We start from the raw sequence: 57,671 nt of genomic DNA on the forward strand, positions 1-57,671 counted from the left end.
GGTGCAGTCAATGCGGCTATTTCGAATCTAGGACAAAGTTTAGCTTTAGAACTTGCTCCGATCCGAGTAAACATCGTTTCACCTGGAATAATTGATACACCTTCCCGTAGCAAAATGCCAGAAGAAGCACGTAATAACTTCTATAATGCAGTTGAAAACAAACTCCCTGTGAAACGAATAGGAAGAGCTGAAGATGTTGCACAAAGCGTACTATACTTGCTACAAAATAGTTTCGTCACTGGAACCGTTCTTCATGTAGAAGGCGGTCACATTTTAACTTAAGCCAGCAGCTGAGGAAAATATATCTACTAAACAAGAAAAAACGCTATTCTTTTTGTAGAACTATACGAAAGGATGGTGTTTTTTTAATCTTCCCATCTCCATTGGGCTTAAAAAGCACTCTAACAAGTTTTCCTTATTTTGTTGTAACATCAGTTATGCAGTGTAAAGCGGGTAGGTGGGAAGCCTGCTTTTTTCAGCACATCTTTGAAGATGACATGTAACCCCCGCGGATCTAATGCTTTACGATTTTTATTTAGAAAAACAGGTTCTGTTGGATAAATTTGATATGATCTTAAAGAAGTTTTATAGGATTCCAGAAGCGGTATTAAGTGTGGATGAAGGGGCAATATCCGTTCTTTTTTTCCTTTTCCATCAATTCGAATCGTTTCATTTACCAGAGCAACTTGTTCTCATGTTAATGAAACAAGTTCAGAACGTCTTAAACCTGTTGTTGCTAATAATTTAAACATTAGCTCATTCCGCATCGAAAAACGTGATTGGGCGCAATTCTAAATAGTCAAATAGCTGCTTTAGATCCGTTAATGTCATATACACAGTAAGTTTATCATCGGTCTTTGGTGATTCAATCCCGTGCGTAAAATCATTAGCAAGGTATCGTTCTATTAAACAATATTTGGTGAACGATTTTAAGGAAGAAATTTTTCGGTTCACAGAACGAGGTTTTTGTTTTAATGATCCTAATAGATATTGGATAAAGCGACGTACTTGGGTCTTGGTAATCTCATTTAAACAGGTGAACAGCCATGGTCCGTTAAAAAGGTTAAGAAGAGTTGTAAATCGTATTCATAACTAGTGACTGTATTAACCGAGTAATTTTTTTCAATCTCAATATACAATACAAATTCGTCAATGGCAGCGTGTAGTTGCAAGTATAAAACCTCCAGATATCGTATTAAATAATAATTATTATCCGTACAAAATCATCCCATTATCGTAAAAAAGGAGAGTTATCGTTCACATGAAAATTATAAGGAACTTGAAAATTACAAGTTTAAAAGTACAGATATTATGGGTAGTTGACTTATCCAAGCCCCCTCCACGCAAAATAATTTTAGTTTACATAATATAAATTATAGGAAGTTATGTTTCATTGAAAAGTATACTAATAATAGTGAGACGAAATGAATTTAAAATGTAGTATTAACCAATTCTTTTGTCGTAATCCTCATTCCATTGAACCATTGAATAACTTGCTCCGTCCGTTTTTGACCTGCATTTCTTTTGACCTGCATTTCCAAGGGTATTCGCGGCGAAAGTTTGCGCTCTCGCATTCAACTTCTGGATGACTTTCTCATCTTAGGGTTGTTTATCCTTTTTCATTTCCTTCCAAGCTTGATCTCATGAGGACCATTCCTTGATACTAACAGTTGTCATAACATTCAACTCCTATTTTTATTTTTTGTTTTAATTGCTTGTACGCGGTTCATCCAATTGCTCAGAATATCTGAATCGCAGACTTATAAATACTAAGACCAATGCAATGACCGTTAGGAAAACTCCCAGCAATCGGAATCCTATCAAGTTGAACGCATCTCCCATAATGATACCTGTCAACAGTGAAGATAAAATTGTTCCCAAGTATCTCGATGTATTAAATAGGCCAGATGCTACACCAGCAATTTCTTTTGGAGAGCTTTTAAACAAAGCTGCCTGCATACTAACAGCGTTTAGCCCGTTGCTAAAACCGAATGCGGCTAACGCCAGGCACACACTGATGACTGGTGAACTTTGCGTCCATGTCACAATCCACACTGCCCCCACTACCACCAGTAATGAGGATACAATCAATGCAGGTCTTGGTCCCGATTTACCGACCCATTTCCCTGCTATTGGCGAAGCTACAATCGAGCTCAAGCCCAAGGTTAACATAAGAATCCCTGTCTGAAATTCACTGACATGACGCACCATTTGCAGGTATGCTGGAATCCCAAAAAAGAGTGAATAATAAAGTAAGTTAACTAGCAAGTATTGTATATTGACCCAAGCCATCCCTGGATATTTGGCGAAGGTGCGTAAAGGAATAAATGGCGACATTGTTTTTAGCTCATGTTGTACGAATATTCCCAACGCAACGAGCCCGATTAGCACAACAACGACATTCCACATAGAGAAATGCCCAAATGATTTCGCTGACAGCAAGCCAACTAGAAGTGCAATCAGACCCACCGTAAAGAGCAGAATTCCTGGCACATCAATCACACCCAGTAATTTTCGAAACGACATGTCACGTGAAACCATTGCTGCCGATCCATCATTAGGAATCATTTTCCAAGCTAATATAAAGCTCGCCGCAACAAACGGGATATTGACGATGAAGATCGCTGGCCAGTCCCACCATTGAATAAGTACTCCTCCAGCAAAAGGTCCTATAGCTGCCGCACCGGATAGGAAAATCGATAAACCTGCTAAAGCATCTGCTTGCTTTTCTGTAATATGAATGCGTACTATAGCTGTTCCAACTGCAATCAGCATACTAGTTCCGATTGATTGTACAATTCTGGACACTATAAGCCATCCGAAATCTGGAGAAAATGGAGCCAGAATAGAAGAAACTAAGGATACTAGAAGACCAGCCAGAAATATCTTTCTCCGACCGAATAAATCACTAGCCTTCCCCATTACAGGTTGGGCGATAGCACTAGCGATATAAAATGAAAACACAATCCAGGAAACAGTAGTAAAATCAATGCTATACACATGTTGCAACCTAGCAATAGCAACAGAAATCATTGATGAATTTAAAGGGTTTAATAATATTCCTAGTCCAACGGATATCATTAACCACCTGCTACGAGAATTCATATTTTACCCCCCTTTATATTTGTTACATTGATATCTTACTTGAAATTTTACATTCATTCCAACGCATTTAAAGTTATGATATCATTGACCAAAAGGAATGATTGGAGAGAAAAAGAAATGGAACTTCTTCAACTACAATATTTTCTTGAGGTAGCTCGATTAGAGCATGTAACCGAAGCTGCCCGAAGCCTCCACGTTACGCAATCGTCGCTAAGCAAAACGATTCAGCGTCTGGAAGAAGATTTAGGGGTACCTTTATTTGATCGCACAGGCAGGAAACTGCGATTAAATGAATTTGGCAACAAATTCATTCGTCGCGCGGAAAGGGCTTTGTTTGAGTTGGAACAGGGGAAGCAGGAGATTAGCGATTTGTCCAGAGCAGAATCTGGTACACTTAAGCTTGCGGTAACCACAGCAAGCACTTTACCCCAGATTATGCGAGAGTTTCGTAAAAAACGTCCTAATATCCAATTTCATGTGCAAATGCTGACCACACTGGAAATGGTCACGCTTTTGCATCGAGGCGAAGTCGATTTTTGCTTGTCGTCCTCTCCTTTTCAGGGGCAAGACATCGAATGTCAAGTTGTCTTTGTTGATCCCATTCTTGTTGCAGTTCCTAATGGGCATCGGCTGGCAGACCGAAGTAGCGTATGTTTAACAGAACTTAAAGATGAAAGCTTTGTCGGCGTGAAAAGAGGATACGGCACTCGTGATTTAGTAGACGCTGTATGCAAATCGGCTGGAATTGACCTTAAATATGTGTATGAGGGCGATGAACCTACACGTTTGATCACTCTTGTAGAAGCTGAAATTGGACTTGCCTTCATACCAAGCACAGCAAAAATATCATGGGAAAAGATTAAATATTTGCAAGTTGAGGATCATGAACTTGTACGTGATATCGCTTTATTATGGCATAAAAGTCGATACATGACGCAAGCTTCATTGGAATTCCGCAAGGTAGTTCTAGACTATTTTGAGGCAATATCAAACCAGTCCAATTAATCTTATTGCATAACTCGTACCGATTCGATGAGCTTATGGAACAACCTACTATTAAATTGAGTATTATAACTTCTAACGAATAACGTGCATAGTATATTTATTAGTTAGAAGTTATGCCCTGAAGTTACTCTACAATCTGGCCCGATTGTTGAATGAAAGTTTAATATATGTTAAAAAAACTTAATACATTGGTGCCTAAGATAGTATTACTTTAAAAAATAGTTTCCCCATTTCATATAATAAAAAAGTTGTTTTCAGCTGCCATATCCAATAATAGGACATATGAACATAGGCGATTATTTACGAATGCTCATTGAAAAAGATATTAATCCTCAATCACCTCGATATCTATTAAAAAATGCAATTAGATCTGGAATTATCTTCAAATAATTCTTTTAATGTCTCTGTTGGAATATGAATAATTTCGTAGTCCCTTTCGTCTTCCCCATACTCTAAAAAAGAATTTTCTTTAAATAAAACAATATACTGCATCAAGTTTCCTTTTATTAAATTCGTTCTTCTTGATTCCTTAATTCTGAAGAATAATACTAAATAACCAGTCGTCAAATAAATTTCGACAACTGGTTAGGTATATACTTTTTCAGCTGTAATATATCAGTAATTTTCACTGCTACCTGTAGAAAGGACACTAAATAGTAGTTTTACCGAAGCAAGATCTCAGCTTCTTTTGCAAATTCATTACTGTTTTTTATGACCAAATTAGCCGTTTCACTCGGATGGCTAAGAGGAAAATGATGACCATATGGAACAAAATCAACCTTACCCAGATGTGAAGGAGCAGAATAGCCTCTGTCAGAATCCCCCCAAATAATGTGAAGATTATACTTTGTTACTTCATTGAAATCACCTTGAACGTTTTTCGATAGTAAACTATTAAGCTGAACCGTAGTATTTAAAATTCTAGGAGAAGTAAAACTTTTACTTAGTTTTTCAATATAATGTTCAGGGATGCTCTCTATACTTTCAAATAAACCATTACTTAATAAATATCGCTCTATCAAATTAGTAGTTGCCAATTTCAATGTCCATTTGTTCTTAAATTGAGGAACATATATCGATTTAGCATTTATTTTAGTAATAGGTGGCTGAAGTAAAGTAATTGTATACTTCTTATCTATGTACTTTTGTACTAATGCTTCCAAAAGAATATACGCACCAAATGAATGGCCAATTAGATGGGCGCCGTTAGTAGCTTTCTCCAATAACTTTTTTAATACATTCAAATAGATATTTAAAAGATTTTTCTCGCGTTTAAAAGGAGAACGTCCCAAACCTGGAAGATCCAAGATCCATACAGGTTGACCCGTTTTTTCATGAAGCTCATGCGCTAAAGGAAATAAATCCTCCCCATCACTCAATAAACCATGTAATAAAATAAACGGTTTTCCTTCTCCGTGTAATTGGTAAAGGGTATTGTTATCGCATAATGTTCGCTCAAATAAATGATGATGTTCACCATTTTGATACATCAATCGATAATCCAGATCAGCTACTACGGCAGGGAAAAAGTTCATGACACTCATCTTCTTAAACCAATCTCCCCCCCTCATGTTTTTCACCGAACCATTTGAAAATGTTCGTTTTGTGATAAAATTCAGTCCATCAGAAGGAATGTTTGTTATTTTACTTACTCCACTTTTCATTATTGTTTTCATAAGCGGCATTGGAACAGAGATTTTTGGTGCCCTCATATTCATACTTTCCGACATAACACTTAATAATTCAGCAATGTTCGGATCGTTCTCTTTGTCATCAACAAGTGTATATGTTTGAATAGCCGGCTGCTCCAATTTGAAAACCTGCACAATAAACTTCGCAAACTCATCGTTTGAAATCAGTGGCAACCTATATCCCTTACCTCCCGGAATCACTGGCATGAGCCCTCTTCGCATACTTGTCACAAGCAAACCTAATCCTGCTATCTGCTCTGTACTCCCTGTTTTACTACTACCAACCACAGTTGGCGGATTAATGACAGACAGCGGATAACCTACTGCTGATGCCTGTTGACGGATATAAAGATCAGCTAAAAATTTTGTTTTCTCATATGGATTTTTTATTTTTAAAAATTTGTTTCCTTCTTTAAATACATCTATCGCAACCTTGCTATTATTATCATCGAAGGGACTCATGTAACCTACAACATGAATAAATTGCTGCAAGCCCTTCAATTGATGAATACTTTTAGCGAATTCACTAATATGTTTGGCGCCATTCAAAAATACAGAAGTTGCCTCTTTGTTTGTCGCTTGAATATCCATGGAGCCTCCTGCGTGAATAATCACATCCGTTTTCAATACCAACTCCTTATCTTCAGCACTTAGACCTAAGTCTATTTTCGTTAAATCACCTTCAATAAAGTGCATATTTTCCTCTTTTAAGATGTCTCTTTCCTGAAAAATCTGTGTTGCTTTACTTTTCGACCTCACTAAAAGAAGAATGTTCACATCCTCTTTGGCTAATTCCTTCACTAATTGCTTTCCAATAAAACCTGTTCCACCCGTTAAAAATACTGTTCTCATAAAAATCCTCCTAGTAGTACTGTTTAGTACTAATTTGATGTAAAAAAAATGCTTCTTTTACCGAAGCAAGTTAAACAAATGATCTGCTGTTTTCATGATTACAGTTGCATCCTCCAGTGTTTCTGAAATAAATAGCGCTCCTTCAAGATTTGTAATAAAAAGAGATGCAACCTCGTCAATATTTATTGTCTTTCTAAATTCACCATTCTCTACCCCTTGTTTAAGGAATAGAGAAACTTTCGTTTGTAAGCCTTTAAAAAAAAGACCTATTTTTTCTTTTACTTTTGTGGCATTTGTAGGACTTTGAATATAAAGCGTAATAAATGGACAGCTCCCCTTATATTCTCTCGTCTGAACTCCTTGTGTTATTTGCTTTAAAAACAGTTTGATACGATCTTCAACTAATAATTGGTTTTGAGATAGTAAGTCATCTATTGCAGATTGATACATTTCAATCCAATAATCAACGACCCCCTCCAACAATTCTTCCTTATTAGAGAAGTGATAATATACATTAGACTTTGAAACTTTGCTTACACGAACTAATTCATCCATGCTTGTATAAGCAAACCCTTTTTCTAAAAATAATGTTGCAGCTACTTCAATTACACGTTTTTGATTCATTAATTTTACCTTTGTCATAATTAGTACTATACAGTACTACAATGGGTGTTGCAAGTATTTTTGTTAGTTTAAAAAAATTTTGATTAAAAATGCGAAACTTTAATTGATTTTAAAAATGTCATTTTGAACAAAATTGAACGGATCCCCAAAACTGTTTTGGATGGCTTGTAATTATTCACTTGTGTTATTTTGCTTTTATGCCCATTAAGGATGATTGACAAAATTGATTCATTAATACCCTTCATTCAATATAAAAACTCCATTTTGATTGATGATGATCAAAATGGAGTGTATTTAACATAATTGTTTATTATCCCTAGCTGTTATTCAAACAATGGTATTATATGCTTTCTAATCAATTCAACACGATCCTTGGCACGTGGCATAAAGCGCGAAGCAATCGAAATGACCATCTTCTTTTGAGGATTTATGAATATTACATTTCCCCCATCACCCAAAGCTGCATAGCAATCATCAAGTATCCACCACAAATAACCATAGGTCAGCTTTCCTGATCGACTTTGTACTTTAGTGCTGTCCTCTATCCATTGAGAAGAAAGAATTTGGCGACCGTTCCATACACCCCCATTTAAATAGAGCTGACCTATTTTGCCCATATCTCGGGTTGTTAACGTAAGTCCCCAACCAGCGGTATTTACTTCCTTAGGATCTACTATCCAGCCAGTGACATATTTATCCTTCAGAAAAGCGAAATAGTCTTCTTTATTTTGTATAGTTGTATTTGTGGGAGCTTTGATTGAAAGAGGTTTAAACAAGTTTTCTGTAGCGAAATCAAGAACAGATTGACCAGTGGCAGTTGTAAGAACACCTGATAAAATATGTGTGCCAACGGTAGAATAGTTAAACACCCCAATACTACCTTTGCCCCCTAGTAAATCCAATGCAGCTTTTACCCAATCAACACTTGAATATACTTTCGTATAAGGCTCTGACTTGTATTTATAGGGTGCAGTCATTGACAACAAATTTGCTATGGTGATGTTTTGAATGGTTTTTTCGCCACGTTTCACTATATAATTTGGAAAAAAATCTAACACATGCTGTTCTATATTTTTCATATATCCTTTATCAATTGCCATTCCAATAAGAATAGAGATGATACTTTTAGTGACAGATGCTATATGCAAAGCATCATCTTGGGTGTACCCATCAAAATATTTTTCGTAAATTAAATGATTATCTTTTCTAATAGCGATGCCTGCTATATTGGAATACTCTTTTTCTATTAAATCTTCCAAGTTATTCATCATTCTGTTTGTTAGGGTTTGACACATTGACGTCAGCTATATCAATCCCCATCCTTTCGCTAAAATGAATCATCAATATTGATGTAATAAAGAATAATTTATTATAAAAAATTATTCAATTCTTTTCTTTTTTCCAGCTAGTATGATAACAAAAAAACGTTAATCCTTGTTCGATTAACGTTACGGTTTCTTTTTATCTATCTTCATTTTCATAATATGCTTCATTCGCATGTTTCTGATCTGTACCTTTAAGGTATGCTAGGATCATTTTAGGACGTTTAAGTAAAACCCAGTCTCCATGCTTGTCAAATTTTCTGCTTGAAGTGATCATTCCATTTTGAATTGTTCCGTATTTTTTTTCGTTCTTTTTTCCCCAATCTTTTAATCGTTTAGCAAAATCGGCATCTTCTGCCATGAGCATATTTTCATTAAATCCATTAATTGCTTGAAAATCTTTTTTGTAGCACCAAAAGATGCCTACAGAAATTGCACCATATTTTAAAAATATTGGTCCGATTAACAACAAAGCTGAAACAAAAATTCCTAAGGACATTCTTTCAAACTTTCCTGTAACGCCCCCGCCAATGTACTTACCTGTGCTTAAGTTCTCCACTGCCTTCGATAACACATGTTCGTTCATCTGTGTATCGGCATCAATTGTGACGATGATTTCCCCTCTTGCTATATCAACGCCAGCGTTCCTAATCTTCGAAAGGTTCTTATCGCTATTTTTTAGTAGGATACAATTATACGATTTTGCAATTTCCTCTGTTCTATCTGTACAGCGATTTAAAACAACAATAATCTCTACTTGATTTTCAAAGGATTTGGAAGCCTTTAAAATAGATTCTAAGCATTTTCCAATGTATTTTTCTTCATTATGGGCTGGTATGACTATTGAAATTTTTATATCCTCTTTCTTTTGCACTTCTAAAGAGTTCTCCATGTCGTACATACAGCTCCTCCCTTTTAAATGTCTTCTGCATTTATAAAATAAACCAGCTGATCAGTCCACTTGTTGTCCTCGTATATGAATCCTTTCCTCGTGCATTCATAAAGCATCCCAACATTTTCTGCTAATTTTATAGATGCCGTATTGTCGAGGTTTATATGAGCTTCTATTCGATGATAATTTAATTTTTCAAAAGCTAGATCAATCGCTGCCTTTACAGCCTCTTTACCATAACCTTTTCTCCAAAAATGGTTATGAATGGTATACCCGAACCTAGCCCATTGAAATTCTTCCCTCATAATTGTGGAAAAGTCTACAAACCCAATATGCGTATTATCTGTTTTTCTAAATACTCCAAATACATACACCTTATCATCCTCAGCCATCTGATGATGCTTAGTAACTAAATCACGAAACCATTCTTTCGTACAGATGCTCATATCTAATTTACCTTCATCGTATTTATGCTGGGAAGGTAAACGATTTTCATATTGCGTAAGCCAAGAAGAGTAATTTCCCTCTTCCATTAATCGAATAATTAATCGTTCTGTTTTCGTCATTATCTTAGTCAATCGAACACCTCATACCTTTCTAAATAGCGATTCATGGAAGTAGTTTACTAGGCTTCTTCGTCTGCAGAGGGGCCGTAGATGCCTGGTACTGGAATATCGAGAAGTCGCAAGTATACCCCAAGTTGCGCCCGATGATGGACCATGTGGCTTAATCCGAAGGTGCGGAACGCAATTGCTCGAGGCTCTTGGCGAATAATATGGTCACCATGACGTAGTGTCCATTCCTCTCCAAGCGTTTTCTCATCACATTCAGTAAGCATCATTTCCAGTTTTCTTACGTTTGTATCGAACTCATCCAGAATGTCAGCTCGCTTTTCTAATGCCTCTCGTCGTAACGGAACGGTGGAAAGATCAAAGTCTAAGTACTGTAAAATAGCCATTTGCCAGTTTAGCAGATTGATTAGGTGCGTGGCCAGACCTCCTAGTGTCATTGATTTCTCATGTGGCCTCCATGTCATATGCTCGTCGGGCAAGCGTTCCAGCATGCGACGAGTAGAAGCCAATTCCTGTGTTGTATCCCCAACAATCAATTGTTTAACCATAAAATCCCTCTCCTCCCTTTTAATCAGCATACTATAAATTCCATTCAAGGGGAAAGCTCTCAAATAAGTTTTTATGCTATGGTTAAACCTTTTTTAGACTGTTAGAATATGTAAATACTTCGAGGGTTTTGCAGTTTGAAGAAATGTTCATAAGGGAATATACTAGATTGAACAAAAAGGGGTGGAGACAAGGTGAAAATAAGAACATTTTTGTTGTTAATGATTTGTTCCTTAGCGTTAGTTGCTTGTAACGATCAGAAAGAAGCATCGGAGGTGATAGAAATTCAAGAATTAATTAATTTCGATGAAGTGCAACCCGATACTTTACAACAAATCTCCGATGCGAAAGATATTAAAATTATAGAAAAAACATTTAAAAAAGCTAGAGAATTCGGTGAGGTCGATAACGAAATTGCTCCGCAGTATAAGATCAAACTAAACGATGATGAATACTATCTATGGATTGATAATACAATCACTGGGACAATAGCAAACGTAAACAGTAAAAATATGTTCTACAATATCCTAGCTACCGATGAATTTAAAGAGGCCATTAATTATCGAGAGCAGAATAAATGATTTTTAAATAATTGTAGCAACGATCTGTAAGAAACATAGATTGTTGCTATTTTTTTAGGGTATGTTTCATATTATCTAGCTTCATGTTGCTGGGAATGTTCTCTCACTTTTTCAACGGATATAGAGCCCCTCCGTATTAGCGATCTTTTCTAATAACTCAAGATTATGTTGGCTGTAAATTAAAAAGGCTAAGCCATTCCCACTAAATACAATATTCTCCTCAGGTAAAATAAAATGTAAATGGAGATGGTCCGAAACAGCTAATTTTATTAGTGAATTTAACATTGTGTATTCATCAATGTTTACAAAAGTTCCTTCTGTAAGATCTTTAGGTATAATTTTACCCCACTCATTCTCGTAGACTTTATAATACAATTGATCCTTATATAAAGGATCTGGTAAATAATAAAATGCATAAAATTCAGATGATTTTAACCACATCAATTCAAAAAATCTCTCGAATTTTTCAAGGCTTTTCTGGTACGAATGATAATCCTGCGTTTTTTGTTGGAAATCGACCATCTCTAATTTATCGAAGAATACTTCAACTTGACTATATTTTTCATTACTTTTTATCTGATAAGGGTAAATATCAAGTATTTTAGCACTTTCATAATCATACAATTGCTCTAGTAATTCTTCTAATTTTTTACTGTCTTTATTAGTTGCTTCCTTGCAAATACAATCGATTATATTTTCTAATGACATACCTTTTGACTCCTTTAATTCCTTCTTCAGCACAGCAATGCAACGATCATAGTATACCACCTTTCTATTGTTGCACCACGCCAGCGTTTTACAAGCTATGCAGCTTTTCCTACTTTCTGATACCAGCCCTCCCCATCTGTCACTAATAAAATTTGTCCAACTTTATGGTAGTGCTTTCTTACATAGTTTAAATAGATGGAATATTTAGATTTTTATTGATGGAATGGAAATGATTAATTATACTTAAATGATTAACGTTCGATTAGAAACAAATAATACTAGAGTATTGGGGAGAGAAGAATGGAAGAATTAAAAGTAGAAAAAGCAATTCAAGATATTTATCCAGATGATATCGCTTGGTGTTATGGGTGTGGCCGTTTGAATGATGATGGTCATCATCTTCGCACGGGGTGGCATGGTGATAAGACGATTACAATCTATACACCTGAATCAAAATATATGGGTATTCCAGGATTTATCTATGGTGGTTTAATTGCTTCATTAATTGATTGCCATGGAACAGGGTCGGCAGCGCTTGCCTTGCATCGTAAAAATGGACATGAAATTGGTGATGGAGCGGAGCCACCTCGATTTGTAACGGCTAACCTTAATGTAGATTTCCTAAAGCCAACACCCCAACATGTTCCATTAAAGGCAATTGGCACTGTTGAGGAAATTCACCCGAAAAAATGGAAAGTAGAAACTGAAGTTTACGCGCAGGATACGCTTTGTGCTCGTGGAACAGTAGTTCTTGTAGTCATGCCTAGTACTTTTCTAAATAAAAATGATTAGCATTTTTTATCCTCACTAAAATAAGAAGAGCACATCTTATTTATAGATGTGCTCTTCTACTGCGTTTTTAATGGATTATATAATCAAGGAACTGTATTACTAATAACTGTCACAAAGCCATTTCTCGTGGCAGTTTCCATTAACGAATAAATAGAGTCACTGGCTGTTTTGTTAAACTCATACCATTTGTCAACAGTGGCATCATAAATCAACACGTCTGGCTGTCCAGTCAAAGGTTTATCTGAAGATTGCACCAACGAATAGAGATCATAACGTGCTATGCTACTACCTTCCTTGTTCAAGAAATCATATTGGCCCATTTTATAATAGCCCCCAATTACGGTGCTATGGACAGACCAGGTGTAGTCGTTAGGCTGTTTTATCTTCTTGCCCATATTTTTAGTAAATATACGGTGCATTTCTTCCATATAGGCATTGCCATTGATTTGCTCGACTACTCCCCCCATTGTCATGTGGTATTCATGAAGTAATGCTTTCACTTCAACACCCTTAATCATCAATGGCTCTGTATCGATTGAGATCGTTAAATGATCGTATTGAACTTTACAGCCAAAGGTTTCTGCTAGAAAACGTAATGGTACAATGGTGCGTCCATTCTTTAAGTATGGCTTTGCATCCAATAATACCGTTTTTCCATTTACTGTGGCTTTACTACTGTTTAACTTTAAACTGACTTTCATCTCACTTTGGGTCAGTATTACTTGCCCATCCGACCAATGCACCTTAGCCCCTAAATTTTCACTAATCACGCGTAAAGGTACCATTGTTCGATTGTTTTTTATTTCGGGCTTCACATCCGTTTGTACTGTCATACCGTCCACTTTTAGTTGACTACTAGCTGCTGTAGCAGTTGTGATCGATGTAAGAATGACAATCAACATAAGGAAAATACCTGAACATATTTTTTTCATGATTATTAGCTCCTTTACTTCGCTATCATTACTTCATTCCATATGAACCCTATTATTTCCTTCTGCTATGAGCTACGATAACAAAAAAATCCTGCATTTTCGCAGGATTTTTAAGTAAACTTTATGCGGTTTATATATAGGTACGCTATTTCGTACCACTTGCACCAAATCCAGATTCTCCACGGACCGTTTGAGATAATTCATCTACTTCCACTAATTGAATAGAAGGAACAAATTGTATAACCATTTGAGCAATGCGCATTGATTTTTCTACGATAAACGGTTCTTGACCATGGTTGATTAAAATAACACCGATTTCGCCTCTATAGCCTTCATCTATAGTGCCTGGGCTATTCAGTACGGTTACACTATGCTTTAATGCTAGTCCACTTCTTGGTCGAATTTGGGCTTCCGTTCCCTTAGGTAACTCAATCTGAATACCTGTCTTAATGAGTTTGGCTACGCCTGCTGGGATTTCTACTGCTTCTATGGAATAGAGGTCCATGCCTGCATCACCAGGGTTGGCTTGTATCGGTAGCATGGCATCAGCGTGAACTTTTTTAATTTTTACTTCTAGATTCATTGTTCTTCATCCTTAACGATTAAAATTGAATGTGTCATCTGTGATCGGCGCAACTTTTGCCTTGGCATAGGTAGCACCCTTTTGTGAAAAGAAATCATATGTGGAGCCTTCATTACGAATACCATTCATCACAATTGGATTGACTTCCTCTTCTGGGAACATGGCTTCAAAGCCGACATTCATTAAAGCTTTATTAGCATTATAACGTACATATGCTCGCACTTCAGGTGATAATCCTGTTTCCGCATAAATATCATCTGTATACTTCATTTCATTTTGATATAAATCTAATAATAGCTCATAGCCCCATAAATGTAGCTCTTCTTGCTTTTCCTTTGAAAATTGCTTGAATAAATTTTGAGCAAAAAATCCAACTGCTACCCCATGGATAGATTCATCGCGCAAGATGAGTGAAATAATCTCGGCACTGTTTCGTAGGAAGCCTTGTCCTCCTAAGTATAGTGGATAGAAAAAGCCAGAATAAAACAGGAAAGATTCAAGCATAACGGATGAAAACATCGCTTTCCATAAGCTCTCTGGATTGCCTTCTTCAATACTATTATAAATGTCTGCTATTTTATTGGCTTTATACTGTAGAAATTCATTTTTCTTGACCCATTCAAATAGCTCGTCGATTTCTTCGTTTGTACAAAGCGTTGTGAAAATATAAGAATAGGACTTGGCATGTATCGCCTCGAATGCATCAAAAACGGTTAGGACAGCCTTTTCCTGTAAATCGTCTGTATAAGCAGCAACACGATTCATCCCGATATTTGTTTGTACAGTATCCAGTAAGGTTAATCCTGCAAATACTTTTTTATATGTGTCCTGATGCTCAAAGCTTTTCCATTGTTTAATATCTTTACTGACCGCAATTTCTTCTGGAAACCAAATTTGCTTCCATTGCTGGTCCCAAAATATTTGGGCAAGCTCACTTGTTGCCTTATTCCAATTGACTGCCTCATAAATTATATTTGACATGCTACACACTCCTCTAAGCTTTGTAATCGTTGACGAACATAGTAAACAGACTTAATGCCCTTTATCCACGCATAAATGTATACTTTAGCCAATTGTTCGGTTGTCCAATTGTCCGTTACATAAAGCGTCATGGAAATACCTTGGTCAACGTGCTTTTGAGAAGCTGCATATAAATCAATTAAATCATACGGATTTACATCATACGCCTCCACATATAAATGACTATTGTCATTTGTTAAATGAGGCATTGGATAAATGGTTCTACTATCGGCGTAATCACGAACCTCTACGCGCTCTGTACATGGTGCGATTGAAGCCGTACAGCTACGAATATATGAAATACTACCAGTTGGGGCAATAGCCAAACGATAGGAATGGAATAGACCGTACTGCATTACATCCTGCTTTAACGTTTCCCACATCTTGTTTGTGATGATTGGAATATTGCCAAGCGCCTTCAACACAGCAGGCGATAGTTCTTCTTCAGTTTTATTGATATATTGGTCAAAATAGCTACCTGATGCATAATCACTGTCCTCAAATCGGTAGAAGGTTGCAGCTTTTTCTTTCGCCATTTCCATCGAAGATTTCAGAGAATAATAGTTCATCGCTTCCATAAAGTGATCCATGAAATCAATGGAATCTTTTGAGCCGTACAGGATGCCTTCTGTCACGAGATGCCCATGGAGGTTCATACAGCCAAGCCCTACAGAATGCATTAATTGATTGGCTTTTGCAACAGACGGAACATTCTTAATGTGTGTCATTTGCGATACATTCGTTAATAGGTGCATGGCTGTATCGACTAATGCGCCGAAATCATTGACTTTACTTGCTGCATGGATATCGATGGAACCTAAGTTACACGATACATCTAATCCATAGTCATTTGGTTGATCCTGGTCCGTAATGATACTTGTCTCTTGTACTTGTAAGATTTCTGTACATAAATTGGACATTTTGACACGTCCAATATTTTTTAAAGGATGTACCTTATTGACATTATCATCAAAGATTTCAAACGGATAGCCTGATTCAAATTGTGCTTTTTTCACCTCTGTGTAAAGCTTACGTGCATTTAAACGTTTAATTTTACGAATTTTAGGGTTATCAAGTAGCTCGTAGTACATGTCTGAAATAGAAATTTCAGACATACGTTTGCCATATTCTTTAAAAATATCGTATGGGCTAAACAAAACAATATCCTTATCACGTTTCATCAGTTCGAAGAAAATACTAGGTATAATAATCCCTGTTGAAAGGGTAGCGAGGCGAATTTTATCATCAGCATTTGGTTTTTTTGATGAAATGAAATTTTCTATGTCTGCATGGAAAATATTTAGATAGACAACACCTGAGCCATTTCGTTGCCCTAACTGATTAGAATAACTGAAAGAATTTTCTAACAGTTTCGCTACTGGGATGACACCACTTGCACGATTTAATATCTCTTTAATTGGATCACCTAATGGACGTAAATCTGTTAAGTTGACCCCAACTCCACCACCAAGGCGTGATAGCTCTAAACAATAGCCAATATTTTCAGCAATACTATTCATGGAGTCATCCATTGATAATTTAAAGCAGCTGACTAATTCACCACGTGCTTTCTTACCACTATTTAAAGCAGTTGGTGTTGCAGGCTGATAGGCTTCCATCATTGCTTCGACAGAGCGTTCTGCTAGAGCCGTGTTGCCTTGAGCTAAATACAAAGCAATAATGACAATACGATCCTCATACTTTTCTAAGATTTCTTCCCCATCACGACTTTTCATAGCATAGCTATCGTAAAATTTGCTTGCGCTCATAAAGGATGGAAAGCGGAAATTATAATCATAGGCTTTCTTGTACAGCTTCTTAATAAATTCCATTTCGTACATGTCGATAAATGCTTTCTCATAGTAGCCCTCATCAACTAAATAGCGGATTTTTTCTTCAATATCTATAAAATAACGCAAACGTACGTTAACATACTCTAAAAAGTAGCGGCGCGTAGCTTCGCGGTCCTTTTCTAACTCCAGTAATCCAGTTGTACTATAACGATTCAGTACGTCATTATTAAGCTTTAAATAGGTTTTCATCTCATTACCCTCGTTTCATAAAACGTTTGTATTGCTTCGTAATCCGTTTGATTACCTCGTAAATCTAATTTCCTTACTAAGGGTACATGATAGGTAGCAGCGATTTTCTCACCAGCAGCGCCAAATACATGATGACCGAAGTTACTATTCCCACTGGCAACTACTCCTTTACAAAAATCCCTGTTTTTTTCTAAGAAACGTTGTACCTTTGCTGGAATGTCACCTAAACCATCTGTGTAGGTAATTAAGAGATATGGCTTGTTCAATCGCAATTCTTCCGAGAGCTCGATACATTCTGCCTTTAATTTGGATACAACATTTCGGACATTACCTGTACGACTCGCGTAAACAATCATAGGGCAATCAACTCAATTTGAGAAACAATTTCCTGAACATCTCCTATGAAAGTTTCATTCATCTCTAAAACAGGCACACTTAAAAAACCTGCGTCAATAATCGTTTGCTTTGCTTGTTCATCGTGATCGATGTTAACAATTTCAGCTTCAAGTCCTGCACGTTGTAGTTCAGATTTTACCCATAGGCATTTTGGACAAATTGTTTTCGTATAAAGTTTCATAGAAATCCCTCTTTTCATAAAATAAAAAAGCCTATCTCCTCTAGAGAGATAGGCTAAATGGAAACGTTAACATACCAAAAATACTGACGTTCCCATCTCTTAATCCCCGAAGAAATGATAAATTTGTTTTATAAAGGCAGGTCTCCTGGCTTTGCTTCATTCTCTGATTCCCTTCCCATGCAAATGCACAGTGGTTGCAATCATCGTCAGCTTCACAGTTGCGGGGACAGCGTCGGAATTGTACCGAACTTCCCTTTTAAACTACATGTAGTAGTACCTTTGTAAAACGAACACAATATATAGTTGTTGTTCAATAGTTTTAAGTGTACCATCCTTCAAATGAAAAGTAAATCAAGATTCTAAACTTCTTTATTTTTGGATTATTCAGTATTTTTAATTATGTAGTTCCAAATAGATTACCACTAATCACTTATACCCAAATCAAAAATCTATTTTTAACGATGTACGTGATTTTCTATTAAAATGGATCTAGAATTCTAATTTGAGTTTAAAGAAATCTTCTATTTTATGTACCATTGAAAAATAGTTGTCTCTATCGTAAGTCCTGAAATAATGATCATCTCTTACCCATTTCAAATGATGCTCATTACATTAATAAAGAGCATGCTTTTATCATAACATGCCCTTACCATTCTATCATTGGGATTATAGTCTAACTTTAACCTCAGTCCCGTCCTGAGCTTTGACATCGACTAGCACAAGTCCTTTATAATTTTGTAGTTCCTTGATAATCGGCTTTAGCATTTCTTTGTCGATGAGCGGAAAGGTAAAGTCTATTTTCTTTTTATCGAAGTATGCCTTTGTCCACTTATTGGCTTGTTGCTGTATCCATTTAGAAGTTAAAATGGAGAGGACAATGGTTAGCACAGTATAGGGAACAGGGACGGTAAAGCGAACGTCTTTTGCTTTCACTTTTACATGCATCATTCGTCGCCTCTACTCAATGAAGACTGCAACGGAATCCCCGTTTGCTGATTTTATATCTACAATTTGTCCATCTAGTTCATTTTCAATTGCTTCAAGAAGAAGATTGATGTCGATATCTTTTACGTATTTTTCCGATTGCGGAATACTTGCAGCGATGCTGTGTCCTGCCATCAATACGGCTTTGACAAGTTTAATTGGTAAATTTACCGTGACATTATCATTTTCGGTGGATACAACACGGACCTTTAACGTTTTATCTAAATACTTTGTTTTTTCCACAAATTTATTCTCTGATTCTTCTTTCTGTTGTAGCACTTGAATCAGCTCTGATCCTTTATCCGCATCAATTTTGCCCTCTTGAATCATCGTTAACACTTTTGTAATTTCCTCTTTCATGGTCGTTCCTCCCTATTCGTCTTTTAAGAGCTTTATGGCTTCATCTGTTGTGATTTCGCCATTTTCAAGCATGCTTACAATTTTTTTCTCATCTACTTCATTTTTCTTCTTTTGAGCATAGCCAAGGGATGAAATAATATCATTTAGCTTGCCTCGAACTGTTGGATACGAAACCCCCAGTTCCTTTTCAACCTCTTTAATATTTCCTCGGCAGGTTAAAAATACTTCCACAAAATGAAGCTGATCCTGTGATAAGGATGCTAGCTTCGACAATTCAAACTCATTTTCAATGGTCGTGTGACAATGAGAACACTGTAACTTCGTAATTTTTAATGTTTTACTGCAGACAGGACAATTTGTGATTACTTGATAAGCCATAGTGAACTCCTTCCTTTAAGTTAAGCTGATTATATAATAAAGAAATTAAAGATGTAAATAATAAAATTAATAATTTTAATTAAAAAATAAATAAAATTAATATCTTGATTAATTTTATTTATTTTTGTTTCTATATTGCTTTAAAAATTAAGAAAACGCCATTTTTAATTTCTCAAAATGGCGTTTCTGTTTAATTGGGTCTATCCTTCTTTTTTCTTTCCCGCGGGTGTGATGGCAAAATTGCATTGTATAACGCTTGTGAAGCGGGGTGCTGATATGTCCCATCCTTGCCTATCTCCTCCACTAGCTGACCATGCTGCATCACAAGGATGCGATCTGACATAAAACGTGTGGCCTGTAAATCATGTGAAATGAATAGATAAGCAAGCTGTAGCTCTTTTTGAAGTCTTTGCAGTAGCTCTATAATCGTCTTTTGCAAAATCATATCAAGACTACTAATGGCCTCATCTAAAACAATCAGTTTCGGCTTTAATGCAAGAGCTCTAGCAATGTTGACTCGTTGCTGCTGTCCCCCACTTAGCTGTGAGGGATAGTTTTGAGCCATTGCCCACTCTAACTCTACACAGTCTAGTAATTCCCTTACTTTCTGTTGTCGCTCTGCTTTGCTAAAATGCTCGAAATTCAAAAACGGTTCTTCGAGTATTTCGAAAATCGTCTGTTTTGGATTAAATGAATGATAACTATTTTGAAAAACAGCCTGTAAATTTCTTCGTATCATTTTTTTCTCTTTGCTGGGTGCTTCGTATAAATTGACACCTTGAAAGATCAGCTCTCCGTTTGTTGGTCGTTCAATCCCTAAAATAATGCGCCCTAATGTGCTTTTTCCAGAACCACTTTGACCGACGATGCCAAGACATTCTCCTTCCTGAAGTGAAAATGTCACATTCTCTAATACAGGGGCTTCCTGTCCTCGTTTGAATAGAAATGGTCTTTGCGCATAGTATTTCTCAATATTTTTTACTTCTAGTAGCGTCATTTTATCACCTCATAGCATTCTCGCTTGTAAAAGTTTCTTGGTATAGGGATGCTGAGGCGCATCAAAAAAATCAAAAACATTTGCTTGCTCAACGATTTCTCCTTGATACATCACAGCCACATCGTCCGCAAGCTCAGCAATGACACCTAAATCATGCGTGACAAGGAGTATGGTAGCATCTGTTTCTGAGCGAATTTGATTAAATAGTGTTAATACTTGTTTCTGATTGATGGTATCCAGAGCAGTCGTAGGCTCGTCTGCGATGTAGAGGGAGGCCTGTATCGCCATTGACAGAGCAATCATCACTCGCTGTAGCATGCCTCCACTTAACTGGAAAGGATAGTAGGACAAGAGCTGCTCTGGCTGAGGTAAATGAACTTTTTTCAAAGCATCAAGGGCGATCTGTCTCATTTCTTTTTTTGTAAGCTTAAAGTGTGCTTTTAATGTTTCTCGAAAATGACTTTCAATCGTTTGAATATGATCAAATGCAGCGGATGGGTTTTGCAAAATCATCGAAAGATGTCTGCCACGATAAGCTCTCCATTTAGCAGCTGAAACGTTTAATAAATTTTCTTGTAGATAGAGTACTTCCCCTTGGCTGACATGGGCAAAGGACGGTAATGTTTGCATGATGGCATGGCAAAGCATGGACTTGCCACTGCCACTTTCCCCGATAATTCCTAGGACTCGCCCTTTATAAGCTGTCAGGTTGATAGAGGTTAATATATTTTTCTCCCCTATTTTGACTGTGAGGTCTATCACTTCTAAAACTTTCTCCATAACTTCCCCTTTCCTAGTCAAGCCTTTTTAAACGATTTGCTAATTGATTAAACAATAACACAACAAGGATGATGGCAAGTCCTGGATAAAGCATTAATTCAGGATGCTGTCTCATGTATTGCTTTCCTTCATTGATCATCATGCCCCATTCTGGAATCGGTGCCTGCACCCCAAGTCCGATAAAGGAAAAGCCTGCAATTTCTAAAATCACCTTCCCGATATCTAATGCGACAATCGTGACAATAGATGGCAATAGATTGGGTATATAATGGCGTCTAATTAATTGGATACCTGTAGTGCCCGTTATCCTAGCAGCTTGAACAAAGTCTTTCTCATTGATGCCAATAAACAAACCTCGGATCATTCTTGCATAATAAATAAGCTGTGTGAAAATGAGCGCTATTAAAACATTTTTTAAGCTAGGACCTAATATACCTAACAGCCCAAATGCAAGTACGAGTGTCGGAAAGGCTAATAAAATATCACATAATCGAATAAAAAGAAAATCAATTAATCCTCTTTTCAACGCTACAAAAGCACCCAGTAGGATAGCTAAAACAATAGCGACTAGCTGAATGATGAGCGCTGCACCTAAAGAATAACGAATACCTAAAAGAAGGCGTGACAAGATACACCTTCCTAAATGATCTGTACCTAATGGATAGTCCCAAGACGGGACTGAAAATTTCTTAGCAATATCGACAGCAAAAGGGTCGTGTGGCATTAAAATTGGCGCAAACAGTCCTAATAAGCCAGTAATGACAAGGAGGAATAGACTGATTAATCCTGTTAAGTTGCCACTTTTTGTTCGTACAAATTTCATTTTTAATCTCTCCTACCCTTCATCATTAGATGAGGGTCCAATAAACGATGCAATATATCTGTACATAAATTGGCAAGCACATAGATAACCGCAATAATTAACACATAGCATTGTACAACTGGATAATCCCTGTTCATAATGGATTCTATTAAGTACCTGCCGAGTCCGGGCCAGCTAAAAACCTGCTCCACAATCACGGCTCCACCTAAAAGATTGCCAAGGGTCATGCCTAGCAAGGAAGTCAAGGGAATAGCAGCATTTCGCAAAACATGACGGATAAGAATCACGGAGCTTTTTAATCCTCTTAGCCGTGCATATTGAACATATTGCTGCTGTAATTCTTCTAGGATGGTTGAACGGATAAGCTGAACGAATAATCCAATTGTTGGTAACGCCAGTGAGAAGGCGGGTAAAACTAAATGAGCAGGTGTGCCCTTCCCGTTTGTCGGAAAGAGTCCTAATTTTAAGCTAAATAAATAGAGTAATAGGAAACCTAACCAAAAGGCTGGAATCGACACACTCAATATGCTAAAGAATCGTATGATTTTATCGATGATGGTGTGCTTATACAATGCGCTTATTACTCCGAATGGAATACTTAGCCCTAAAATGAGGATAAACGCAGCAATAGCTAATTCAATGGTTGCGGGTAATTTCACGAATAGTTCATGTGCCACAGGTAATTTACTAACAAAAGATGTTCCAAAATCTAGCTGGATTACGCCCTTTCCCCATAGCAAATATTGAAGAAAAAACGACTTGTCCGTTCCCAGTTCCTCACGTAATGCCTGAATGGCTTCCTCTGTTGGCGCAACCCTTGCCAAACGTAGTATGACTTCAGCAGGCTCTACAGGAACAAAACGAATAAATACAAAGGTTAGGATGGAAACGCCTAATAAGACAAAGGGCAATGTTAAAATTCTTTTTAAACAAAAGATCCATGTTGATTCATACATGCTGTCACTTCCTACTCAATCCTATGATAAAGAGAGAGCTGTCTCTGCTAGACACACTCTCTCCTCCACTTTTATTTTTCTTTAGCCATTTGTGCATAAGGTATATCATATTCAGATGCACGTGGTGCAAAATCCTTTAGAGATGGTTGATAAATCACATTATTTGTTTCGTAAGAAATAGGGTAAAAGAGTGCCTGGTCATGAAACATCGTTAAAATATTCGTGTAAAGCTGCACGCGTTCCTGTTCATCTGTTCCTACTAATAATTGGTGAATTTTCGTATCGATTTCTTTGGCGTTTGCTAGGCCTAATTTCGCCTCGTACACACCACTAGCATTTGGTGTAGCTGATTCATTTGCAAAGCTATGTGGATCTGTAGGTGGTCCATTGGTACGCCAGAAATTAATATCCACCTGGTCATCCATCAATTTTTGAAGACCGACCATTACATCTGCCCCTTCTAAATTCAACTGAACGCCAATTTTTGCGAGTTCACCTTGCATTAATTCTGCCATTGGTTTTTGAATCGCATCGGATGCAATGTAAATCAAATCTAAAGACAACAGCTGTCCGTTTTTTGAACGAATTTTTTCACCCTTAGGTAATAACCACCCTGCCTCATCTAGCAATTGTTGGGCTTTTTCTGGATTGTATACAATAGGTGCTAAATCTATATTGGCATAAGGAATCGCATCCCAGAACAATGTGTTCGCTACTTTTTCCGTACCATGTGTAATACTGTCGACCATTTGTTCCTTATTAATAGCATATTGAATGGCTTGACGTACCTTTAGCTCAGATAATGGACCAGATTGTGTATTGAATAGCAGTGCTTTCGTAGATAAAGGCTCAGAGGTAGCAGTTTTGTATTTGCCACTGTCTTTTAAATACGTATAGTTATCTAAACTAATAATGCCACGCCCATAAATTAAATCTAATTCTTCGTTTTCAAATGCTAATGAAATAGATTCTGAGTCAGGAATAATTTTTACTTTTATTTGTTCAACTAGTGGTTTTTCTCCCCAATAGTTTTCATTGCGACTAAATAATGCATATTCGTCCTTTTTGTATTCAGTTAATACCCAAGGGCCTGTTCCAATCGGTGCTTTGATAGAATCTTGCGTCATATCATCCTTTGGGAATCCGTTATCCCCTAAAAAACGGAAAGGTCTGACGAAGGCAAGTTCGTTTAAGACTGGATAATAATGCTCATCCAATTGCAGACGAATTGTAAAATCATCTACTTTTACAACCTCTTTCATGTGGTTAACCATGCCCATCCAAGAATGCATGTCTCGATTCGCTAAAACGGCGTCAAAGTTACGAATGACATTATCTGCATTAAATGCAGTGCCGTCTGAATATTTCACGTCTTTTCTTAGATGGAAAGTATACGAAGTTTTATCCTCAGAGATGTCCCAGCTTTCGGCGAGCTTAGGCGTAACAGTACCATCATCATTGTATTCCACCAAGGATTCATAAACCATTGCTTGGGCAGTCATTTGATTCGGTAAATATGTATGAGGATTCAATGGACCGACATCTAATGGCCAGCCAATCGTTATTATTTTTTCATCTGTTTGGTTTGCTGAGGTCTTTTCCTTTTCTTCATCCGTGCCTGTACAGCCAGCAAGTAAACTGAACGTCAGGACAAGCAGGAAAGGAAGTAAATACTTTGTCAATCTCATTTTCTGTCTCCTATCTCTATTCGTAGTACAAATACATCTACTTGTTGAAGAAGAGAAGGCATAAAAAAACCTTATTCTAAAAAAGAATAAGGACAGAAAAACCCACGATGAGCAAGTCTCCATCCATCTCCCTATCTTTCGTAGATCATCAATGAATCTTCTTACAAGCAGGCATTCTGGCTCATGAATCATCATTTTGTTTCACCTTCCCAAGTACTCACTCAGTGGTATTTGAAACAAAACTCCTCATTTACAGCTGCGGGACAGCATGGGATTTTCACCCATTTTCCTTTTAATTGAATGAAAGACGATTTCACTCAAACTTGTAATGATTGCTATGAAATTAGTAATAAACATAACATGCTCGCCTGTTCACGTCAATTTTACTTTCTGAAGATAATATATATATATCGACGTAACATAAAAAGACTAGGGATTTACCCTAGTCTTCGTTATTGGAGAGTAGATGTAGTAGATTAAAAATCATTTCGTTAGCTTGATGTAGATTGCTGTACAGCTTGACGCAACGTTTTAGTAGCAGCAACCATATTCGCTAAAGCTGCAACGGTTTCATCTTCTTTTCTCGTTTTTAAGCCACAATCTGGATTCACCCAGAATTGATAACGGTCCAGCACCTGTAGACTATCTTTCATAATAGCGAGCATTTCATCCTCGCTTGGTACACGAGGGCTATGAATATCATAGACGCCTAAGCCAATTCCTTTTTTATAGGGCTGTACTTGTAGTGAGGTAATAAGTTCCCCATGACTTCGTGATGTTTCTATGGAAATCACATCTGCATCTAGTGCGCTAATTGGTTCGATGAAATCATTAAACTCGCAGTAACACATATGTGTATGGATTTGTGTTTCATCTTTGACACTAGATGTCGCAAGCTTAAAGGAATTGACAGCCCACTCTAAGTAAGCCCCCCATTCCTCCTTTCTAAGCGGTAAACCTTCTCTTAACGCTGGCTCGTCCACTTGAATAATTGATATACCTGCGTTTTCTAGTGCTTCCACCTCTTTACGGAGTGCTAATGCAATTTGATAAGCGACATCTTTACGGGACAAATCATCTCGCACAAAGGACCAATTTAATATTGTTACTGGCCCTGTCAGCATGCCTTTTACAAATCGCTTCGTTAGGCTTTGGGCATAGGCGGATTCTTTTACGGTAATTGGTGAAGCCCATGCAACATCTCCATAAATGATCGGAGGCTTCACACAGCGTGATCCATATGAAACAACCCACGCTTTCTCTGTAAAGGCAAAGCCAGTCAGCTTTTCACCGAAATATTCGACCATATCTGTACGCTCAAATTCACCATGAACAAGTACATCGATATCTAATTCCTCTTGTATGGAGATCCAGCGCTTTGTTTCGTCTTCTAAAAATGTTTCATAGGCTTCATTCGATAATTGTTTCTTTCGCCACGCATTACGATTTCTTTTCACTTCATCTGATTGCGGGAAGCTACCGATTGTAGTTGTTGGAAACAGCGGTAATCCTAAGGCTTGTTGTTGGATCGTTTGTCGCTTCGTAAAATTACTGTGTCGTTCAAAATCTTGCTTTGTCACAGTTTGAACGGCTTGATGAATTAACTTATTTTGGCGGATTGGATGATTTTTTAGAGCCTCAATCGCCTTCATACTTTCTGAAAAATTATGTTGTAAGGAACCATCTTTATCTCGTCTATATTTAGTCAGCCCCGTGATTTCTACGATTTTCTCATCTGCGAAGGCCAGAGACTGCTTTAAAACAGGGTCAAGTTCATTTTCCAGAGAGGTTGTGATTGGAACGTGCTGTAGGTTACTTGATGGTTGAATCCATAGTTCAACAGCATGACTTAGCTGTTCAATGGCTTGAATTGTCGCATTGACCTCCGCCAGGTTTGAACGCCAAATATCACGGCCATTCACTACCCCTATTCCTAATACTTTATCCTGCGGGAAACCAAATTGACGAAGTGACGCCATATTTCCTTTATAGCCATGAACAAAGTCCAAACCGAATCCTTGAACAGGCAATGTACTTAATGCTTCATAGGCACTTAAAGCTTCGAAATAAGTCTGTAGCATTATTTTAGCCTCAGGAACGGCAGTGGCTAACTGGTCATACATTTCTTTCACCAGCTTTATCTCTGCTGGATCAAGTGTTAAGACGAGGGATGGCTCTTCTAGCTGAATCCAAGTGGCACCTGCATCCACTAATTCTTTTAATACCTGCGTATAGAGTGGTAATAAAGCTAATAAGTACTCAACCTGTGTTAATTTGTTGTAGCCTTTCGTTAACTTATAAAATGTATAGGGACCAATTAGTGTCGGCTTCGCAATGATACCGAAAGTTTCCTTCGCCTCTAAAAAGTCGGCTAACACTTTATTTTCTGTTAGTTGTAAGGCTTGTCCCTCATACTCTGGAACAATGTAGTGATAATTTGTATTAAACCATTTCGTCATTTCACTAGCTACGGCTGTTTTGTCTCCTCTTGCTACACTGAAGTAGGTATGAAAATCGACTTTACCACCTTGCCAGTTAAAGCGCTTTGGAACTAAACCAAACATCAAAGCTGTATCTAACATTCTATCGTAAAACGTAAAGTCGCCAACTGTCACCATATCGATTCCAAGTTGCAGCTGCTTGTTTATTCTTGATAAACGGATTTTCTTTAATTTTTCCTCAAAGTCCTCCTCAGAAAGTTCATTACGCCAAAATGCTTCTAGTGCTTTTTTCCATTCGCGTTCCTCCCCTATATAGGGATAACCGATCAATGTACTTGTATAGTTCATGTTTTTAAGCTCCTTTTTTAGAAAAAATAAAAAGCCATTCTCCTATTAGGAAAATGGCTGCATGTTAAAATTAATAATGCTAAAACAATACGAAAAAGTATCTACTTTCGCATAAACGTTATCGCACAGTGCCTATTTGGTCACTTTTCACCACCTATTTCCACGTAGGTATTTGGTGTGTACTAGAAATTGGCAGGTCTCCTGGCTTTCCATCAACACGCCTCACAGCCTTCCCAGTTTCCCCAGTGGCATTTGTGATTTGCTCCGAATTACAGTTGCGGGACAGCGTCGGATTTGCACCGACTTCCCTTTTAAGCCAAACATTCATTTGGCACCAAGTCTTACACAATATTCAATTATGCTCCTACTATAGCACATATTTCAGAATAGTAGAAATTATTTTTCAACTATTATATAAATTATTTCTATAAATATTATAGGAATTATTGTATAGTACTAAATGAAAATAAGGTTACATTGTATTCTGTAAAAAAATTTGTTACTATAAAAAGACAATTATGAGAGGACTGATGAATGGACAATGAAGAACTAAACTATATTTTTATTTGAATTGAATGATTTCAAACACAAAATATAGGGTTAGTCTATCCATTTTTAACTATCAGTTTGCATTTTATTTGTCATGACACAAATGGCAAATCGCATTAATTCAGAGAAAGACTAATCCTTCCAATGCACAATTGGAGGGATTTTTTCTTGCTTTCATAGTTGATTTTGTACCTTTCATTTACCCATAAAGGAGAGGAAAAAATATGAGCGATTCAGAAACTATTGTAACGCATGTAACACTCCGTATAAGTCGTTAATATCCATCTGCTTATACGGAGAAATCAACCATAGATGGATAGACCGACTTTGTATGAAAAGTAAACTGTTGCAATACAAAGGAGGAATTATCATGTCCATGATACAAGTACAAAACCTAACTTTTTCTTATCCAAGCAGCTTTGACAATATTTTTGAGAATGTCAACTTTCAAATCGATACGGATTGGAAACTTGGATTTATCGGTAGAAACGGACGAGGTAAAACAACATTCTTTCAGTTGTTATTAGGAAATTATGAGTATAGCGGAAAAATCATCTCTTCTGTAGACTTCACTTATTTCCCCTATCCAGTTTCTGATCCAAATAAATATACCCATGAAATATTTGAGGAAATTTGTCCTCAGGCAGAAGATTGGGAGTGTCTACGTGAAATAGCTTACCTACATGTAGATGCGGAGGTCATGTATCGTCCTTTTAAAACATTATCCAATGGCGAACAAACAAAGGTGCTGCTTGCTGCGTTGTTTTTGACAGAGGGTCAATTTTTATTAATTGATGAACCAACCAATCACCTAGACACGGATGCACGAAAGACGGTTTCCGATTATCTTCGCAGGAAAAAAGGATTTATTTTAATTTCACATGACAGAAGCTTTTTAGATGGCTGTGTTGACCATATCCTATCGATTAATAGAGCCAATATTGACGTTCAAAGTGGAAACTATTCTTCTTGGAAGTTAAATTTTGATCGTCAGCAGGAACACGAAGAAGTAACCAATCAACGACTGCAAAAAGATATCGACCGGTTAAAACAATCTTCAAAGCGTTCGTCAGGTTGGTCTAATCAAGTGGAAGCCTCCAAAAACGGCACAACCAATTCAGGTTCCAAACTGGACAAAGGCTTTGTTGGACATAAAGCAGCCAAGATGATGAAACGAGCGAAGAACCTGGAATCCAGACAACAAAGAGCTATTGAGGAAAAATCAAAACTGCTAAAAAATGTTGAAAAAACCGAGTCATTGAAAGTAGAGCCATTGGCATATCCATCAAAAGAAATGGTTGTTGTCACGGATGTATCGATTCGGTACGATGACCATATCGTGAATAAGCCTATTAGCTTCAAAGTGGCACAAGGGGATCGAGTTGTTTTAGATGGCAAAAATGGAAGCGGAAAAAGTAGTATGTTAAAACTTATTCTAGGTAATCCCATCCAACATACAGGCTCCATAAAGTTAGCTTCAGGTCTAGTCATTTCCTATGTTCAGCAGGATACATCCCATTTAAAGGGATTGCTATCGGAATTTATTGAAGAGCATGGTATTGATGAGACGTTATTTAAATCAATCCTGCGCAAGATGGATTTTGAGCGTATTCAATTTGAGAAGGATATCTCTCATTATTCTGGTGGGCAAAAGAAAAAGCTGCTGATTGCTAAAAGCTTGTGTGAGAAGGCTCATTTATATATTTGGGATGAACCACTCAATTTTATTGATATCTATTCACGCATGCAGATTGAAGAGCTCATAAAAAGCTCTCATCTCACAATGGTGATTGTTGAGCATGATCAGGCATTTCAACAAACTGTAGCAACGAAAACGATAGCGATGTCATAAAGAGAAGAATCCATTTATGGATTCTTCCTTTTTAATGATATTGAAACCAATGAACCCATTTAGAATTTGTCTCTTTTACGATATATAGCTCACCTAGTGATGCACTTTGCGCTGGCAGTAATCTTGGAAACCTTAATCGAACAAACCAGGAGTGATTAGCCACATTTTCTCCACAGAAGTTCACCGCCATTTTATAGTAATTCTCCTCCATGCCAGTTAATATGGGCATGGGCTTTATCACCTCAATTTGCCACTCCTGATAATCAGGGCTTGAGCCATATACTTTTGGAATGATGTCAGCTAATGCTTGACTAAGCTCGTCTTTGTCTTTCTCCGTTGTTTTCATCAATACATCTGGATTTGGACATTTTAAGCCTTCAGGTTCTGATCCCGAAGTAGCTGTTGGAAATAACAAAAGCATACATAAAAAGGGCATTATTATTTTTTCCATTGTTCAACTCCCTTTCTTTAAAAATGCTCGATAATTTACTGTGATTGGTGCACTCTATAAAGTATCATCCTGCAGAAAGGTCACTATTCCATGAAAAAATTTGCTTATGTTTTAATGGCTATCTTCACTATGTTCATTCTGCCATGTAAGATTTATGCGCAAAGTAAACAAGCTGATGATCAACTAATCAGGGACACATTCATTACAATCCTTAATCCATTTATTGAAAAGGAAATTGATCATTACTACGGCTATCCTAAGCAGTATGGATTGTATGATGTGAAAATTTTAAAAATTGTCAAAGAAAGTTAGTTTAGCTTTAAAGTTAGCGTGGAAGTTACGACCTTTGAGCATGCACATTCCCCACCCTACAGTAAGGAAATCATTACGTTTGAAGTCAGTCCAACTGGTGTCAGTACACTTCGCTATATACATGAGGCAGATGATGTAGAAAAAGCAATAAACGCATTCTATAGGGCAACACTGTTAGATATACAGCAGAGTTTTAAGCTATACTTAGCATCGTATACTTCCTACCGATACGATCAATTGCAATATCAAGCTGAAATTAATAATGATATGAAATCCCTTGCTATGATTGCAGAGGAAATAGTGACCCATATTTTATTTCCTGAGCGAAAGATTCCCTACAAAAATGTCATAGACCCTGTCACTTTTATCAAGGGTAATATAGGTTATATGCTCTTTAAAAGGGCGGATGGTACAAATGTAAGCTATCAGCTGCAAAAGAAAGACGGCACATGGATCGTAACAGATAAAACAAGTAAGCCAGGTAGGAAAATGGAGGATCTGTTACCGTGGTATATATAGAAAAATGAAGCCAACTGATTCCATCAGTTAGGCTTCATTCTTTAAGAGCGTTTGCATCATACTTTTATAATTCCCATGTGAAAATTTTCATGGTTCATATGAAAGACAACCATATCGCCTAATGTTTTCATACCTAAAAAAGGTTCTTTAAGCGGTTCATGTAGATGTCCTGCACAAGCTTGTTCAATAAGAATTGGTTGTTCCTCTAGGAGCATAATGATTTGATCCATTGTTGGCGGTTGCTCAGTCCAGTTATCTGGTTTACTGCCACTAGGAAACATTACATGATAGGATAGGGGCAAATGCCTTTCTTGTGTAACAGCTGGAAAAACGGAATGATCCCAACCAACTAATAGATGACCAGCATTCAAAACGAATATTGTTATGATGTCCAGCGGGTATCTGATCAGCAATATTCTCAGGGATCGTACGTAGAAATTCAACAGTCCAATTACGCCACATTTTCATTTGCATAAATAATTGCGCTTCGTTTATATACTAGCTCCCTTTCTACACGTTTTCAGTTATATTCAATACCATGGATTAAATTAATTTATAGTAAATTACGGTTGCTTCTAATTCTCCATCTGGTGAAATAGTATATTGCGGAATTTTCCCTACTTCTTGATAATCTAATGATTTATATAATTTATTAGAAGGATCCCCTTCTCTCGTATCTAAAACTAGCAAGGAGCGGTTTTCTTGTTTTGCTCGTTCCTCTGCTTGTTGCATCAGCGCTCGTCCAATACCGTTGCGTCTAAAGTTGGGATGTGTCATTAACTTGCAAATTTCAGCACGATGAATGCCATTTGGTTTGCTAGTTAAATGCATTTGAATACTACCTGCAATTTCATTATTTATTTTCGCAATGAACAGTAAGACATCTGACGCTAAGACAGATTGCCAATATTTTATCGCTTGTTCTTGTGTGAGTGGAGGTAAAAAACCTACGGATGCTCCTTCATCTACGACCATAATCAATAATTCAGTAAGCTTCTCCAAATCTTGCTCAATATGGTGAAGCTCAATTATTTCAATCTTTTGCATGCCGAAAGCATCTCCTTTTTATAAAATTATTACCTACTATTAAAACAGAAATTACTTTTCCGAAATCGTTTCTAAACGTTGAGTAAGAACTCGTTGTATTTTCTATAAAATTTTTCTGGCACAGCGAGATCAATTTCAGCTAATTTTGCCTCTATAGATTCAAAGAATTTTATACATTCTTGTTTCCTATTTTGTTGAATTAAGAATTCTAACAATTGAAACATATACTGTTCATTGTATTCGTCTAGCTCTAAAAGCTTTTGTAGGCAATTATACTTTAATAAAGTGTGGGCAACGTCTGTACGTGCAATATACTGTTCAAGCACATGTAATACAGATTGCTTTAAGCGGAGCCTGATTTGATTAACCCATAAATACTCCTCATCTATTAAAAAATCACCCTCATAGCAATTCAATAACTGCTGAATGGATTTCTCATCATGTTGATCCTGCTCCAATAGTTGATTCAGCTCATCATAATCAGTTTGAATTTCCGCATTTAATTTATAGTGATTATTGACCAAGAGTATGGGATCTTGAATACCATTGTCCTTTAATATCTTTCTTAAATGATAAATAGTTGTATGTAAATTACTAGCTGCCTTTTCAAAGTTCAAATCTGGCCACAATTCCTCTAAAAGAACTGCATTTAACATAGGCCGTTTTTGGTGAAATAGTAAATATAAAAATAGTTCACGTACTTTTCTTGTTCGCCACTTAATCACATTATGTTGAACATCCAGTAGATAAAAGCTGCCTAATGTATGCGCATATAATGAGTTTTTCTTCTCATCCCTCGGCGCCACCGTCACGACCATTTTTTTCTGTGCTTTTGTTAACGCATTAATCAGTCGTTTTTCCTGTACTGGCTTTAATAAATAATCTGTTGCCTCAACTTCAAAAGCCTCCACGGCAAATTGTGTATGAGCTGTAACAAAAATGATTTGTAAGGATGGTTGCTTGTGTAGGAGATGCTTTGCAAGTTGCATACCGTGTGTGTCAATCATTTCAATATCTAAAAACACTACATCAATTATTTCTTTTTCAAGAAACTGGAGGGCCTCAGTTGGATTTGTAAATGTTCCCTTAATGTTAATCTGAAATTGGGCAAGTTGTTTAACCATAATAGATAAAACATCAATGGCCAATTTTTCATCATCAACGATCATTATATTCATGTGACACCACCCTCTGGTAATAAAATGACAATTGTTGTTCCCTTTCCTTCTTCGCTGTAAATTCGTAAACTAGCATTTTTTATTAATTTAAATTTCTTTAATGGATTCATAAAGCCAATTCTTGTACTTTCTTCATTTAGCAATTGGTGCAATTTTTCTTCTGAAATTCCTACACCATTATCATAGATTTTAATTCTTACAAATTGTCCCTCTCTCTGTAGGCTTAATTCTATGGTCCCTCCCTCTACTTTCTTAGAGATCCCATGGAACACTGCGTTTTCAATTAAAGGTTGAATGGACAATGCAGGGATTCCTAATTGTATCGATTCGTCAATATCATATTTAATACGTAAACGATCTCCAAAGCGCATTTTTTCAATTGATAAATAGGCTTTTACAAGCTCCATCTCCTCATCAATGGGGACAATGCTATTTCGATAATGAACATTCAGTTTTGCACGGAAATAAGTGGCTAAACAATAAAGAGCTTCACGTGTGTTTTCCATATCTGTATAACTTAAACCAATAATCGTATTAAGTGTGTTATATACAAAATGTGGTGTGACCTGTGAATATAAATAGTTCATTTCTACTTCGATTGCATCGATTGATGATTGTCGAACAGCCAATAAAGATTCAATACGAATAAAAAGTTCATCGGTAGAAATCGGCTTTTGTAGATAATCATTCGCCCCTACTTTTAACGTTTGCAGTAAGTCAGATTGCTTCATAACTGTAGTTAAGATAATTATTGGTAGTTCCAGCATATCATATTGTTTACGTACACGTTTACATAACTCATAACCCGACATGCCATTCATCATTAGGTCGATTAACATACAATCTACATGATTGGTTTTAATATAATCGATCGCATCAAAGCCGTTATCTAAGGCGATCACTGTATATCCCTTTAAACTTAGTGCTTCCGTTAAAGTTTTTATATTGACATGGTTGTCATCTACCACCAGTATTTTTTTATCACTTCCTTTATGAATAAGGGGCAGTCGAAGCTGTATTTCTGTATCTGTATGTGATGTAATGGTAGCTTGTTCATTACTTACGTTTTCTAGTGTTGAGAGGGGCATTGTAAATGTAAATGTTGTCCCTTCCCCTACAGTGCTTGTCACATAAATGTTACCATTTAATTTTTCAACAATATTTTTAGTGATACTTAGTCCCAAACCTAGCCCTTCTTTATTATGATGATTGTTTCCTTGATAAAAGGCGTTAAAAATACGATCTAATTCTTGTGTCGGAATTCCACAGCCTGTATCACTTACTTGGATGACCATCTGCTCCTGTTCAACATGCGCAGTGACTGTGATTGTTCCATTTTGTGTAAATTTAATAGCATTATGCAGCAAATTATATAAAGTTTGTTTAAAGCGTAATTCATCAGTGTAGATCTTTGGCAAATCTAAGTTTATCTCTGCTGTTACCCTTACTTGACTATTTTTGGGCATAAGACTACGAATTTCGGCTACTACCTCATGTATAACAGATAGAGATACACTGCGTAGACTAATCCTTACTTCTCCTGTCATTTGATTAGAAGAAAACAATAAATCTTCTACTAAATGACCTATGCGCTGTGTAACGCTGTGAATTAGAATAACTTGTTCCTGTTGAGATCGTTTTAATGGTCCTTGAGCACCTTCCATTAAGGATCTGGATATATTTAATATTCCGTTTAGGGGGGCACGGAGTTCATGCGAAGTTTTCAGAAGAAATTCATTCTTCATTTGATTATGTTCAAGCAATTCTTCTGACAATGCTGCTATTTTTAAAACAGCTTGATTGGCACGATAATTTAATAATGAGGCAAAGCCAAATAATATTAGTAAAAATAACATGAATTCTGTATAGTCAAAAGGCATCCCAAATAAAAAGTTACAAATGAGTAAAATAGAATAACAACTAATCGCTGTAATAACTATTAGCACATAACGCACAGCCTCTAAACGTTTTAGCATGACCTTTATAAGCAACCATATATTATAGAAAATAACTGGAGCCGTGACACTGATATAGATTATTTTTCTCATAATCATTTCAAATTCTGAGGAGGCCCTTTCATTTTTTGTAAAGGGATTATAGATACCGTACATAACAAACACGATACCAAGTAATATGGCAAGCGTGTATAAAATTTTTCTTTCTAGTAATTGTGGATACATCGCATTTATAAAAAATGTTAAAGCAAGCAATGCGAGTGGAATGATTCCTAATTGCAGACGTAATTGATTGACCGTCGATAGATCAGTAAATAACAGAAAAAACACTTTTTGATTGATAAACGACATATAAAATCCTAATGAAATAGTAAAAAGACCAAAGAATAACTCTTCCTTACGCTTGCGATTCTGTAAAAATGTAAAGACATAGATCGCACCAACTATAATATGGCCTATACTCACTACTATATCTAAAAACACTTTCCAGTGATAATGCTTTTGAATAGCCTTCATTGTACCAAATTCAATAGGATAAACAATGCCAGCCTGAGGATAATTGTAATTTGCAACATGGATGACAACGTCTAGTCTTTTATTGACACTAGGAGAAAAAACGGTATATTTATCATCATTTTCAGATGCATATGCGCTTAAAACAGTACTTGGATTTCCTTTAGCACCCACCTCAACGCCATTAATGAATACACGACTAGCTTGACGAATCGTTCGAATATATAGGCCGTAAACTCCATCTGATGGTACCTCTATGTTGACGTGATAGGTTCCCACCGAAAGCCCCTCTTCATTTGGCTCTACATATGCTTGCCAATTAAAGGGTACATTTAAATTCAGTTTTTTATGTTGATAGCTATCAAAATTTTCCCCCAAAGAAATTAATACATTTGGATAAAAGGCCCATTCTCCTTCTAGCTTTACAGGCTTTAATAATTGCTCTTCCTCTAACTTTCCTACACCTTTATGTATAATTTTTGGCTGATTAGTGGAGAAATAATGCCAATTACCAATAAAAAAAACAATCACAAAAAGCATGATTATACTTACAATAATTATGATATTTTTTTTCATTTTCGTGCCCCCAAAGATCGATCATTTATGATGTATCTTTACATCATATTGCTCACTGTTTTTACAATCAACCCCTTTTGAGATAGTAGCATACTGTGTTTGAACAAAATCTAAACAAGCAATAATAATACCTTTCTTGATGTTTTGTTTGTTGTTATTTTAAAAAAATGATTGTGAGCGGATTAAAAATTTTTATTAGCCTCTGGAAACATGTGAAGTGAATTGTTTTCAATAAATTACTATTGTCTAAATAGACTTTCCACATTATTGAAGGGAAATATTAATCATTAAAATTTTTCTAAAAAAATGTTATTATCAGAAAGGATTTTGATTGATGGAGGATTTTGATGAAGGTTGATTTTGAAGAGTTATTAAATGGTGTTTTTTCATCTTTACAAACTATTGATGGAGTAAAATCCGTGAATTTCATTCTTGAAGTACTAAAGGATCGAATTATTTTCCCTGAGATTACCACTTTAATATTGAACACTAGGTTTGAACTGGTTTATTTATTTAACGAGCAGAAAGTAGTGTTTAAAACATTAAAAGAAGTATTGATTGATTCAAATTATATAGAAGAAATTAATTTAATCAATCAACATTGTCATTCAATTGAAAGTATTCTAAATGACTTTGTTCACACAGATACATTTAAAAATTATTCTTTAAGTCTCCTTTCCTTTAAATATAAAGAGAAAATTCCGAATAGTTAATATTGTGATGGTGAAAACGTCCTAAAAATGGAGCGTGGCAAGTGCTTTTTCTCCAAACTCCATTTTCCAGACGCTAGACCTAGTATTTCTGTTGATATAAAATGGTTTGGGCAATTCCGATAAAATATTCGGATTCTACAATGATATGATTTAATACAACTTTAGCTGTAGGATTTGCGCTTATCGGTTGACTTTCTTGCATAAGCGTTCGGCAAAATTGGATAAATTGATCACTCTGTTGCAAACAGAAGGAAGTAAGCTGTAAAATATCCTGAAACAGAGCTGGAGAAACTTGTCCCTGGGAACGATTGACGGTTTCTATATATCTCACAACTTGCTGATGTGTTTGAGCGAAAGCTTTTTCCCATTCCTTTAACGCATCGACATATTGCTGCTCCAAATCTTTCACAAGCTCTCTTATTACTACTGTATGCTCCTCTTCTTGATGTTTCCAAAATTCAGCTTCATCTAATACACGTAATGGCATTTGATGGCCATAGTAAAATTGCATAAAAATCCCCTCCCACTTATCTCTATTATGTATATACAAGAAATGTGGAAATAGAACTTTGAAAGAGATTCACGTCATAGTAGAACTGTTAAACCAAGCATTGTTTAATAGCTTAATGCCTGTGTCAATCTCATCTTCCGCTAGATTAGCAAATCCAAGTAATACCTTTGCAGGCTGAACAACCAAGGGATTTGCATAAAAAATAGATGTTGGGTAGACATTAACACCAGCCATTTTTGCTGTATCAATCAATTCCTCTTCAGTCATCTTATTTTTTGGTTCAAGTAAAATATGTAAGCCACTGCTGGCTCCATAAATTTTCCCATTTTCCCCGAACGTTTGTTGAATGGACTTTAGTAATGCCTCATATCTTCGCTTATAACTATTTCGTGTTTTATTCAAGTGTCTCTCCCAATGCCCACTCTCTATAAATAGCTGTAACGTATGCTGATGGAGTCTAGACACAGTTTGAACATAGTAATTGTTTTGATGAAATAAACCCATTAATTTTCTAGGTAATATCATATAGCTTAGCTTAATGGCTGGAATCAAAGATTTTGAAAAGGTGCCCATATAGATGACGCGATCACTTGAATCTAATCCCTGTAGTGCAGGAATCGGTTTTCCAGCATATCGAAATTCCCCATCATAATCATCCTCAATGATATAAGCATCTTCTTCCTTAGCCCACTCTAGTAATGCTAATCTTCTTGAGATAGGCATAACCGTTCCAAGGGGAAATTGATGGGAGGGTGTGACATAAACAGCCTTGATGTTATTGTTTCTTAACGGATCGATATGAATACCATGCTCGTCAAGTGGGATTGGTTTCACCTTTATACCATTATCTTTAAACAAGTAACGAACGCGATAATAACCTGGATCTTCCATAGCAAAAAGCTCATTCCGTCCAATTAGGTTACATACGATACCAAGAAGAAACTGCAAGCCTGCTCCTATAACGATTTGCTCTGCACTGCATTGCACCCCTCTTGATTCATAAAGGTAGCTTGCCATATAATTTCTTAATTCCAGCTCTCCCTGTGGATCTCCATATAAAAGGAGTTGAGCCTGTTCTTCATCAAGGCTCTGCATTGATAATTTACGCCATATTTTAAAGGGAAAATCTTTTAAATTAATATCTCCATAATTAAAATCGTACTTAATTGCTGGTCGTTCTTGTTTCTGCTGAGTCGCTAATTGTGGTTCAAAATGATGAGGGCCTCCTTGAAAATAACCTTTTTCAAGATCAACCACATATAGTCCATCTCGCTCTTTACTTATCACATAGCCCTCTGCAAGGAGCTGCTGATAAGCTGCATCTACAGTGTTGCGACTAATCTGTAAATGTTTAGCTAGACTACGCTGAGACGGCAATTTGCTTTGAGCCCTTATCTTTCCATTTTGAATTTCTGCTTTTATATAGTTATATAATTGAAGGTAAAGTGGTTCCTCATTATTCAGGTTTGGTGTCATTTCGAGCATGATTCTTGGCTCCTTTAGAAATAGCGTTGTTGGCACTTTTATGAGGTGCCAGTGATTGATTATAATAAAATCTACATCGTTGAGCAGAAAATGTAAATACGTGCCTACATAATTATTTGTTTATTCGAAAAACTCACGATGATTTTATGTATAAGGAGAGGTTTCCATGTATGTTCCTAAGTATTACAAAGTATCGGATTTAGAAGAAATCAAAGAATTTATTCAACATAATTCCTTTGCAACAATCGTTTCAATTCGAAAAGGTAAGCCTATTGCAGCCCATATACCCGTGTTGCTGAAAAAAATCGAGGATGACTTTTATCTGACAGGTCACTTAGCCTATGGTAACCCTTTATGGAAGACCTTTGAGGAAGTACAAGACATTCTCGTGATATTTAATGGTCCACATGCCTATATCTCTTCTTCGTGGTATGAGCATGAAAATGTGCCAACCTGGAATTATCAAGCTGTCCATGTATATGGAAAGGCAAGTCTGATTGAAGGAATAGCTTTAGAACAAGATTTGACTAGCTTACTTGAAAAATATGAGTCATTCCGTGAAAATCCTGTGTTGTGGGATAAACTATCTCCTGAGCTTTTGCAGCAAGAAATGAAAGGAATAAAAGGGTTTAAAATAAAGGTTGAAGAAGTGCAGGCAGCCTATAAATTAAGTCAAAATCGAAATGCTAGTGATTACGCCAACATAATAAAGGAACTTTATAAAGAGGAAAATCCACATGCTGATGCGTTAGCTGAGGCGATGAAGAAAAATAGAAGCCATTAAAATAGCAGGCAGAAATGTTGTGAATCAACGTTTCTGCCATAAAATTTAGGCAAGTGTTTTCGTCATGATAAGATCAATTTGTTCTTCATCACCCATATAAAATGAATGGGCGCCTGTTTGGACAAAGCCTATTTTCTGATAAAAACCGATGGCACTGTCATTTTTCTCCCAAACCCCTAGCCAAATGCTTTTTTTGTTTTGAGCCACAGCCTCCTCTATTGCTTTATTCATAAGGTATTTGCCAAGCCCTTTTCCTTGATATTGATGTCGAACATAAATTCTCTCCACCTCTAATGACTCATCCCCCATTAGTTCGGATTGTGCTTCGTTGACATTTACTTTTAAATAACCAGCTATTTCTTCCTCATAATAGATAAAATAGAATGCTGAATCCAAATTGGCCAATTCCTTCTCTAGCTGTTGCTTATGAAAGGCACGCTCTAAATAAGCCTTCATATTTTCAGGGGAGTTCTGGTCTTTAAATGTATCATTAAATGTTTCAATACTTATTGCTTGAAGCTGTTTTAAATCTGCGTGCTCACACTTCTCTAATTTAACAGACATTGATTCCACTCCTTTGTTGTAAACTCTTTCTGGATTTTATATTGCAAATGCAATAAAAAGAGTATATAGTCAATTTAACGCAATTTTGTTGTATTTGCAATAAAAATAGTAGGAGGAGGTCTTTTTGTTGAAATATGTCTTTTATGTAGTGGGCATTTTAATTTTAACGCTAGGTATTTCGCTCACGATTCAATCTAAACTCGGCACATCACCTTTCGATGCGCTTCTAGTAGGATTATCTAAAAATGTGGGGCTAACTGTAGGTAGTTGGGAAATCATCTTAGCTCTCCTATTAATAGGTAGTAATTCCCTATTAGCTAGACAAAGACCTGAAATTTTAGGGTTGGTTACTGCATTGATCACTGGCATAGGGATTGATATGTGGTTATTTTTATTACATGATATAGTATCCCCAGATCTTTGGTTTAGCCAAGCTGTCTGTTTTACCACTGGATTAGTTGTGGTTGGGTTAGGAACGGCAACTTATTTACATACAAATTTTGCACCAATTCCTGTAGATCGACTTACTTTGATCATCAAAGAATTAACAAGAAAAACGGTTTTCTTCTCAAGAACCCTTATTTATATTTTATTTTTAATGTTAGCTATCATTTTTAATGGCCCCATCGGTGTCGGGACATTATTAACAGTTTGCTTAGGTGGTTATATCCTCCATTTTTTTATGCCGATAACTGGAAGAATACTAGATAATATACTGAACAACTCCTAAAATATAAAACCAGATTCTCGTTCAAGAATGAGCTCTGGTTTTGATGACTAATTTTCCCCAAATTCCACACCGTATTGATTGAAAATGGCTTGGTATTTATTTTGAAAAATGGACCACCTCTGTTCGGTTCCATGCTTCTTCTGCAATGCATTATAATAGAGCTTTGCTGTTGTTACATCATTGGCTTGTAATAACAAATGAAAACTTTCTTCGCCCAAGTGCAAAAATGGCCCTGCTATATAATAATCAACAATGGATCTTGCAGAAGTCATCGTTTCATAGAAATTATGAACCTCCTCTAACCCCAGCAGCAATAATTTTGTTATTTCGTCCAAATTTGTAGTGGCTGTGATGGAAAATCGATCAGGTGCATCTTCGACAATGGAGTTAATCCTTCCTCGGAAGTGACATTCTGCTTCTTTGGGTGCTGTCACCATTTCTCTTGATTGTAGCCGTGCTAGCTCTGCCGCATATATCCCACAGTTCACATAAAACATCATAGTGTCGGCTGTATTACCAGAGGATTTTTGGAAATTGATCAGATAGATAAGGTTTTCAGTTGTTCGATAGAAATTCAATCCTTTCTTTTTAAAGCCTAGCTTGATTAGAAATGGCTTGATGTCCTGTTTTATTAATTCATTAAAAATTTGCTGCAATGGAATACCTCCTTCTCCTTTAGTATCCATTCGATTTATGTTTCCTTATTATTTCATTAGCTCGCAGCTGTATTTCTTCATGTTGAACCTACTTATTTTATATAGTTTAACGTATCCATTGCTCAAAAACATAAATTAAGGCTAACTTTTCCTATCTAACAGTAAACGACTTTGCAGTTACGGGAGCTACATAAAAGCAGAATTTTCTACCACCATCCTTAGTGTCATAACGTAGTATCACCTAAAAATAATAATGTTTAAATAACCGTTATGTTGGAAAGCCACTATTACAATAACGATTTTTCAATTGGATAAAACGTTTAAATTAACACTTATGTCCCTATAAATCCATTAATTTCATATATTTTTAGTAAAATTGCCCATTATTATTGCAAAAGTTTTACACAATTAAAATTAAGGTTTCAATTTTGGTGATTAGGGGTAATTGGTAATATTATTGAAAAATAACTCTGCCCTATTTCATGCTATTCTTACTTTAGTTCAAAGGCGAAAGCTTTTTGAGAGGAGTAAGATTGATTTGAAGAAAAAATGGTTACTACCCATTTTCGCATCGTTTATGTTCTTTACAGGTATGGGTATTCATGATGCGAAAGCGGCAACAATAGCAGATATAACAAATACAGCCAAAGCATATATTGGAGCTCCTTATAAATATGGAGGAACGGATATTAAGACAGGTGTGGATTGCTCTGCATATACACAGTTAGTTTTTTCTAAGCTAGGCATTTCATTAGAGCGTACATCTAAAGCTCAATACCAACAAGGTACTTCGATCGCAAAAGACAATTTAAAAACGGGTGATCTCGTATTTTTTAATACATCTGGAAGCGGTGTTTCACACGTTGGTATATACATAGGTGACAATAATTTTATCTCAGCTACTACAAGTTCTGGGGTTAAGGTAGATACAGTGAATGACCCATACTATTGGGGTTCACGTTATGTAGGGGCAAAACGTATTGCCAACTTCTCAGATTATGGAGAAGTAAAAGATGCGGAAATTGACTTTAGCATATATGCATCGCGTGGTGAGGTAGCTCTTCGATTAGCTAATAAATTACATTTAGATACGAGTAATACGAATTCAAGTTTCCCAGATATTAAGCCTTCGTCTAAATATGCAGGTGCTGCAGAGGCACTTAAAAAAATTGGCGTTTTTACGGGTGATGATAATGGAAAGTTCAATCCTGGTTCTCCAATGACACGTGGACAACTATCTAAAGTCTTAGTGGAAGCATTTCATTTAACACAACAAGGGACAGCTGAACAATTTATTGATGTTCCAGGCTCACATTGGGCAAATAATTATGTAGGGATCCTTGCTTCGAATAAAGTAACCGTAGGTAAAGGTGACGGCACATTCGGTGTGAACGACAATGTCACATTGGTCCAATTAGAAGCCTTTATCCAACGATTAGCTCAATAACTACTAGAATAGGTATTTCATCTATAGATGAAATGCCTTTTTTTAGTCTTACTAGGTTTCCCCACCTCTATATAAAATTTCTTAAGAAAAAACGGGCGTTGCTAAACTGAAGCAACACCCGTCTACTATTATTCCTCTACCTGTTTTCCAGCAACTTCCCCACCTGTGTGATTATCATAGTTAGGCTTAACTCGCTTTATAAAGAAGGCAAGTATGAGTGCGATGGCCGCAATCAATGTGGAAAGGAAGAACGTATAATTGATGCCATGTAGCATGGCTTCGTTTAAGATTTGCTGTTTTACTTCGCTGGCAGACTGTGTCGTAGCCTGTGCTGCATTGGCACTCATATTGTTCATCGCACCTGTAGCCAATTCCTCTGCCTTGGCAGTTGTTTTATTGTTCATAATCGTAATCAGCACCGCAGAACCAATCGCACCAGAAACCTGTTGTAATGTGTTGTTCATAGCTGTACCGTGTGGATTATTGTGTGCTGGTAGCTGATTTAAACCATTTGTCATCACGGGCATCATTACCATAGACATCCCAAACATACGTAATGTATACAGCAGCACCAATGTAGAATAAGCTGTATCCATGCTAATTTTACTGAAGTAATATGTCGTAACAATGGTAATGATCAAGCCAAATACAGCCAAGCTTCTTGCCCCGTATTTATCAAAGAGCTTCCCTGTAATCGGAGACATAATTCCCATCACTATGGCACCAGGCAGCATGAGTAGACCTGAATCCATTGGGGAAATACCACGAATGGTTTGTACGTAAATAGGCATTAAAATCATAGCCGAGAACATCGCCACCGAAATAACGATGGAGATGGCTGAGGATAAGGCAAACATTGGATATTTGAAAATCCGAAACTCAAGCATGGGCTCATCCATTCGTAGCTGACGAAGGGTAAATGTAATTAAAGCAATTGTCCCAATAATAATTGTTCCATATACAAGGATATGATCCCATCCTTTTTCACCTGCGGAACTAAAGCCATAAAGCAAGCCGCCAAATCCAATGCTTGATAGAATAAGAGAAATCACATCGAGCTTAATGGCACGTTGTGGTGTCACATCCTTTAATTTAAAGGCTGCAAAAATTAAAGTTAAAATGGCAATTGGTAGCACAAGATCAAATAACATTCTCCAGCTATAATGCTCGATTATCCAACCAGAAAGCGTCGGCCCGATCGCTGGAGCTGTAATCATGACAAGACCGAACATCCCCATTGCAGCTCCTCGCTTTTCAACTGGAAATGCAGTTAGCATCACATTCATTAATAAAGGCATCATGATTGCTGAGCCTGCAGCTTGAATCATACGTGCTGCTAATAACACACCAAATGCAGGTGCAATACTAGCTAGAAATGTACCTAATGTAAACAGAGCCATCGCTGTAATAAATAATTTTTTATCTGTAAATCGTTGAATGAAGAATGCACTGGCAGGAATTAAAATACCGTTAATTAGCATATAGCCTGTTGAAAGCCATTGTACTGCAGTGGCTTTCACATCGAATTCGTCCATAATGGCTGGTAGTGCAATGTTGAGTAAGGTCTCATTTAAAATAGCAACAAAGGCCCCGATAAATAAAATGGCAATCATGCCATAAGGCGCTTTTGTCTCAACTGAAATGGTTTTCTCTGACATATAGTATCAGTCCTACTTTCTTTATCTTTTTCAATTTCATTCACATGTTTAGGAAGCCATTTGATTGTCTCAAACAATGGAGCTTCTTCGTGTGTTTGTTCCCCCAATCTGCTGTTTTGCCCCTGCTGATTTCATCGCAACCACCCCTCAAAAAAATTAAAATTAAAATTGTTGACGACACAATAGATTGTATTGTATAATTAAAATAGGGGTAATGCGCGGTATAATAATTATACAGTGTCTATCTCTATAAATTTATCACAAGACTATACATATTTCAATGTATTTCTCATAAATTTTTTCCCAAAAAGTCGATCCCTGAACTACAGGAATGCGACTTTTTTTGTTGTCGTTATTTTTTAAATATTCCTTCCCTAGTGTTAATTCATAATGTAGTGGTGGCTTCTTGTAAGTGTAGCGGCGATTATGCAAAACACTAATGATAGCTCCACCAAATTGTCTTCTTGCACTACTCAACTACTTTTAATGAAAAAAAGCAGCCACCTAGCATCGATTGAATATCGAGACTAAGTGGCTGGATGGTGTTTTTTTAACTAAGATTTAAGTGTCCGTATAGAAGGGGTGCCTATTTCCCCACTATACCTTTGTGGGAATTAAAATATAATAAGGTGTGACTGCCTTGATGTTTTCTCATCAGCAGCCTAAAGCTAACGATTGAGACTGTTTGAACAGGTAAAACTGAGAAAACCAACGATACTTGTTGTGAATTTTTTAAATCTCTTGATTAAAGTGTTTGCCTATTTTTATAGCGAATCAAGTGAACTACCTCTTCACTGATATCTTTCTCTTGCTACTAACAGGTTTGTCCTATCACCTTCCAGATCATAAAAAATTTCATTACTTGTGTGAATAATTGTGAATCCATCCACACTGCCATGATAGTAGTTAGCCTTAATGGATAGTTGTTATCCATGACTCTATCTTAAATACTTTCTAGCGAATTTAAACCATCCACTTAAGCACTTTCTCAGCCATCCACTTGGCTATAATTTACAAAATTACTAGAAGCTATTTAGAGCTTGTGCAAACCTTTTAATCCCCTCATTGATTGAATGAACATCCTCCCTCGCATAAGTGAAGCGTACAAAACCCTTTTTGGAGCCCATCGTAGATCCAGGAACATAAATGACGCCTCGCTTAATGGATTCCTCAAGTAATTGCGTTTCGTTATATTCCTTGAGAACATGACACCATAAATGTATCCCACCTTGAGGAATGGAAAACGTCACTTCGTCCTTTAAATACATATCGAGGCTCTGTACAATGGTATCTCGTCGTGTTTCTAATTCCTTCACTAAATGCTTAATATGCAAATTAAAATTAGGAGATTCTAAAAAATCATTGGCAATCCATTGCGTGAAACTAGAATGCCCAAAGTCAATTTGTTGCTTGGCATCGGATAGTCGTTCGATTACAGATGTAGGACCAACAATCCATCCTATTCGTAAGCCTGAGGCTACAATTTTGGACAAAGAGCTAATATATAAAACATTCCCGTTCTTATCGAGCGATTTAAGCGTAGGCATTTTATCCCCCGAAAAAGCTGTTAGGCTATAGGGGTCATCTTCTACTACTGGTATACCTAGTTTAGAGGATATGTCTAGAATAGCTTCTCTTTTCTTTAAATCTAAGGAAGATCCCGTAGGATTATGAAAATCAGGATTTAGAAAAATCATTTTAATTCGATGTTTTTTATATAATACTTGCAAATCATCCGGGTTAATGCCATCCTTATTGACAGGAAGATAATGGATTTGTAAGCCTGCTGTTTTAAATATAGGCAGATTAAAGTTGTAAGAAGGATCTTCTATGGCGACTGCATCTCCAGGCTTTAACAGGCATTGGACAATCAAATGTAGGGCTTGCTGTGCTCCTGAAGTAATCAGTATGGAGGAAGGCTTTGTCTCAATTCCTCTGCTTTTTTTAATATGCCGTGAAAGAGTTGTCCGTAATATGTCACTCCCTAAAGGATGGTCATACCCAAGGCTACCGATAAATGAACGCGTTGCGGTAATTTCTCTCAAGGCGCTTTTGGGAAAAAGATCCTCGGATAATTCGCCAGTAGCTAGATTAATTAATTTATGTTCAATAGCCTCTTTTCTAATTTTTTGGGTAACAGGAAGGTTCGGTAAAAAGGAACCTGCCTCAATATAGCGATTCCAGCTAGGAATTCGTTTCCTCGTAATGCCCCAGATGTCTTTGCTAATGGTTGTGCCACTTCCACGATTTCGTTCAATCAGCCCCATTGCTTCCAATTCATCGTATGCATTAACTACCGTACTTCTGTTTACACTCAAAGCGTTTGCTAAATAGCGCTCAGATGGTAAGGGTTTATCGGGCGGGAATGTCCCATCTGCAATCCCCTTTTCAATGTATTCTGCGAGCTGCTTATAAATCGCTTTTTTTACTGTTCGATCAGGTTTCCAATCCATGTTTACTCACCTCAGTTATGCCTTATCCTTTCTTAGCTCTAGTAAATAAGCTAAAAAGACAATCATACTATAACAATATTTGAAACTAACCATCCATTTCCTTATTAATTTCACCATCCACTTTCAATTTCAATCCATTTTTTTGATAAAAGCCCTTATTTGATGCGCATTTCCCTCTATAAAATTATACTGAAATTATTTTTCTCGTTTGAGAACATTCTGTGTTATCTTGGAAAACGCCTTGTCTTTCAAAAGAAGTCCCCCTATTATAAAAATCAATTGTGAATCGAATTCCATACAAACCCGTAGTAGCCTATAGCACTTCAATGAAACAGTTAAAGGGGTTTGTTTATGAAAAAAAGTTGGCTCAGATTAATTGGTCTTTCCACTATTGTCACTATGCTAACAGGCTGTGACCCATTGTTAGTATTAGATCCAAAAGGACCTCAAGCTCAAGTGCAAGCCAAAGATATTATGCTTTCGATAGGGATTATGTCCTTTATCGTACTCATTGTTTTTGTGTTGTTAGCTTATATGTTAGTGAAATTTCGTGCATCTAAGCAAAGCCCTGACTATAAGCCTCCCCACATTAAAGGGAGTACAAAGGTGGAAATCATTTGTGTAGGTATACCCGTTTTAATTGTAGCGTACCTATCCTTTATTTCTGTTGAAAGTAACTATAAGGTGGAATCTACACCAGAGAAATACAAACAGGAAGAGCCGTTAATCATTTATGCTTCAACATCGAACTGGAAATGGCATTTTAGCTATCCAGAGGAAGATATTGAAACGGTGAATTATTTGTATATTCCTGCAGAGCGTCCTATCGAATTTAAACTTTATTCTTACGGACCAATTACAAGTTTCTGGATTCCTCAACTGGGTGGTCAAAAATATGCAATGGCCGATATGGTGAATACATTGCATCTGGCTGCGGATCTACCTGGGGAGTATATGGGGAGAAATGCAAACTTTAATGGTAAAGGGTTCGCTGAAAATACGTTTAACGTAACAGCAGTGACTCAGGATGAGTTTGATGATTGGGTGAAGGAAGTAAAAGCAACAGCTGAACCATTAACAGAAGAAAAATTTAATACGTTGCTAGAACCAGGACACGTTGGCCAATCAACCTACACTGGTACACATTTAACATTCCTGCCAGCCCCTGAGGGTGAGAATGGTGGACATCAGCATGGTACATCACACATTAAAGATCATGCTTCTCAACAAAACGATCATTAATTAAAAGGAGACATAGTCATATGGAGTACTTCGAACGATTTGCTATACCCCATCCAAGCCCAGCTATCTATGCATCGATGGTTGCGATTGGACTGACGGTGATAGCAATTATAGTTGGCTTAACCTACTTTAAAAAATGGGGCTACCTTTGGCGTGAATGGTTAACAACCGTTGATCATAAACGTATTGGTATTATGTATCTAATTTCTGCCCTTCTGATGCTTTTCCGTGGTGGAGCAGATGCTATTATGATGCGCGCCCAAATGGCTGTACCTGACAATACATTACTTGATGCGCAGCATTATAATGAAATCTTCACAACACATGGAACAGTCATGATTATTTTTATGGCCATGCCTTTTATTATGGCCTTTATGAATTATATTGTGCCCTTACAAATCGGTGCAAGAGACGTTGCTTTCCCGCGATTGAATGCATTAAGCTTTTGGCTATTTTTCATGGGGGCCATGTTACTAAATATATCCTTTGTTATAGGTGGCTCCCCTGATGCTGGCTGGACGAATTATTTCCCTCTAGCAAATAATGAATTTAGTCAATCTGTAGGAACAAACTATTATTTATTTGCCTTACAGATTTCAGGTCTTGGCACATTAATTACTGGTATTAATATGATTGTGACGATACTTAAAATGAGAGCACCAGGCATGACACTTATGAAAATGCCGATGTTTACGTGGTCTTCATTAGTAGCAAACGTGATTATCGTTTTTGCTTTTCCAGTTTTAACGGTAGCTTTAACGATGGGAACTTTTGACCGACTATTTGCTACTAATTTTTTCACAACATCCGATGGTGGTATGGATATGCTGTGGGCAAACTTTTTCTGGGTCTGGGGGCATCCTGAGGTTTATATCCTGATTTTACCTGCGTTTGGGATCTACAGTGAGATTATTTCTACTTTTTCAGGACGCAATCTCTATGGCTATAAATCAATGGTCGGCTCCATGGTAATCATTTCCTTCCTTTCGTTTTTAGTATGGACACATCATTTCTTTACGATGGGACAAGGTGCTTTAACAAATAGTATTTTCTCGATTACAACGATGGCTATTGCCGTCCCAACTGGGGTTAAAATTTTTAACTGGTTATTCACCCTTTGGAAAGGAAAAATTGTTTTTACAACGCCAATGCTTTACTCCATGTTATTTATTCCTACCTTTACAATAGGTGGCGTAACGGGTGTAATGCTTGGCATGTCAGCCGCTGACTATCAATACCATAACACAATGTTCTTGGTTGCCCACTTCCATATGGTGATTATTCCTGGTGTTGTCTTTGCTATGCTAGCTGGCTTACATTACTATTGGCCAAAAATGTTTGGCTTTATGTTGAATGAAAAAATCGGCAAGTGGACGGCTTGGATTATTGCCGTCAGTACGCTGCTAGCCTTTATGCCAATGTTTGTCTCTGGCTTAGATGGACAAGCACGCCGTATGTACACTTATTCTGCTTCTACTGGTTTCGGGCTGTGGAATATGATTTCGTTTATCGGTGCAATTGGCTTAACAATTGGTTTTATCTTAATTGTTTGCAATGTTATTTACAGTATTCGTTATTCACCAAGGAATGTTGGGTCGGATCCATGGGACGCTCGCACATTAGAGTGGGCTACACCAAGCCCTGTGCCTTATTATAATTTTGCCAAGGTTCCACACGTGATTTCAACAGAAGCGTTATGGGATGCAAAATATCATCAGCATGAACTGTTCCCAGAGCCATATAAAAAGATTCATATGCCGAATAATAGCGGTGTACCTTTCATATTAGGCTGTATTTTCTTTGCATGGGGCTTCTCCTTTGTTTTTGGTATGTGGATACCAACAATTCTCACAACTATTGGTATTTTTATCTGCATGGCTCACCGTTCATTGGAAAAAGATCCAGGACACTATGTACCTGTCGAAAAAGTGAAAGCAACGGAATCGAAATTGCGAGGTAGTCAATTATGAAAATCGATCAATCACTTCCTTTAGAATATAGTACTCAGCAAAATCAATTGAATATATTAGGCTTCTGGGTGTTTATTGGTGCTGAAATTATGCTTTTCGGCACATTATTTGCAGGTTATTTTGTTTTAGTAGACCGTACTGGGAATGGTCCAACAGGAGCGGAGATTTTTGAAATTACACCTGTTTTATTTGAAACGTTTATTCTTTTAACAAGTAGCTTTACCATTGGCTTAGGTATACATGCTATGCGTAAGGGCTATACGAAAGCAATGATATGGTTTTATGTTTTGACATTAGTACTCGGTGTCGTATTTATTAGTTTTGAAGTTTACGAGTTTATGCACTATATTCATGTTGGTGCGAGCTTACAGACGAGTGCCTTTACGGCTGCCCTTTTAACAACATTAGGAACACATGGTGCACACGTTACCTTTGGGGTATTTTGGGGAATGTTCATCGTCTATCAGCTCATCCAACGTGGTTTAACACCAGAAACAGCCAATAAATCGTTTATCTTCTCTTTATACTGGCACTTTTTAGATGTGGTCTGGATTTTTATTTTCAGCTTCATTTACTTGAAAGGAATGGTGTAACATGAGTGATTTATTCCCGATGAAACAAGTCATGGGGTTTGGTGTGTCCATAATCCTTACGATCATTGCGGCATGTGTATATTTTTTCAATCTATCTTTTCCAATTACCATGACTATTTTATTAGTCACAGCATTTATTCAGGCAGGCTTGCAGTTAGTTGTCTTTATGCATGCTGGTGAAACAAATGATAAACCAGCCATCTATACCAATATTTATTATGGCTTAATCATTGCGCTTGTGACCATTTTCGGAACATTATTATGTATGATTTGGGGTTATATCTAAATAGAAAAAAATCGTCCTTACTTATCTTAGTAAGGACGATTTTTGTATGGAAACGCATGATATATAGTCAAAAGACAATGAGGATAAACAACAATTCTTTGAAATTTTCTCCATCAAAGTAAGAGTCCACACTTTCATTCATTGTGATATCAAGTAATCATTGTTGAGATTGGTTGAATGGGATAAATATAGGATTGCCTTTATCAATGTTTATTTTTATAACGCCAATTTTATCGATTTCCTCGTTTAAATGATTGGCGTGTAGCACATCCTTTACAAGCTTTTATTGATATTCATGAAAATAATAAACAATGATGAAATCGATAATCAGAATTATTTTTTCCTCCCCAAAATAGGATCATCTTCTGCTTGATTATTGTGGAACAATCATGGGGTTGTATACGTTAATGACAGCATTAAATGTACTTTTTCATCCGAGTGATTGATGTACGTGTGAAGTTCTTCACCCTTGAATTTAATGACATCCCATTGGTTTAGCTGATGGGTTTTCTCTCCGACCTTTAGCTCCAATTGCCCATTTAATACAAGCACAATTTCCTCGGAGCCTGCTAGGTGACACTCGCTGTATTCACTATTCGGTTCAAGACGACCTCTAAACCACTCAGTCCCATTTGTTTTGAATAATGGATCAACAAACCAGTCGTTATTATGACCTGCGAATTGGTAGTCTGAGCCAAAACGATGAACCTCTATATTTTCTTCAAAAGATAGTAAAGTGACAAGCGGAATATTAAGCCCTCTACAAATTTTCCAAAGAATATTGACAGTCGGATTCGTTTCCCCTCGTTCAATTTTCCCTAACGTCAATTTACTAACATTGCTGACATTCGCCAGCTCCTCTAAACTCATCCTTTTGCTTTTTCGAATTTCCCGTAAATTTCCTCCAACTTGTCCAGATAAGTCGATATTTTCCTCCTGCATTCTGCGCACCCCTCCCATTGACTTTGTATAAATAGTATATTATAGTATACGAGTCGATTAATTATAGTTTATTTTTAAATTTAAAAGTTAACTATAGTATATCAAATAATAACTAAAAGAGGTGTTTTCAGTGATGGCGAAATCAAAAAACTTTCCGATTATTTGGAGCGTTTTTTCTTTGTTTATACTATCTATGAATTTACGAGCTTCGATCACATCTATCTCGCCGGTATTGAAAAATATTCAAATGGATTTGCAGATGACAAGTGTTGTTGTAAGTTTATTAACAGCACTTCCCGTATTTTGTATGGGGATTTTTGCACCATTGGCTGGCAAGCTAAGTGAACGATGGGGTATCGAATGGACGATTGGGTTATCCGTTTTATTAATTGGTGTATCAACAGCTTTACGGCTAGTGGCAACTTTTCCTTTATTTTTATTAGTAACAGCTATTCTTAGTGGGATAGGTATTGCTATTACAGGTCCACTGATTTCAGGCTATATCAAAAAGGAATTTCCTAAATATTCTTCTACGATGATCGGTGTATATTCTGCGGGTATGGGAATTGGAGCGTCTTTAAGTGCTGGTTTAGTTGTACCTGCTATGCATGCTTTTCATCAATCCTGGAATGCAGCTTTAGCGATATGGTCGGTATTTGCTTTTATGGGTATTATTGTTTGGATTCCAATTATCAAAAAATCCAAACAATCTCAAGAGTCATTAGAGAAATCTACAGGTCAAAAAAGTCGACTACCTTGGGGAAACCGATATGTTTGGCTCCTTATGGTCATGTTCGGTTTACAATCTGGCGTTTATTATTCCCTCGCGACATGGCTCGCTCCAAAAGTACAGGATATGGGATATAGTGACGCTTACGCCGCAACAACGGTCACTATTTTTTCTGTCATGCAAATGATTTGTAGCTTTATCATCCCAATCTTAATAAATAATAGTTTCAAGAGAAAGCCTTGGATGCTACTTTGTGCTTCAAGCTCCTTTATTGGCATTTTGATGTTAATTATGGGCGGCATCTCGCCTATTTTCTGTGCGACGTTAACTGGGATCGGTGCTGGTGGTTTGTTCCCATTAGCAATGATTTTACCTTTAGATGCTACGACTACACCAAAAGAGGCAAGTGAATGGACAGCGATGATTCAATTTGGTGGCTATATCATTAGCGGCATCATTCCAATGCTTGTTGGTGTCATCAAGGATATGACGAATACATTTGACGTTGCCCTTTTCACCTTATTATTTATAATCATCGTTATCATGGGGCTGACGTTAAAGGTTAAAACAAAGACGGAATCAGCTACTATTCGCGTTCTTCCTAGTAGATGAAGTAAGGCGTCTTTTCAGACAGTAGACAATCTACTTTTGGAGATTTAAGTTGCTAAAATAGTTTGTCTCTTGCTTTATAGCAGATTTATCCAACAACATTTTTACGTAGTTCTTTTTATGCTACAATTCACTATAAATGAGGAAGGAAGATGTTTTATGAAAATATCCGTTTATGTTGCAAGTGCATTTAGCAAGGATTATCAAGGCGGGAATAAAGCAGGAGTGGTATTTAATGAGCATGAGCATACATTGACCACTACTCAAAAAATGGCGATAGCTAAAGAATTGGGCTATGCGGAAACCGCATTTATATCAGCATCTGAAATGGCTGATTATAAATTAGAGTATTTTACACCAAAAGAAGAGGTTGATTTATGTGGTCATGCCACAATTGGCGCTTTCACGATACTGATGCATTTAAATAAACTTTTCAAGGATCGCTATACGATTGAAACAAACAGCGGTGTTCTTACTATTACCATAAAAGATGACATCATTTTCATGGAACAAAACAAACCGATATTCTATGATATTATTTCTCCAAACGACTTTATCGATTGTTTTGACATTAAAGATATAGACAATAAATACCCAATACAAATTGTTTCCACTGGCTTAAAAGATATTTTAATTCCGATAACAAGCGAAACACAATTACATGCACTGCAACCTAATTTTGAAAAAATAAAAGAAATCAGCGAGTATTATCATGTTGTTGGGACGCATCTGTATACGTTTAATGACAATCGAATAATATGTAGAAATTTTGCTCCACTATACGACATCAATGAAGAAGCAGCGACTGGAACTTCTAACGGTGCATTAGCTTGCTACCTTTATGAACAGCACCACTTACAAAAGGAAGTCTATATATTTGAACAAGGTTATTCTTTACACTCTCCTTCCGAAATATTAGTGAAATTAGCAACCAATAGCAAGAATGAAATAGAAAAAGTTTATGTTGGCGGCAAAGGCTATTACTGTGAAACAAAATATTTAAATGTAGAAGATATGGTGTGAACAATTAATTTCTCAACCTCAGACTGTAGATTTTTTGAATTTTAATTTAAAAATAGAAAAATAGATAAAAAGACAAACACATTTTTATAATTGAACAATGTGTTTGTCTTCAATATCTGCTACCTTTTATGAGCTTGTGAGACATAATCGATTCGTTTCCATTGCTCAAGTGGCACATCCTCAATGAATGCCTTGCCTTTTTTCCACCCTAGAAGCCCGTCATGCATTTCAACTAAGTCGTTTTCTCTGCTTCATTATAATAATAAACCTACTTTAATCCCTTTATTTAAAATATTTTGATAGTCAATATAGTCATAGAGATCGTCATCGATGAACGAACTTAATTCTTTCAATTCATCCATTGTTAAATCTTCAATGGCTTTGTCATGATCTTCACAATAAATTACGATGGAACCTACGATGCTGTGTGCATCTCTGAACGCAACGCCTTTGCTCACTAAATAATCAGCGACCTCTGTTGCATTCAGAAAACCTCCTTTGACTGCTTTTTTCATGTTTTCACTGTTCACCTTCATCGTAGCAATCATTTTTGACATAATTTGTAGACAAGATAATACGGTGTCCAATGCATCGAAAAATGGCTCCTTATCTTCTTGCATATCTTTATTGTAAGCAAGTGGTAAGCCCTTCATTGTTGTTAAAAGTGAAGTCAGTGAACCATATACACGTCCTGTTTTGCCTCGTATCAGCTCAGCGGCATCAGGGTTTTTCTTCTGTGGCATAATACTGCTGCCAGTAGAATAGGCATCATCAATCGTAATAAATCTAAACTCTTGACTACTCCACAAAATGAGCTCTTCGCTTAATCTACTTAAATGCATCATAATGATTGAAAAATCTGACATTAACTCTAATAAATAGTCGCGATCACTTACTCCATCTAAGAAATTATCTACAGGCTTAGAGAAGCCTAGCTCATTAGTTGTCATCTCACGGTTAATCGCATGAGTAGTTCCTGCTAATGCTCCACATCCAAGCGGGCTTTCATTCATAATTTCTATCGCTTTCACAATTCTTTTTTTATCGCGGTTTAACATATGATAATAAGCCATCAAATGATGTTGAAACGTTACAACCTGCGCACGTTGAAGATGTGTGTATCCTGGCATCATAACGTTATTGTCTTTTGCTTTTTGTTCTAAGCTCTGTTGTAACGCTTCAATTGAGGCAATCACCTCAAACGCCCTGTTTTTTGCATAAAGTCTAATATCTGTTGCTACTTGGTCATTACGACTTCTCGCTGTATGAAGTTTTTTCCCTGTGTCACCGATCCGTTGAGTCAAATTCGACTCTACGAAACTATGAATATCTTCATAATTTCCTTCAATTTGTAATGTGCCATTATCAATATCCTCTAAAATGGAAAGAAGTGCATTCTCAATATCTTGTCCTTCCCTCTCAGTCAATAAATTGCATTGTACTAGCATATGGACATGGGCAATACTGCCTTTAATATCTTCTTTGTAAAGTCTTTGATCCACCTTTAATGAACTATTGAAATCTTCCATTAATTTGTTTTCTTCTTTTCTAAAGCGACCGCCCCAAAGCTTCATCATTCATTCTCCTTCAATCAATCTATTAAACGTTATGATATTTCAGAAATGCTTTCCTGTAATTCCTCAATATTTCCTCTTTTACGCATATACCAGACACCATTGTAAACAGCAAAATAGTAAAAGGCTAAGCCAAATATAGCGACAATTACGGACATATAAGGGTCAGGAATGATACCTTTCCCACCGAAATTCCCTAAGAAAGACATCAATACAAGCATTAAAATATAAATAATAATGTAGATACCACCAAAAAATTCAACTGATTGGTGTTTTTGAATAAAGAAAATTACTAAATAACAAACAATACCTATTATTAATCCAGTAATGGCTAGCTGTACCTTACTCCAATTTGTCCAATAAATAAGCAGTGTGGCAAAAACGAATGCCATTGGTGCAATGAATTGCATACCAGGTAGCCCATTATTTTTTGTCAGACCTACTCTACGGAAAACCATAACCGTTACACATGCTGAAGCATATTTAAAAATACCGATAGCTCCTACAATCGCAACGATAGCTGTCCAGCTTTTCAGTGGGAATAAAAATAATAATCCTACTAGGAAATTGAGTGCAAGTGCACGTGTTGGAACACCGAATTTTTTATTAATTGTTCCAAAATAAGATGGTAGGAATCCACTTTTCGCCATACCAAATACATGTCTTGACGTACCAGCTGTATAAGTAAGAGCTGAACCTGTTGGCGAAACCATCGCATCAGCTGTAATAATCCAAGATAGCCAAACCATATTAGCCATCATTGCTAAATTAGCAAATGGTGAATCAAATTTAATGCCACTCCAACCATTCGCTAACATTTCTGTTGGAACTGCGCCGATAAATGTAATTTGAAGTAACACATATAATACTGCCGCAACACCTAATGATGTAATGAGGGCAAGTGGAATATTTCTTCTAGGGTTGACAACTTCCCCACTCATCATGATGACGTTGCCAAACCCAGTATAAGCAAAAAATATTCCGGTTGTTAAAATGGCACTTAAACCAGCGCTATAGCCATTTGGTGCAAATCCTTGGCTTGAAAAATTCTCTGGATGAAAGCCTGTCATAAAAAATGCAATGATTGTTAGTACAGGGACTATAAACTTAATTGTTGTAATGATATTGTTCGTGACTGCGAATAATTTCA

54 protein-coding genes, 1 pseudogene and 3 riboswitches (2 of these 58 running past the window's edge) are annotated in these 57,671 nt (G+C 36.7%); of the genes and pseudogenes, 16 read left to right on the forward strand and 39 right to left on the reverse strand.

Features of this window, described 5'->3' with window-relative positions; all coding sequences use genetic code 11:
• Window positions 1-282, forward strand: the final stretch of a protein-coding gene (locus B3D98_RS08690; RefSeq protein ID WP_288582432.1) for an SDR family oxidoreductase. Its footprint begins 432 nt before the window's first position; the window shows 282 of its 714 coding nt (coding positions 433-714); its start codon lies off the left edge, out of view; it ends in the stop codon at window positions 280-282.
• Between the two features lie 149 nt (window positions 283-431).
• Here B3D98_RS08690 and B3D98_RS08695 read toward each other — a convergent pair whose 3' ends face one another.
• The 3 genes from B3D98_RS08695 to B3D98_RS08705 form a co-directional block, all read right to left on the reverse strand.
• A complete protein-coding gene (locus B3D98_RS08695) occupies window positions 432-629 on the reverse strand; it encodes a hypothetical protein (RefSeq protein WP_288582435.1) in 198 nt (65 codons plus the stop codon).
• Between the two features lie 399 nt (window positions 630-1,028).
• On the reverse strand, window positions 1,029-1,172 hold the full coding sequence (locus B3D98_RS08700) for a site-specific integrase (protein ID WP_288582437.1): 144 nt from the start codon (window positions 1,170-1,172) through the stop codon (window positions 1,029-1,031).
• A 535-nt stretch (window positions 1,173-1,707) separates the two neighbouring features.
• On the reverse strand, window positions 1,708-3,105 hold the full coding sequence (locus tag B3D98_RS08705) for an MFS transporter (RefSeq protein WP_288582440.1): 1,398 nt from the start codon (window positions 3,103-3,105) through the stop codon (window positions 1,708-1,710).
• A gap of 117 nt (window positions 3,106-3,222) precedes the next feature.
• Between B3D98_RS08705 and B3D98_RS08710 the strand changes: the two genes are divergently transcribed.
• Entirely contained in the window at window positions 3,223-4,110 is an 888-nt protein-coding gene (locus tag B3D98_RS08710; protein ID WP_048392734.1) for a LysR family transcriptional regulator, read from the forward strand.
• A 662-nt stretch (window positions 4,111-4,772) separates the two neighbouring features.
• Here the strand turns inward: B3D98_RS08710 and B3D98_RS08715 are convergent.
• From B3D98_RS08715 to B3D98_RS08740, 6 genes are all read right to left on the reverse strand, one after another.
• On the reverse strand, window positions 4,773-6,653 hold the full coding sequence (locus tag B3D98_RS08715) for an alpha/beta fold hydrolase (protein ID WP_288582445.1): 1,881 nt from the start codon (window positions 6,651-6,653) through the stop codon (window positions 4,773-4,775).
• A 57-nt stretch (window positions 6,654-6,710) separates the two neighbouring features.
• Window positions 6,711-7,277 carry a TetR/AcrR family transcriptional regulator gene (locus B3D98_RS08720; RefSeq protein WP_288582591.1) on the reverse strand — a complete coding sequence of 189 codons (567 nt, stop codon included), beginning with the start codon at window positions 7,275-7,277 and terminating at the stop codon, window positions 6,711-6,713.
• Between the two features lie 323 nt (window positions 7,278-7,600).
• Window positions 7,601-8,545 carry a serine hydrolase domain-containing protein gene (locus B3D98_RS08725; protein ID WP_288582447.1) on the reverse strand — a complete coding sequence of 315 codons (945 nt, stop codon included), beginning with the start codon at window positions 8,543-8,545 and terminating at the stop codon, window positions 7,601-7,603.
• A 193-nt stretch (window positions 8,546-8,738) separates the two neighbouring features.
• Complete coding sequence (locus B3D98_RS08730) at window positions 8,739-9,500, reverse strand: glycosyltransferase (protein ID WP_259950146.1); 762 nt, start codon at window positions 9,498-9,500, stop codon at window positions 8,739-8,741.
• Between the two features lie 14 nt (window positions 9,501-9,514).
• Window positions 9,515-10,069, reverse strand: a complete 555-nt coding sequence (locus B3D98_RS08735) for a GNAT family N-acetyltransferase (protein WP_288582449.1) — start codon at window positions 10,067-10,069, stop codon at window positions 9,515-9,517.
• Window positions 10,070-10,116: 47 nt separating this feature from the next.
• The gene (locus B3D98_RS08740) at window positions 10,117-10,611 is read right to left on the reverse strand and encodes a DinB family protein (protein ID WP_048392745.1); all 495 of its coding nucleotides are present in this window, start codon (window positions 10,609-10,611) and stop codon (window positions 10,117-10,119) included.
• A gap of 192 nt (window positions 10,612-10,803) precedes the next feature.
• Here B3D98_RS08740 and B3D98_RS08745 point away from each other — a divergent pair, with 192 nt between their 5' ends.
• Window positions 10,804-11,190, forward strand: a complete 387-nt coding sequence (locus B3D98_RS08745; RefSeq protein WP_054550170.1) for a hypothetical protein — start codon at window positions 10,804-10,806, stop codon at window positions 11,188-11,190.
• 111 nt (window positions 11,191-11,301) lie between these two features.
• On the opposite strand, the gene B3D98_RS08750 is transcribed toward B3D98_RS08745, so the two are convergent.
• On the reverse strand, window positions 11,302-11,898 hold the full coding sequence (locus B3D98_RS08750) for a hypothetical protein (protein ID WP_288582451.1): 597 nt from the start codon (window positions 11,896-11,898) through the stop codon (window positions 11,302-11,304).
• Between the two features lie 300 nt (window positions 11,899-12,198).
• Between B3D98_RS08750 and B3D98_RS08755 the strand changes: the two genes are divergently transcribed.
• Complete coding sequence (locus tag B3D98_RS08755) at window positions 12,199-12,690, forward strand: PaaI family thioesterase (RefSeq protein ID WP_048392750.1); 492 nt, start codon at window positions 12,199-12,201, stop codon at window positions 12,688-12,690.
• Window positions 12,691-12,773: 83 nt separating this feature from the next.
• On the opposite strand, the gene B3D98_RS08760 is transcribed toward B3D98_RS08755, so the two are convergent.
• The 15 genes from B3D98_RS08760 to metE all read right to left on the reverse strand — a co-directional run bounded on the left by B3D98_RS08760 (window position 12,774) and on the right by metE (window position 27,599).
• On the reverse strand, window positions 12,774-13,622 hold the full coding sequence (locus B3D98_RS08760) for a copper amine oxidase N-terminal domain-containing protein (protein ID WP_288582454.1): 849 nt from the start codon (window positions 13,620-13,622) through the stop codon (window positions 12,774-12,776).
• 145 nt (window positions 13,623-13,767) lie between these two features.
• The gene (gene dut / locus B3D98_RS08765; protein ID WP_048392753.1) at window positions 13,768-14,205 is read right to left on the reverse strand and encodes a dUTP diphosphatase; all 438 of its coding nucleotides are present in this window, start codon (window positions 14,203-14,205) and stop codon (window positions 13,768-13,770) included.
• 12 nt (window positions 14,206-14,217) lie between these two features.
• A complete protein-coding gene (gene nrdF, locus B3D98_RS08770) occupies window positions 14,218-15,186 on the reverse strand; it encodes a class 1b ribonucleoside-diphosphate reductase subunit beta (RefSeq protein ID WP_004229921.1) in 969 nt (322 codons plus the stop codon).
• A complete protein-coding gene (gene nrdE / locus B3D98_RS08775; protein WP_054550167.1) occupies window positions 15,174-17,267 on the reverse strand; it encodes a class 1b ribonucleoside-diphosphate reductase subunit alpha in 2,094 nt (697 codons plus the stop codon). Before nrdE ends, nrdF begins: the two co-directional genes overlap by 13 nt.
• The gene (gene nrdI / locus B3D98_RS08780; RefSeq protein WP_048392755.1) at window positions 17,264-17,623 is read right to left on the reverse strand and encodes a class Ib ribonucleoside-diphosphate reductase assembly flavoprotein NrdI; all 360 of its coding nucleotides are present in this window, start codon (window positions 17,621-17,623) and stop codon (window positions 17,264-17,266) included. The genes nrdE and nrdI overlap by 4 nt, the downstream gene beginning before the upstream one ends.
• Window positions 17,620-17,844, reverse strand: a complete 225-nt coding sequence (locus tag B3D98_RS08785; RefSeq protein WP_004229925.1) for a glutaredoxin family protein — start codon at window positions 17,842-17,844, stop codon at window positions 17,620-17,622. The genes nrdI and B3D98_RS08785 overlap by 4 nt, the downstream gene beginning before the upstream one ends.
• Before the next feature lie 118 nt (window positions 17,845-17,962).
• A riboswitch (cobalamin riboswitch) is annotated at window positions 17,963-18,140 on the reverse strand.
• A gap of 370 nt (window positions 18,141-18,510) precedes the next feature.
• A complete protein-coding gene (locus B3D98_RS08790) occupies window positions 18,511-18,792 on the reverse strand; it encodes a hypothetical protein (RefSeq protein WP_048392756.1) in 282 nt (93 codons plus the stop codon).
• Between the two features lie 9 nt (window positions 18,793-18,801).
• Complete coding sequence (locus B3D98_RS08795) at window positions 18,802-19,188, reverse strand: SHOCT-like domain-containing protein (protein WP_016991732.1); 387 nt, start codon at window positions 19,186-19,188, stop codon at window positions 18,802-18,804.
• A 12-nt stretch (window positions 19,189-19,200) separates the two neighbouring features.
• A complete protein-coding gene (locus tag B3D98_RS08800) occupies window positions 19,201-19,566 on the reverse strand; it encodes a DUF2089 domain-containing protein (RefSeq protein WP_004229931.1) in 366 nt (121 codons plus the stop codon).
• A 190-nt stretch (window positions 19,567-19,756) separates the two neighbouring features.
• Window positions 19,757-20,563, reverse strand: coding sequence for an ABC transporter ATP-binding protein (locus B3D98_RS08805; protein ID WP_066036740.1), 807 nt, complete (start codon window positions 20,561-20,563; stop codon window positions 19,757-19,759).
• Between the two features lie 9 nt (window positions 20,564-20,572).
• The gene (locus tag B3D98_RS08810; RefSeq protein WP_066036741.1) at window positions 20,573-21,343 is read right to left on the reverse strand and encodes an ABC transporter ATP-binding protein; all 771 of its coding nucleotides are present in this window, start codon (window positions 21,341-21,343) and stop codon (window positions 20,573-20,575) included.
• A gap of 13 nt (window positions 21,344-21,356) precedes the next feature.
• Window positions 21,357-22,166, reverse strand: a complete 810-nt coding sequence (locus B3D98_RS08815) for an ABC transporter permease subunit (RefSeq protein WP_066036742.1) — start codon at window positions 22,164-22,166, stop codon at window positions 21,357-21,359.
• A 2-nt stretch (window positions 22,167-22,168) separates the two neighbouring features.
• A complete protein-coding gene (gene nikB / locus B3D98_RS08820; RefSeq protein ID WP_066036743.1) occupies window positions 22,169-23,122 on the reverse strand; it encodes a nickel ABC transporter permease in 954 nt (317 codons plus the stop codon).
• 71 nt (window positions 23,123-23,193) lie between these two features.
• Entirely contained in the window at window positions 23,194-24,810 is a 1,617-nt protein-coding gene (gene nikA, locus B3D98_RS08825) for a nickel ABC transporter substrate-binding protein (RefSeq protein ID WP_288582463.1), read from the reverse strand.
• Window positions 24,811-24,959: 149 nt separating this feature from the next.
• Window positions 24,960-25,152, reverse strand: a riboswitch (cobalamin riboswitch).
• 149 nt (window positions 25,153-25,301) lie between these two features.
• Complete coding sequence (gene metE, locus B3D98_RS08830; RefSeq protein ID WP_288582465.1) at window positions 25,302-27,599, reverse strand: 5-methyltetrahydropteroyltriglutamate--homocysteine S-methyltransferase; 2,298 nt, start codon at window positions 27,597-27,599, stop codon at window positions 25,302-25,304.
• Window positions 27,600-27,773: 174 nt separating this feature from the next.
• Window positions 27,774-27,953, reverse strand: a riboswitch (cobalamin riboswitch).
• A 565-nt stretch (window positions 27,954-28,518) separates the two neighbouring features.
• On the opposite strand from metE, the gene B3D98_RS08835 reads away from it, so the two are divergent.
• Window positions 28,519-30,000 (forward strand): Lsa family ABC-F type ribosomal protection protein, encoded by a 1,482-nt coding sequence (locus B3D98_RS08835; protein WP_048392759.1) that lies wholly within the window; start codon window positions 28,519-28,521, stop codon window positions 29,998-30,000.
• Between the two features lie 31 nt (window positions 30,001-30,031).
• Here B3D98_RS08835 and B3D98_RS08840 read toward each other — a convergent pair whose 3' ends face one another.
• On the reverse strand, window positions 30,032-30,451 hold the full coding sequence (locus B3D98_RS08840) for a hypothetical protein (RefSeq protein WP_288582466.1): 420 nt from the start codon (window positions 30,449-30,451) through the stop codon (window positions 30,032-30,034).
• A gap of 129 nt (window positions 30,452-30,580) precedes the next feature.
• Here B3D98_RS08840 and B3D98_RS08845 point away from each other — a divergent pair.
• Window positions 30,581-31,282, forward strand: a pseudogene (locus tag B3D98_RS08845) (DUF3888 domain-containing protein).
• Between the two features lie 56 nt (window positions 31,283-31,338).
• Here the strand turns inward: B3D98_RS08845 and B3D98_RS08850 are convergent.
• The 4 genes from B3D98_RS08850 to B3D98_RS08865 all read right to left on the reverse strand — a co-directional run bounded on the left by B3D98_RS08850 (window position 31,339) and on the right by B3D98_RS08865 (window position 36,551).
• A complete protein-coding gene (locus B3D98_RS08850) occupies window positions 31,339-31,653 on the reverse strand; it encodes a DinB family protein (protein WP_288582467.1) in 315 nt (104 codons plus the stop codon).
• A gap of 172 nt (window positions 31,654-31,825) precedes the next feature.
• On the reverse strand, window positions 31,826-32,329 hold the full coding sequence (locus B3D98_RS08855; protein WP_066036749.1) for a GNAT family N-acetyltransferase: 504 nt from the start codon (window positions 32,327-32,329) through the stop codon (window positions 31,826-31,828).
• A 71-nt stretch (window positions 32,330-32,400) separates the two neighbouring features.
• Complete coding sequence (locus tag B3D98_RS08860; protein ID WP_288582469.1) at window positions 32,401-33,507, reverse strand: response regulator; 1,107 nt, start codon at window positions 33,505-33,507, stop codon at window positions 32,401-32,403.
• Window positions 33,504-36,551 carry an ATP-binding protein gene (locus B3D98_RS08865; protein ID WP_288582472.1) on the reverse strand — a complete coding sequence of 1,016 codons (3,048 nt, stop codon included), beginning with the start codon at window positions 36,549-36,551 and terminating at the stop codon, window positions 33,504-33,506. The genes B3D98_RS08860 and B3D98_RS08865 overlap by 4 nt, the downstream gene beginning before the upstream one ends.
• Window positions 36,552-36,898: 347 nt before the next feature.
• On the opposite strand from B3D98_RS08865, the gene B3D98_RS08870 reads away from it, so the two are divergent.
• Window positions 36,899-37,264, forward strand: coding sequence for a hypothetical protein (locus B3D98_RS08870; protein ID WP_288582473.1), 366 nt, complete (start codon window positions 36,899-36,901; stop codon window positions 37,262-37,264).
• Between the two features lie 79 nt (window positions 37,265-37,343).
• On the opposite strand, the gene B3D98_RS08875 is transcribed toward B3D98_RS08870, so the two are convergent.
• Both B3D98_RS08875 and B3D98_RS08880 read right to left on the reverse strand, forming a co-directional pair.
• Window positions 37,344-37,775 (reverse strand): DUF2935 domain-containing protein, encoded by a 432-nt coding sequence (locus B3D98_RS08875; protein WP_066036753.1) that lies wholly within the window; start codon window positions 37,773-37,775, stop codon window positions 37,344-37,346.
• Window positions 37,776-37,844: 69 nt separating this feature from the next.
• Complete coding sequence (locus B3D98_RS08880) at window positions 37,845-39,260, reverse strand: PLP-dependent aminotransferase family protein (protein ID WP_288582475.1); 1,416 nt, start codon at window positions 39,258-39,260, stop codon at window positions 37,845-37,847.
• Window positions 39,261-39,426: 166 nt separating this feature from the next.
• Between B3D98_RS08880 and B3D98_RS08885 the strand changes: the two genes are divergently transcribed.
• Window positions 39,427-40,044, forward strand: a complete 618-nt coding sequence (locus tag B3D98_RS08885) for an FMN-binding negative transcriptional regulator (protein ID WP_279495044.1) — start codon at window positions 39,427-39,429, stop codon at window positions 40,042-40,044.
• Window positions 40,045-40,089: 45 nt separating this feature from the next.
• On the opposite strand, the gene B3D98_RS08890 is transcribed toward B3D98_RS08885, so the two are convergent.
• A complete protein-coding gene (locus B3D98_RS08890; RefSeq protein WP_054550151.1) occupies window positions 40,090-40,608 on the reverse strand; it encodes a GNAT family N-acetyltransferase in 519 nt (172 codons plus the stop codon).
• A 127-nt stretch (window positions 40,609-40,735) separates the two neighbouring features.
• On the opposite strand from B3D98_RS08890, the gene B3D98_RS08895 reads away from it, so the two are divergent.
• Window positions 40,736-41,338, forward strand: a complete 603-nt coding sequence (locus B3D98_RS08895) for a YczE/YyaS/YitT family protein (protein ID WP_131520219.1) — start codon at window positions 40,736-40,738, stop codon at window positions 41,336-41,338.
• 47 nt (window positions 41,339-41,385) lie between these two features.
• On the opposite strand, the gene B3D98_RS08900 is transcribed toward B3D98_RS08895, so the two are convergent.
• Window positions 41,386-41,994, reverse strand: a complete 609-nt coding sequence (locus tag B3D98_RS08900) for a DUF4304 domain-containing protein (RefSeq protein WP_288582480.1) — start codon at window positions 41,992-41,994, stop codon at window positions 41,386-41,388.
• A 538-nt stretch (window positions 41,995-42,532) separates the two neighbouring features.
• Here B3D98_RS08900 and B3D98_RS08905 point away from each other — a divergent pair.
• Entirely contained in the window at window positions 42,533-43,441 is a 909-nt protein-coding gene (locus B3D98_RS08905) for a C40 family peptidase (protein ID WP_048392783.1), read from the forward strand.
• A 128-nt stretch (window positions 43,442-43,569) separates the two neighbouring features.
• Here the strand turns inward: B3D98_RS08905 and B3D98_RS08910 are convergent, their stop codons facing one another.
• Together B3D98_RS08910 and B3D98_RS08915 are read right to left on the reverse strand one after the other, a co-directional pair.
• Window positions 43,570-45,099, reverse strand: a complete 1,530-nt coding sequence (locus tag B3D98_RS08910) for a DHA2 family efflux MFS transporter permease subunit (RefSeq protein ID WP_112118655.1) — start codon at window positions 45,097-45,099, stop codon at window positions 43,570-43,572.
• Window positions 45,100-46,121: 1,022 nt separating this feature from the next.
• Window positions 46,122-47,552 carry a PLP-dependent aminotransferase family protein gene (locus tag B3D98_RS08915; RefSeq protein ID WP_054550146.1) on the reverse strand — a complete coding sequence of 477 codons (1,431 nt, stop codon included), beginning with the start codon at window positions 47,550-47,552 and terminating at the stop codon, window positions 46,122-46,124.
• Window positions 47,553-47,903: 351 nt separating this feature from the next.
• On the opposite strand from B3D98_RS08915, the gene qoxA reads away from it, so the two are divergent.
• From qoxA to qoxD, 4 genes are read left to right on the forward strand one after another with little or no spacing between them, the layout of a single operon-like run.
• The gene (gene qoxA, locus B3D98_RS08920; RefSeq protein ID WP_054550145.1) at window positions 47,904-48,794 is read left to right on the forward strand and encodes a cytochrome aa3 quinol oxidase subunit II; all 891 of its coding nucleotides are present in this window, start codon (window positions 47,904-47,906) and stop codon (window positions 48,792-48,794) included.
• Between the two features lie 20 nt (window positions 48,795-48,814).
• The gene (gene qoxB / locus B3D98_RS08925; RefSeq protein WP_288582486.1) at window positions 48,815-50,764 is read left to right on the forward strand and encodes a cytochrome aa3 quinol oxidase subunit I; all 1,950 of its coding nucleotides are present in this window, start codon (window positions 48,815-48,817) and stop codon (window positions 50,762-50,764) included.
• On the forward strand, window positions 50,761-51,357 hold the full coding sequence (qoxC, locus tag B3D98_RS08930) for a cytochrome aa3 quinol oxidase subunit III (RefSeq protein ID WP_036079094.1): 597 nt from the start codon (window positions 50,761-50,763) through the stop codon (window positions 51,355-51,357). Before qoxB ends, qoxC begins: the two co-directional genes overlap by 4 nt.
• A gap of 1 nt (window position 51,358) precedes the next feature.
• Window positions 51,359-51,643: a cytochrome aa3 quinol oxidase subunit IV gene (gene qoxD, locus B3D98_RS08935; protein WP_036079092.1), complete on the forward strand. Its 285-nt coding sequence runs from the start codon at window positions 51,359-51,361 to the stop codon at window positions 51,641-51,643.
• A 387-nt stretch (window positions 51,644-52,030) separates the two neighbouring features.
• Here qoxD and B3D98_RS08940 read toward each other — a convergent pair whose 3' ends face one another.
• Entirely contained in the window at window positions 52,031-52,585 is a 555-nt protein-coding gene (locus B3D98_RS08940) for a helix-turn-helix domain-containing protein (RefSeq protein ID WP_288582491.1), read from the reverse strand.
• Window positions 52,586-52,718: 133 nt separating this feature from the next.
• On the opposite strand from B3D98_RS08940, the gene B3D98_RS08945 reads away from it, so the two are divergent.
• Window positions 52,719-53,927: a CynX/NimT family MFS transporter gene (locus B3D98_RS08945; protein ID WP_048392976.1), complete on the forward strand. Its 1,209-nt coding sequence runs from the start codon at window positions 52,719-52,721 to the stop codon at window positions 53,925-53,927.
• 156 nt (window positions 53,928-54,083) lie between these two features.
• The gene (locus tag B3D98_RS08950; RefSeq protein ID WP_281216446.1) at window positions 54,084-54,947 is read left to right on the forward strand and encodes a PhzF family phenazine biosynthesis protein; all 864 of its coding nucleotides are present in this window, start codon (window positions 54,084-54,086) and stop codon (window positions 54,945-54,947) included.
• Between the two features lie 254 nt (window positions 54,948-55,201).
• On the opposite strand, the gene argH is transcribed toward B3D98_RS08950, so the two are convergent.
• Window positions 55,202-56,524, reverse strand: coding sequence for an argininosuccinate lyase (gene argH, locus B3D98_RS08955; RefSeq protein WP_288582494.1), 1,323 nt, complete (start codon window positions 56,522-56,524; stop codon window positions 55,202-55,204).
• Between the two features lie 29 nt (window positions 56,525-56,553).
• A protein-coding gene (locus B3D98_RS08960) for an APC family permease (protein ID WP_048392799.1) crosses the window boundary here: on the reverse strand, window positions 56,554-57,671 show its 3' portion. 454 nt of this gene lie beyond the right edge of the window; 1,118 of the gene's 1,572 nt are visible here — the last part of the coding sequence; its start codon lies beyond the right edge, outside the window; its stop codon occupies window positions 56,554-56,556.

It is taken from the genome of Lysinibacillus sp. UBA5994 (genome assembly GCF_002429725.1).
Classification (GTDB): Bacteria; Bacillota; Bacilli; order Bacillales_A; family Planococcaceae; genus Lysinibacillus; species Lysinibacillus capsici.

Excerpts from the sequence above, each read along its gene's own strand:
- B3D98_RS08705 (WP_288582440.1), bottom strand. The coding sequence starts at position 3,105 with ATGAATTCTCGTAGCAGGTGGTTAATGATATCCGTTGGACTAGGAATA.
- B3D98_RS08710 (WP_048392734.1), top strand. The coding sequence starts at position 3,223 with ATGGAACTTCTTCAACTACAATATTTTCTTGAGGTAGCTCGATTAGAG.
- B3D98_RS08715 (WP_288582445.1), bottom strand. The coding sequence starts at position 6,653 with ATGAGAACAGTATTTTTAACGGGTGGAACAGGTTTTATTGGAAAGCAA.
- B3D98_RS08720 (WP_288582591.1), bottom strand. The coding sequence starts at position 7,277 with ATGAATCAAAAACGTGTAATTGAAGTAGCTGCAACATTATTTTTAGAA.
- B3D98_RS08725 (WP_288582447.1), bottom strand. The coding sequence starts at position 8,545 with ATGAATAACTTGGAAGATTTAATAGAAAAAGAGTATTCCAATATAGCA.
- B3D98_RS08730 (WP_259950146.1), bottom strand. The coding sequence starts at position 9,500 with ATGTACGACATGGAGAACTCTTTAGAAGTGCAAAAGAAAGAGGATATA.
- B3D98_RS08740 (WP_048392745.1), bottom strand. The coding sequence starts at position 10,611 with ATGGTTAAACAATTGATTGTTGGGGATACAACACAGGAATTGGCTTCT.
- B3D98_RS08750 (WP_288582451.1), bottom strand. The coding sequence starts at position 11,898 with ATGTCATTAGAAAATATAATCGATTGTATTTGCAAGGAAGCAACTAAT.
- B3D98_RS08755 (WP_048392750.1), top strand. The coding sequence starts at position 12,199 with ATGGAAGAATTAAAAGTAGAAAAAGCAATTCAAGATATTTATCCAGAT.
- B3D98_RS08760 (WP_288582454.1), bottom strand. The coding sequence starts at position 13,622 with ATGAAAAAAATATGTTCAGGTATTTTCCTTATGTTGATTGTCATTCTT.
- dut (WP_048392753.1), bottom strand. The coding sequence starts at position 14,205 with ATGAATCTAGAAGTAAAAATTAAAAAAGTTCACGCTGATGCCATGCTA.
- nrdF (WP_004229921.1), bottom strand. The coding sequence starts at position 15,186 with ATGTCAAATATAATTTATGAGGCAGTCAATTGGAATAAGGCAACAAGT.
- nrdE (WP_054550167.1), bottom strand. The coding sequence starts at position 17,267 with ATGAAAACCTATTTAAAGCTTAATAATGACGTACTGAATCGTTATAGT.
- nrdI (WP_048392755.1), bottom strand. The coding sequence starts at position 17,623 with ATGATTGTTTACGCGAGTCGTACAGGTAATGTCCGAAATGTTGTATCC.
- B3D98_RS08785 (WP_004229925.1), bottom strand. The coding sequence starts at position 17,844 with ATGAAACTTTATACGAAAACAATTTGTCCAAAATGCCTATGGGTAAAA.
- B3D98_RS08790 (WP_048392756.1), bottom strand. The coding sequence starts at position 18,792 with ATGATGCATGTAAAAGTGAAAGCAAAAGACGTTCGCTTTACCGTCCCT.
- B3D98_RS08795 (WP_016991732.1), bottom strand. The coding sequence starts at position 19,188 with ATGAAAGAGGAAATTACAAAAGTGTTAACGATGATTCAAGAGGGCAAA.
- B3D98_RS08800 (WP_004229931.1), bottom strand. The coding sequence starts at position 19,566 with ATGGCTTATCAAGTAATCACAAATTGTCCTGTCTGCAGTAAAACATTA.
- B3D98_RS08805 (WP_066036740.1), bottom strand. The coding sequence starts at position 20,563 with ATGACGCTACTAGAAGTAAAAAATATTGAGAAATACTATGCGCAAAGA.
- B3D98_RS08810 (WP_066036741.1), bottom strand. The coding sequence starts at position 21,343 with ATGGAGAAAGTTTTAGAAGTGATAGACCTCACAGTCAAAATAGGGGAG.
- B3D98_RS08815 (WP_066036742.1), bottom strand. The coding sequence starts at position 22,166 with ATGAAATTTGTACGAACAAAAAGTGGCAACTTAACAGGATTAATCAGT.
- nikB (WP_066036743.1), bottom strand. The coding sequence starts at position 23,122 with ATGTATGAATCAACATGGATCTTTTGTTTAAAAAGAATTTTAACATTG.
- nikA (WP_288582463.1), bottom strand. The coding sequence starts at position 24,810 with ATGAGATTGACAAAGTATTTACTTCCTTTCCTGCTTGTCCTGACGTTC.
- metE (WP_288582465.1), bottom strand. The coding sequence starts at position 27,599 with ATGAACTATACAAGTACATTGATCGGTTATCCCTATATAGGGGAGGAA.
- B3D98_RS08835 (WP_048392759.1), top strand. The coding sequence starts at position 28,519 with ATGTCCATGATACAAGTACAAAACCTAACTTTTTCTTATCCAAGCAGC.
- B3D98_RS08840 (WP_288582466.1), bottom strand. The coding sequence starts at position 30,451 with ATGGAAAAAATAATAATGCCCTTTTTATGTATGCTTTTGTTATTTCCA.
- B3D98_RS08855 (WP_066036749.1), bottom strand. The coding sequence starts at position 32,329 with ATGCAAAAGATTGAAATAATTGAGCTTCACCATATTGAGCAAGATTTG.
- B3D98_RS08860 (WP_288582469.1), bottom strand. The coding sequence starts at position 33,507 with ATGAATATAATGATCGTTGATGATGAAAAATTGGCCATTGATGTTTTA.
- B3D98_RS08865 (WP_288582472.1), bottom strand. The coding sequence starts at position 36,551 with ATGAAAAAAAATATCATAATTATTGTAAGTATAATCATGCTTTTTGTG.
- B3D98_RS08870 (WP_288582473.1), top strand. The coding sequence starts at position 36,899 with ATGAAGGTTGATTTTGAAGAGTTATTAAATGGTGTTTTTTCATCTTTA.
- B3D98_RS08875 (WP_066036753.1), bottom strand. The coding sequence starts at position 37,775 with ATGCAATTTTACTATGGCCATCAAATGCCATTACGTGTATTAGATGAA.
- B3D98_RS08880 (WP_288582475.1), bottom strand. The coding sequence starts at position 39,260 with ATGCTCGAAATGACACCAAACCTGAATAATGAGGAACCACTTTACCTT.
- B3D98_RS08885 (WP_279495044.1), top strand. The coding sequence starts at position 39,427 with ATGTATGTTCCTAAGTATTACAAAGTATCGGATTTAGAAGAAATCAAA.
- B3D98_RS08890 (WP_054550151.1), bottom strand. The coding sequence starts at position 40,608 with ATGTCTGTTAAATTAGAGAAGTGTGAGCACGCAGATTTAAAACAGCTT.
- B3D98_RS08910 (WP_112118655.1), bottom strand. The coding sequence starts at position 45,099 with ATGTCAGAGAAAACCATTTCAGTTGAGACAAAAGCGCCTTATGGCATG.
- B3D98_RS08915 (WP_054550146.1), bottom strand. The coding sequence starts at position 47,552 with ATGGATTGGAAACCTGATCGAACAGTAAAAAAAGCGATTTATAAGCAG.
- qoxA (WP_054550145.1), top strand. The coding sequence starts at position 47,904 with ATGAAAAAAAGTTGGCTCAGATTAATTGGTCTTTCCACTATTGTCACT.
- qoxB (WP_288582486.1), top strand. The coding sequence starts at position 48,815 with ATGGAGTACTTCGAACGATTTGCTATACCCCATCCAAGCCCAGCTATC.
- qoxC (WP_036079094.1), top strand. The coding sequence starts at position 50,761 with ATGAAAATCGATCAATCACTTCCTTTAGAATATAGTACTCAGCAAAAT.
- qoxD (WP_036079092.1), top strand. The coding sequence starts at position 51,359 with ATGAGTGATTTATTCCCGATGAAACAAGTCATGGGGTTTGGTGTGTCC.
- B3D98_RS08940 (WP_288582491.1), bottom strand. The coding sequence starts at position 52,585 with ATGCAGGAGGAAAATATCGACTTATCTGGACAAGTTGGAGGAAATTTA.
- B3D98_RS08945 (WP_048392976.1), top strand. The coding sequence starts at position 52,719 with ATGGCGAAATCAAAAAACTTTCCGATTATTTGGAGCGTTTTTTCTTTG.
- B3D98_RS08950 (WP_281216446.1), top strand. The coding sequence starts at position 54,084 with ATGAAAATATCCGTTTATGTTGCAAGTGCATTTAGCAAGGATTATCAA.
- argH (WP_288582494.1), bottom strand. The coding sequence starts at position 56,524 with ATGATGAAGCTTTGGGGCGGTCGCTTTAGAAAAGAAGAAAACAAATTA.